Source organism: Nocardia elegans NBRC 108235, assembly GCF_001612845.1.
Classification (GTDB): Bacteria; Actinomycetota; Actinomycetes; order Mycobacteriales; family Mycobacteriaceae; genus Nocardia; species Nocardia nova.
The window spans coordinates 56,791-108,222 of sequence record NZ_BDBF01000031.1 but is presented as its reverse complement, the minus strand read 5'-3'; the positions used below and the strand labels follow the sequence as shown (position 1 = coordinate 108,222).

General features: G+C 68.1%; 46 protein-coding genes and 1 pseudogene (1 of these 47 only partly in view). 21 read left to right on the top strand and 26 right to left on the bottom strand.

Annotation, left to right across the window (positions count from 1 at the left end):
• Both NE2_RS22185 and phoU read left to right on the top strand, forming a co-directional pair.
• Positions 1 to 1,505 (top strand): LCP family protein (locus NE2_RS22185; protein ID WP_084494238.1); only part of this gene is annotated, 1,505 nt, incomplete at its 5' end.
• 98 nt (positions 1,506 to 1,603) lie between these two features.
• Positions 1,604 to 2,275, top strand: coding sequence for a phosphate signaling complex protein PhoU (phoU, locus tag NE2_RS22180; RefSeq protein ID WP_030517454.1), 672 nt, complete (start codon positions 1,604 to 1,606; stop codon positions 2,273 to 2,275).
• A 197-nt stretch (positions 2,276 to 2,472) separates the two neighbouring features.
• On the opposite strand, the gene NE2_RS22175 is transcribed toward phoU, so the two are convergent.
• The 7 genes from NE2_RS22175 to NE2_RS22145 all read right to left on the bottom strand — a co-directional run bounded on the left by NE2_RS22175 (position 2,473) and on the right by NE2_RS22145 (position 10,471).
• A complete protein-coding gene (locus NE2_RS22175; protein ID WP_063909451.1) occupies positions 2,473 to 4,089 on the bottom strand; it encodes an MFS transporter in 1,617 nt (538 codons plus the stop codon).
• 280 nt (positions 4,090 to 4,369) lie between these two features.
• Positions 4,370 to 5,146, bottom strand: coding sequence for a phosphate ABC transporter ATP-binding protein PstB (gene pstB / locus NE2_RS22170; protein ID WP_036497807.1), 777 nt, complete (start codon positions 5,144 to 5,146; stop codon positions 4,370 to 4,372).
• A gap of 19 nt (positions 5,147 to 5,165) precedes the next feature.
• Positions 5,166 to 6,065: a phosphate ABC transporter permease PstA gene (gene pstA, locus NE2_RS22165; protein WP_063029014.1), complete on the bottom strand. Its 900-nt coding sequence runs from the start codon at positions 6,063 to 6,065 to the stop codon at positions 5,166 to 5,168.
• Complete coding sequence (pstC, locus tag NE2_RS22160; protein WP_063029052.1) at positions 6,065 to 7,036, bottom strand: phosphate ABC transporter permease subunit PstC; 972 nt, start codon at positions 7,034 to 7,036, stop codon at positions 6,065 to 6,067. Before pstC ends, pstA begins: the two co-directional genes overlap by 1 nt.
• A 106-nt stretch (positions 7,037 to 7,142) precedes the next feature.
• Entirely contained in the window at positions 7,143 to 8,255 is a 1,113-nt protein-coding gene (gene pstS, locus NE2_RS22155; protein WP_063029012.1) for a phosphate ABC transporter substrate-binding protein PstS, read from the bottom strand.
• A gap of 228 nt (positions 8,256 to 8,483) precedes the next feature.
• Complete coding sequence (gene mshD, locus NE2_RS22150) at positions 8,484 to 9,467, bottom strand: mycothiol synthase (RefSeq protein WP_063029010.1); 984 nt, start codon at positions 9,465 to 9,467, stop codon at positions 8,484 to 8,486.
• A 230-nt stretch (positions 9,468 to 9,697) separates the two neighbouring features.
• A complete protein-coding gene (locus NE2_RS22145; RefSeq protein ID WP_063029008.1) occupies positions 9,698 to 10,471 on the bottom strand; it encodes a winged helix-turn-helix transcriptional regulator in 774 nt (257 codons plus the stop codon).
• 312 nt (positions 10,472 to 10,783) lie between these two features.
• Between NE2_RS22145 and NE2_RS22140 the strand changes: the two genes are divergently transcribed.
• The 6 genes from NE2_RS22140 to NE2_RS22115 all read left to right on the top strand — a co-directional run bounded on the left by NE2_RS22140 (position 10,784) and on the right by NE2_RS22115 (position 15,022).
• Complete coding sequence (locus NE2_RS22140) at positions 10,784 to 11,590, top strand: LmeA family phospholipid-binding protein (RefSeq protein ID WP_030517446.1); 807 nt, start codon at positions 10,784 to 10,786, stop codon at positions 11,588 to 11,590.
• Entirely contained in the window at positions 11,587 to 12,033 is a 447-nt protein-coding gene (locus tag NE2_RS22135; RefSeq protein ID WP_063018091.1) for a thioredoxin family protein, read from the top strand. The genes NE2_RS22140 and NE2_RS22135 overlap by 4 nt, the downstream gene beginning before the upstream one ends.
• Positions 12,034 to 12,392: 359 nt before the next feature.
• A complete protein-coding gene (locus NE2_RS22130; RefSeq protein WP_063029006.1) occupies positions 12,393 to 12,878 on the top strand; it encodes a DUF4395 domain-containing protein in 486 nt (161 codons plus the stop codon).
• Between the two features lie 64 nt (positions 12,879 to 12,942).
• Positions 12,943 to 13,776: a sulfurtransferase gene (locus NE2_RS22125; RefSeq protein WP_063018087.1), complete on the top strand. Its 834-nt coding sequence runs from the start codon at positions 12,943 to 12,945 to the stop codon at positions 13,774 to 13,776.
• 6 nt (positions 13,777 to 13,782) lie between these two features.
• Positions 13,783 to 14,088, top strand: a complete 306-nt coding sequence (locus NE2_RS22120) for a DUF1416 domain-containing protein (protein WP_063018085.1) — start codon at positions 13,783 to 13,785, stop codon at positions 14,086 to 14,088.
• Positions 14,089 to 14,302: 214 nt separating this feature from the next.
• Entirely contained in the window at positions 14,303 to 15,022 is a 720-nt protein-coding gene (locus tag NE2_RS22115; protein ID WP_030517440.1) for a heme-binding beta-barrel domain-containing protein, read from the top strand.
• 356 nt (positions 15,023 to 15,378) lie between these two features.
• On the opposite strand, the gene cydC is transcribed toward NE2_RS22115, so the two are convergent.
• From cydC to NE2_RS22090, 5 genes are all read right to left on the bottom strand, one after another.
• The gene (gene cydC / locus NE2_RS22110; RefSeq protein ID WP_425438032.1) at positions 15,379 to 17,214 is read right to left on the bottom strand and encodes a thiol reductant ABC exporter subunit CydC; all 1,836 of its coding nucleotides are present in this window, start codon (positions 17,212 to 17,214) and stop codon (positions 15,379 to 15,381) included.
• Positions 17,215 to 17,240: 26 nt separating this feature from the next.
• Entirely contained in the window at positions 17,241 to 19,247 is a 2,007-nt protein-coding gene (cydD, locus tag NE2_RS22105) for a thiol reductant ABC exporter subunit CydD (RefSeq protein ID WP_063909450.1), read from the bottom strand.
• A 7-nt stretch (positions 19,248 to 19,254) separates the two neighbouring features.
• A complete protein-coding gene (gene cydB / locus NE2_RS22100) occupies positions 19,255 to 20,316 on the bottom strand; it encodes a cytochrome d ubiquinol oxidase subunit II (protein ID WP_063029004.1) in 1,062 nt (353 codons plus the stop codon).
• A gap of 10 nt (positions 20,317 to 20,326) precedes the next feature.
• The gene (locus tag NE2_RS22095) at positions 20,327 to 21,775 is read right to left on the bottom strand and encodes a cytochrome ubiquinol oxidase subunit I (RefSeq protein WP_063029002.1); all 1,449 of its coding nucleotides are present in this window, start codon (positions 21,773 to 21,775) and stop codon (positions 20,327 to 20,329) included.
• Positions 21,776 to 21,942: 167 nt separating this feature from the next.
• Positions 21,943 to 22,857, bottom strand: coding sequence for an aminodeoxychorismate lyase (locus NE2_RS22090; protein WP_063029000.1), 915 nt, complete (start codon positions 22,855 to 22,857; stop codon positions 21,943 to 21,945).
• A gap of 165 nt (positions 22,858 to 23,022) precedes the next feature.
• On the opposite strand from NE2_RS22090, the gene ygfZ reads away from it, so the two are divergent.
• From ygfZ to NE2_RS22070, 4 genes and pseudogenes are all read left to right on the top strand, one after another.
• Positions 23,023 to 24,138, top strand: a complete 1,116-nt coding sequence (gene ygfZ, locus NE2_RS22085; protein WP_373862277.1) for a CAF17-like 4Fe-4S cluster assembly/insertion protein YgfZ — start codon at positions 23,023 to 23,025, stop codon at positions 24,136 to 24,138.
• 23 nt (positions 24,139 to 24,161) lie between these two features.
• Positions 24,162 to 24,785: pseudogene (locus NE2_RS22080) on the top strand (MOSC domain-containing protein); the annotation flags it as partial.
• 194 nt (positions 24,786 to 24,979) lie between these two features.
• Positions 24,980 to 25,942 (top strand): asparaginase, encoded by a 963-nt coding sequence (locus tag NE2_RS22075; protein WP_063028998.1) that lies wholly within the window; start codon positions 24,980 to 24,982, stop codon positions 25,940 to 25,942.
• A 185-nt stretch (positions 25,943 to 26,127) separates the two neighbouring features.
• Entirely contained in the window at positions 26,128 to 26,334 is a 207-nt protein-coding gene (locus tag NE2_RS22070; protein WP_063018105.1) for a DUF3073 domain-containing protein, read from the top strand.
• Positions 26,335 to 26,668: 334 nt separating this feature from the next.
• Here the strand turns inward: NE2_RS22070 and purM are convergent, their stop codons facing one another.
• Positions 26,669 to 27,787: a phosphoribosylformylglycinamidine cyclo-ligase gene (gene purM, locus NE2_RS22065; RefSeq protein ID WP_063028995.1), complete on the bottom strand. Its 1,119-nt coding sequence runs from the start codon at positions 27,785 to 27,787 to the stop codon at positions 26,669 to 26,671.
• A gap of 187 nt (positions 27,788 to 27,974) precedes the next feature.
• Here purM and NE2_RS22060 point away from each other — a divergent pair, with 187 nt between their 5' ends.
• Positions 27,975 to 28,841: an alpha/beta fold hydrolase gene (locus NE2_RS22060; protein ID WP_063028993.1), complete on the top strand. Its 867-nt coding sequence runs from the start codon at positions 27,975 to 27,977 to the stop codon at positions 28,839 to 28,841.
• Complete coding sequence (locus NE2_RS22055) at positions 28,828 to 29,451, top strand: TetR/AcrR family transcriptional regulator (RefSeq protein ID WP_063028991.1); 624 nt, start codon at positions 28,828 to 28,830, stop codon at positions 29,449 to 29,451. Before NE2_RS22060 ends, NE2_RS22055 begins: the two co-directional genes overlap by 14 nt.
• 114 nt (positions 29,452 to 29,565) lie before the next feature.
• Here NE2_RS22055 and purF read toward each other — a convergent pair whose 3' ends face one another.
• Positions 29,566 to 31,170 (bottom strand): amidophosphoribosyltransferase, encoded by a 1,605-nt coding sequence (purF, locus tag NE2_RS22050; RefSeq protein ID WP_063028989.1) that lies wholly within the window; start codon positions 31,168 to 31,170, stop codon positions 29,566 to 29,568.
• A 175-nt stretch (positions 31,171 to 31,345) separates the two neighbouring features.
• On the opposite strand from purF, the gene NE2_RS22045 reads away from it, so the two are divergent.
• The gene (locus NE2_RS22045) at positions 31,346 to 32,623 is read left to right on the top strand and encodes a YhgE/Pip domain-containing protein (RefSeq protein WP_063028987.1); all 1,278 of its coding nucleotides are present in this window, start codon (positions 31,346 to 31,348) and stop codon (positions 32,621 to 32,623) included.
• Positions 32,624 to 32,648: 25 nt separating this feature from the next.
• On the opposite strand, the gene NE2_RS22040 is transcribed toward NE2_RS22045, so the two are convergent.
• The 3 genes from NE2_RS22040 to NE2_RS22030 are packed head-to-tail and all read right to left on the bottom strand — an operon-like array spanning position 32,649 to position 35,536.
• Positions 32,649 to 33,035 (bottom strand): sterol carrier family protein, encoded by a 387-nt coding sequence (locus tag NE2_RS22040; protein ID WP_030517426.1) that lies wholly within the window; start codon positions 33,033 to 33,035, stop codon positions 32,649 to 32,651.
• A gap of 28 nt (positions 33,036 to 33,063) precedes the next feature.
• On the bottom strand, positions 33,064 to 33,720 hold the full coding sequence (locus NE2_RS22035) for a CPBP family intramembrane glutamic endopeptidase (RefSeq protein WP_233429852.1): 657 nt from the start codon (positions 33,718 to 33,720) through the stop codon (positions 33,064 to 33,066).
• A gap of 58 nt (positions 33,721 to 33,778) precedes the next feature.
• The gene (locus NE2_RS22030) at positions 33,779 to 35,536 is read right to left on the bottom strand and encodes an alpha/beta hydrolase (protein WP_063028985.1); all 1,758 of its coding nucleotides are present in this window, start codon (positions 35,534 to 35,536) and stop codon (positions 33,779 to 33,781) included.
• Between the two features lie 275 nt (positions 35,537 to 35,811).
• Between NE2_RS22030 and NE2_RS37810 the strand changes: the two genes are divergently transcribed.
• The gene (locus tag NE2_RS37810) at positions 35,812 to 35,955 is read left to right on the top strand and encodes a hypothetical protein (RefSeq protein WP_507756209.1); all 144 of its coding nucleotides are present in this window, start codon (positions 35,812 to 35,814) and stop codon (positions 35,953 to 35,955) included.
• 113 nt (positions 35,956 to 36,068) lie between these two features.
• On the opposite strand, the gene purL is transcribed toward NE2_RS37810, so the two are convergent.
• Positions 36,069 to 38,363, bottom strand: a complete 2,295-nt coding sequence (gene purL, locus NE2_RS22020; protein ID WP_063028983.1) for a phosphoribosylformylglycinamidine synthase subunit PurL — start codon at positions 38,361 to 38,363, stop codon at positions 36,069 to 36,071.
• A 233-nt stretch (positions 38,364 to 38,596) separates the two neighbouring features.
• Between purL and NE2_RS22015 the strand changes: the two genes are divergently transcribed.
• A complete protein-coding gene (locus tag NE2_RS22015; protein WP_233429851.1) occupies positions 38,597 to 39,907 on the top strand; it encodes a glycosyltransferase 87 family protein in 1,311 nt (436 codons plus the stop codon).
• Here the strand turns inward: NE2_RS22015 and NE2_RS22010 are convergent.
• On the bottom strand, positions 39,862 to 41,166 hold the full coding sequence (locus tag NE2_RS22010) for a M18 family aminopeptidase (RefSeq protein ID WP_063028981.1): 1,305 nt from the start codon (positions 41,164 to 41,166) through the stop codon (positions 39,862 to 39,864). The two genes, NE2_RS22015 and NE2_RS22010, sit on opposite strands and share 46 nt — an antisense overlap.
• Positions 41,167 to 41,235: 69 nt before the next feature.
• The gene (locus tag NE2_RS22005) at positions 41,236 to 41,670 is read right to left on the bottom strand and encodes a MarR family winged helix-turn-helix transcriptional regulator (RefSeq protein ID WP_030517419.1); all 435 of its coding nucleotides are present in this window, start codon (positions 41,668 to 41,670) and stop codon (positions 41,236 to 41,238) included.
• Positions 41,671 to 41,715: 45 nt separating this feature from the next.
• Here NE2_RS22005 and NE2_RS22000 point away from each other — a divergent pair, with 45 nt between their 5' ends.
• Positions 41,716 to 42,783 carry a substrate-binding domain-containing protein gene (locus tag NE2_RS22000; RefSeq protein ID WP_063028979.1) on the top strand — a complete coding sequence of 356 codons (1,068 nt, stop codon included), beginning with the start codon at positions 41,716 to 41,718 and terminating at the stop codon, positions 42,781 to 42,783.
• Positions 42,784 to 42,810: 27 nt separating this feature from the next.
• Here the strand turns inward: NE2_RS22000 and NE2_RS21995 are convergent, their stop codons facing one another.
• Positions 42,811 to 43,809, bottom strand: a complete 999-nt coding sequence (locus NE2_RS21995; RefSeq protein ID WP_063028977.1) for a LysR family transcriptional regulator — start codon at positions 43,807 to 43,809, stop codon at positions 42,811 to 42,813.
• Between the two features lie 233 nt (positions 43,810 to 44,042).
• On the opposite strand from NE2_RS21995, the gene NE2_RS21990 reads away from it, so the two are divergent.
• A complete protein-coding gene (locus NE2_RS21990) occupies positions 44,043 to 45,287 on the top strand; it encodes a Glu/Leu/Phe/Val dehydrogenase dimerization domain-containing protein (protein WP_373862276.1) in 1,245 nt (414 codons plus the stop codon).
• 33 nt (positions 45,288 to 45,320) lie between these two features.
• On the opposite strand, the gene purQ is transcribed toward NE2_RS21990, so the two are convergent.
• The gene (gene purQ, locus NE2_RS21985) at positions 45,321 to 46,007 is read right to left on the bottom strand and encodes a phosphoribosylformylglycinamidine synthase subunit PurQ (RefSeq protein WP_063028975.1); all 687 of its coding nucleotides are present in this window, start codon (positions 46,005 to 46,007) and stop codon (positions 45,321 to 45,323) included.
• Positions 46,004 to 46,240, bottom strand: coding sequence for a phosphoribosylformylglycinamidine synthase subunit PurS (gene purS, locus NE2_RS21980; protein WP_030517414.1), 237 nt, complete (start codon positions 46,238 to 46,240; stop codon positions 46,004 to 46,006). The genes purQ and purS overlap by 4 nt, the downstream gene beginning before the upstream one ends.
• Before the next feature lie 193 nt (positions 46,241 to 46,433).
• On the opposite strand from purS, the gene NE2_RS21975 reads away from it, so the two are divergent.
• Entirely contained in the window at positions 46,434 to 47,078 is a 645-nt protein-coding gene (locus tag NE2_RS21975) for an MBL fold metallo-hydrolase (RefSeq protein WP_063009931.1), read from the top strand.
• A 45-nt stretch (positions 47,079 to 47,123) separates the two neighbouring features.
• On the opposite strand, the gene NE2_RS21970 is transcribed toward NE2_RS21975, so the two are convergent.
• Positions 47,124 to 48,494 carry a dipeptidase gene (locus NE2_RS21970; RefSeq protein ID WP_063028973.1) on the bottom strand — a complete coding sequence of 457 codons (1,371 nt, stop codon included), beginning with the start codon at positions 48,492 to 48,494 and terminating at the stop codon, positions 47,124 to 47,126.
• Positions 48,495 to 48,656: 162 nt separating this feature from the next.
• Here NE2_RS21970 and gad point away from each other — a divergent pair, with 162 nt between their 5' ends.
• A complete protein-coding gene (gene gad / locus NE2_RS21965; protein WP_084494235.1) occupies positions 48,657 to 50,102 on the top strand; it encodes a glutamate decarboxylase in 1,446 nt (481 codons plus the stop codon).
• 12 nt (positions 50,103 to 50,114) lie between these two features.
• On the opposite strand, the gene NE2_RS21960 is transcribed toward gad, so the two are convergent.
• Together NE2_RS21960 and NE2_RS21955 are read right to left on the bottom strand one after the other, a co-directional pair.
• Positions 50,115 to 50,834, bottom strand: a complete 720-nt coding sequence (locus tag NE2_RS21960; RefSeq protein ID WP_063029036.1) for a DUF2334 domain-containing protein — start codon at positions 50,832 to 50,834, stop codon at positions 50,115 to 50,117.
• Positions 50,835 to 50,933: 99 nt separating this feature from the next.
• Positions 50,934 to 51,432 carry the end of a S9 family peptidase gene (locus NE2_RS21955; protein ID WP_063029034.1) on the bottom strand. 1,679 nt of this gene lie beyond the right edge of the window, so the window shows 499 of its 2,178 coding nt (coding positions 1,680–2,178); the start codon falls outside the window, past its right edge; the stop codon is at positions 50,934 to 50,936.

Sequence of the window (51,432 nt, the reverse complement as noted above, 5' to 3'; positions counted from 1 at the left end):
CGAGCAGGCAGCGCCGGCGGCGGCGCGCTCGGCTCGCGGCCCGGGTGACCACCTCGATGTGTGCGGTGCTGGCCCTCGTCATGACCGGCGTCGGCTGGAACTATCTGCGCGCCACCGACAACGGTTTCACCCAGGTGTCGGCGTTGGACGAGGATTCCACCGACATCGTCGATCCCGGCGGCCAGACCGGTGACGAGAACTTCCTCATCGTGGGCACCGACACCCGCGCCGGCGTGGACAGCCAGCTCGGCGCCGGCACCACCGACGATGCCGAGGGCGCCCGGTCCGACACCGTGATGCTGGTGCACATCCCGGCGAACCGCTCCCGCGTGGTGGCGGTCTCGTTCCCCCGCGACCTCGACGTCAGCCGTCCCGAATGCGAGGGCTGGGACAACGAGAAGGCCAAATACACCGACGCGAAATTCCCCTCCGCGATCGGCGACAAGCTCAACGCCACCTATGCCCTGGGTGGTCCGAAATGCCTGACCAAGGTGATTCAGCGACTGTCCGGCCTGAAGATCAGCCACTTCGTCGGCATCGACTTCAGCGGTTTCCAGTCGATGGTCGACACCATCGGCGGGGTCGAGGTGTGCACCAACCGCCCGCTGGTCGACGAGGAGCTCGGCACGGTGCTGCCGAATCCGGGCCGCCAGATCCTCAACGGCCCGACCGCGCTGGACTACGTCCGCGCTCGCCACGTGCAGGGTGAGGAGCGCAGCGACTACGACCGCATCCACCGCCAGCAGCTGTTCCTGTCCTCGCTGCTGCGCAGTGCCCTGTCGTCGAAGGTGCTCTTCGACATCGGCAAACTCAACGGCTTCATCGGCGCGTTCAGCAGCCATGCCTTCATGGACAACGTCAACACCAAGGATCTGCTGATGCTGGGCCGCTCACTGCAGAAGGTGAGCGCGGGCGCGATCACGTTCCTGACGGTGCCGACCGCGGGCACCACCTCCTACGGCAACGAGATCCCGCGGGAATCGGATATCAAGGCGATCTTCCAGGCGATCATCGACGACCAGCCGCTGCCGGGTGAGAAGAAGGCGCCGGAGCCGTCCAAACCCGCTCAGGCTCCGGCCCCGCCGCAGCTGACCGCCGTGGATCCGAGCACGGTGTCGGTGCAGGTCTCCAACGGTTCCGGACTGACCGGCGTGGCGAGTACGGCGGCGACGAAATTCGCGGCCGACGGCTTCCAGATCTACAACGTCGGCAACTATTCCGGCGGCACGATCGACACCACCACCGTCCGCTATTCGGCCGGTCACGAGGCCGAGGCCGCGACGGTCGCCTCGGCGTTGCCCGGCGCGAAGCTGGCCGTGGCCTCGGGTCTGGGCAGCATCGTGGAGGTGGCGCTCGGCGCGGACTTCGCCGGCACCGTCGGCACGCCGACCGCGTTCGGGTCGCCGGTTCCCGCCCCTGCCGGAGCCACCGATGCCGCCGCGACGCCGGTCACTCTCCCCTCCGACCTGGAACACGTCAACGCGGGCGACGACCTCTGCAAGTGAGCCGCGCTCACCTGCGGCGACATCGCCGATCGCACCGGCACCGACGATTCACCCACCGTTCGTGACTTGGTCAGAGCCGGGAACTAGTCTTTGGTTTCATGCGTGTCATCTACAACGAACAAATGGCCGAACTCGCCGATCTTCTGGGTGAGATGGCCGGACTGGCCGGCTCGGCCATGGAGCGGGCGACCCAGTCGCTGCTGCAGGCCGACATCGTGTTGGCCGAACAGGTGATCACCGAGTACGACCGGATCGCCGAGATGATCGCGCAGGCCGAGGAGAAGGCGTTCGCACTGCTGGCGCTGCAGGCGCCGGTGGCCGGTGACCTGCGGCAGGTGGTGAGCGCCATCCAGATCGTCTCCGATGTGAATCGGATGGGTGTGCTGGCGCTGCACGTGGCCAAGGTGGCCCGGCGCCGGCACCCGAACCACGCGCTCCCGGAATCGGTGAACGGCTACTTCGCCGAGATGGGCCGCATCGCGGTGAATATGGGCGCCGCCGCCAAGGAGGTCCTGGAGACGCGCGATCCGGAGCGGGCCGCGCAGCTCAACGAGGACGACGAGGCGATGGACGATCTGCATCGCCACCTGTTCTCGCTGCTGATGGACCGGGAATGGAAGTACGGCGTGGCCGCCGCCGTCGATGTCACGCTGCTGGGCCGCTACTACGAGCGCTTCGCCGACCACGCGGTCGAGATCGGCCGCCGGGTCGTCTTCCTCGTGACCGGCGTGCTGCCGCCCGACCCGGATGCCGAAACCGAGAAGATCTGAACCGGTTCCGCCTCTCCGGGTCTTTTGCGTGTCGTCGGGTGCGTGTGGGCTTCGGCATCGGGGCGGCGGTCGGGTGAGCGTCGCGTACTGGACGTCCCCGGTGAGTTACCCATGTACTCGCGAAATCAGTTGGCCCGTTGACATACTGTCCGGGCAGAGGCCGCTGCCCGTCCGGCACGCGGACGGGCGGCGAGCTGTTATGTGCCGCTGACGGTTTCGGCCTTCGCCGGGGTGTCCTCCGCGCGGAGGCCCACCGTCACCGGAACTTCCGCCGAGGTTCGGCCCAGCAGTAACGACGCGCCGCGCTCGGGCTTCCACGGCAACAGCACCGCGACGAGCACCGCGCAGACCAGCAGGGCCCCGACCGCCGCCCAGGATGCGGCCGTCGAGCCGGCCAGGGCGGCCACCTTCATGGCATGCACCAGATCGGCTTTCGCACCGGCGAAGAACGGGCTGATCGGCGCCTTGACGATTTCCAGCACGCTGATGGGGGTGTCGCGGGCCAGGCTCTTCTGCGTCGGATTCATGATCGCGTCCGGGATCGCGTCGATGCGGGCCCCGACTCGACCGGTGTAGACCGAGGTCATGATCGAGCCGAGAACGGCGACGCCGAGGGTGCCGCCCACCTCGCGGGTGGTGTCGTTGACCGCCGATCCGGCGCCCGCCTCCTCGATCGGCACGGCGCCCATGATGGATTCGGTGGCCGGTCCCTGCACGACGCCGAAGCCGACACCCATCAGGACCATCGAGACCAGAACCGTTCCCAGATAGGGCGTTTCGACGGTCACCCGGCCCGCGAAGAACATGCCGGCGGCCAGCAGGAGCAGGCCGCACACGACGGTGGCGGTGGTGCCGATGCGCTGCGCGGCCAGCGTCGCCACGGGCGCGCCGAAGCCCACCGCGGCCGCGAAAGGCAGTGAGTGGATGCCGAATTCGAGCGCGCTCAATTCCTTCACACCCTGGAAGTACTGGGTGATCAGGAACAGGAATCCGAAGGCGCAGAAGTAGGAGACGGTGATCGCCAGGGCCGGGATCGAGAAACGCCGGATCCGGAACAGCCGCATGTTCAGCACTGGTGATTCCACCCGCAACTCCCAGATCACATACAGCGCAAGCAGAATCAGCGAGAGCGCGTAGCCGCCGACGCTGCGCCCGGACAGCCAGCCGTGCTTCGGAGCCTCGATGATCGTCCACACCAGCGTCGTGACCGCCACCAGCGAGAGGCCGATACCGAGCACGTCGAGCCGGCCGCTGTGATCGGCCCGCGATTCCGGGACGACGACGAGCACTGCCGCGATCGTGATCGCGGCGATCGGCACATTGATCCAGAACACGGCGTGCCAACTGAAGTATTCGAGCAGCCAGCCGCCGGTCACCGGCCCGATCGCCACCGCGACACCGGCCATGGCGGTCCACAGCGCGATGGCCGCGGCCCGAGCGCGCGTCTCCGGGAACAGGTTGATGATCAGGGCCAGCGTCGCCGGGAACACCGCGGCGGCGAAGACGCCCATGCCGGCCCGCGCGGCGATCACCTGGCCGAGGCCCGAGGACATCGCACCGGCGGCCGACATGACGGCCACACCCGCCAGGCCGATGATCATCAGCCGGCGGCGGCCGTAGCGGTCACCGAGATGGCCGAGCGGCAACAGCAGCCCGGCGAAGGCCAAGGTGAACGCGTCCACGATCCACTGCAGCCCGCTCATCCGGGCCCGCAACTGCACCGCCATCGACGGCAGGGCCACATTGACCAGCGTGTTGTCCAGTACGACCAGCAGTTCGGCCAGACAGATCGCGACCAACGCGAAAATACGCATGCGCGTCGCGATCGGAATCCCCCGCTGGGCTACAGGTCTCGCCGTTGACACCGACATCCCGCCTCCTGACTATAACGATCGGTTTAGTTCAGGAGGAAGATAACTGTTACCACAAGTGTCAGACAACCGACTACGGTATGAGATGAGCGAGCACACATCCCGGCCGACTATGTGATACGCGCCATGCCCACCGCTGCATGCCATGAGAAAACCCCGTCCACCAGGGACGGGGTTTCGAAACGCGGAGGGACTCAGCCCGCGATCAGAAAGTTCGGAGAACCTATCCGAAGCGGCCGGAGATGTAGTCCTCGGTCGCCTTCTGGGTGGGGTTGGAGAAGATCCGCTCGGTCTCGTCGATTTCGATGAGCTTGCCGGGCTTGCCCTGGGCTTCCAGGTTGAAGAACGCCGTCTGGTCACTCACACGCGCGGCCTGCTGCATGTTGTGGGTGACGATGACGATCGTGTACTCCTTCTTCAGCTCGGAGATCAGGTCCTCGATCGCGAGCGTGGAGATGGGGTCCAGCGCCGAACACGGCTCGTCCATCAGCAGCACATCGGGCGAGACCGCGATCGCCCGGGCGATGCACAGACGCTGCTGCTGACCGCCGGACAGGCCACCACCGGGCTTGTCGAGGCGATCCTTCACCTCGTTCCACAGGTTGGCGCCACGCAGCGAGCGCTCGGCGACCTCGTCGAGCTCCTTGCGGTTGCGCACCCCTTGCAGCTTCAGCCCGGCCACCACATTGTCGCGAATCGACATGGTGGGGAACGGGTTCGGCCGCTGGAACACCATGCCGATGGTCCGCCGCACGCCGACCGGGTCGACCGCGGAGCCGTAGATGTCCTCACCGTCGAGCAGCACCGCGCCCTCGACGCGGGCGTTCGGAGTCACCTCGTGCATGCGGTTGAGCGAACGCAGCACCGTCGACTTACCGCAACCGGACGGGCCGATGAAAGCGGTGACGCTGCGCGGCAACACGGTCAGCGACACATCGGATACGGCGTGGAATTTGCCGTAATAGATGTTGAGATCTTTGACGTCGATCCGCTTGGCCATTGTCGTATTCCGTTCGCTTCTATCGATTCCGCGTGAGCAGTTTGTTGACCACGGCCGCGCCGATGTACAGCAGGGCGATGATCAGGATCAGCGTCAGCGACGCGCCCCACACTCGCATCCGGCCGGCCGCTTCCGGGTTGGCCAGTTCCTGGTAGATCATCAGCGGCAGCGACGCCATATTTCCGTTGAAGATGTTGGAGTTGATCGACTTCGAGTAGCCGACGAGGACCAGCACCGGCGCGGTCTCACCCATGACGCGGGCGACCGCCAGCAACATACCGCTGATCATGCCGGGCAGAGCGGTCGGCACGACGATCCGCAGGATCGTCTTCCATTTCGGGATGCCCAGTGCGTAGGAGGCCTCGCGTAATTCGTCGGGCACGAGTTTGAGCATTTCCTCGGTACTGCGCACCACCACCGGCAACATCAGGAGCACCAGTGCCAGCGACACCGCGAAGGCCGACTGCGGGAAACCGAAGGTGGCGATCCACAGCGCGAAGACGAACAGCGCGGCCACGATCGAGGGCACACCGGCGAGGATGTCGACCATGAAGGTGGTCGTCTTCGCCAGCCAGCCACGGCCGTATTCGACCAGATACACGGCGGCCATGATGCCCAGCGGCACCGCGATCACCGCGGCCACCGCGGATTGCACGATCGTCCCGTAGATCGCGTGGTACACACCGCCCGCGAACTGGTCGGGCAGCACGCCCTTCTGCGACTTGGACCACCAGCCACTGCTGACGATCGCGTGGAAACCCTTGCTCAGCACCAGGATCAGCACCCAGCACAGCGGGACCAGCGCGATGCCGAAGCACAGCCACATGACCGAGGTGGCGAGGTTGTTGCGGACCTTTCGGCCCATGCTCACGTGGCGGAACGTGGGCGCCTTGATCGGCTTGTCCAGTGTGGTGGTCATCACCCGTTCACCTTCCCGCCGGCGGCGATCCGAGCCAGGGCATTGACGACAAAGGTCAACGCGAACAGTACGAAGCCCGCCGCGATATAGGCGCCGGTCGGCAGCGCCTGGCTGAATTCCGAAGCCGCCGAGGCGATCTTGGAGGCGAAGGTGTAGCCACCGTCGAACAGCGACCAGTGGCCGGCCGAGGCGGCGGTGCGCAGCACGATCAGCACCGCGATGGTTTCACCCAGCGCGCGGCCGAGCCCCAGCATGGAACCGGCGATCACACCGCTGCGGCCGTACGGCAGCACGGTCATCCGCACCACCTCCCACTTGGTGGCACCCAGAGCCTGCGCGGCCTCGATGTGCGCGCGGGGAGTCAGGTGGAAGACCTCGCGGCTGACCGAGGTGATGATCGGCAGGATCATCACCGCGAGCACGACACCGGCGGTGAAGATCGTGCCACCGCCGCTGATGGAGACGTTGCCTTCCTTGAACAGGAAGAACCAGCCCAATTTGTCGTTGAGGAATTGTTCGAAGGGCGCCAGCTTCTGGGCCAGCACCAGGAAACCCCACAGACCGAACACGATCGAAGGCACCGCCGCGAGCAGATCGACCAGCATCGCGAACGGACGCGAGAGGACCTTCGGCGCGTACTGCGTCAGGAACAACGCGATACCGACGCCGAGCGGCACGGCGATCAGCAATGCCAGCAGCGAACTCAGCACCGTGACCATGAACAGGTCGCGAATGCCGAAGTGCATGTTGTCGGCATTGGTGACGTTGAACTCGGCACTGGTGAAGAAGTTCGCCTTGTTCGCCGCTACCGACGGCACCGCGCGAATCAGCAGAAACAGCGCGATGAGCGCGATCGCCGCGACGATCGTCGCCCCGGCGGCCGTGGCCAGGGAACGGAAAACGGTCTCCCCCCGGCGGCTGTGGCCGCCGGTGATGCGACCGGCCGGCTTGTTGCTCGACTCACTCGGCATGGAGGAAGTATCTCCCGGCGGGACTTCGGTGCCCGTCCGCGGGCCGGTCGAATCCGACTGGCCCGCGGCGGTGACTTCGTCGTGGACGGTCATCAGGGTTTCGCAATCAGGAGATGGCGTTGATCGCGGTGGTCAGCTTGGTCTTGAACGCATCCGGGATCGGCACGTAGCCGGAGTCCTCGAGTCCGTTCTGACCGTTGGTGATCGCCGAGGTCAGGAACGCCTTGACGGCTTTGCCGGTGTCGGCGTCGGCGTACTTCGAGCACACGATCTCGTAGGTGGCCAGCATGATCGGGTAGGCGCCCGGATCGGTCGGCTTGTAGAACGAGTTGGTGTCGATGATCAGGTCGTTGCCCTGACCGACGATCTTCGCGGCGGCGATGGCCTTACCGGCCGACTCGGTGTTGAGCGCCACCGGCTTCACGGCGGCATCGGTGATGATCTGCGCGGTGGACAGGTTCTGCGACCGCGCGAAGGACCACTCGTTGTACGTGATGGAGCCCTTGGTGCTCTTGATGGCGGCCGAGGTGCCCTCGTTGCCCTTCGCACCCTCGCCGACACCGCCGGCGAACGCCTTGCCCGCGCCCTTGCCCCACGCGCCGTTGGAGGCGGCGTCCAGGTAGCGCTGGAAGTTGTCGGTGGTGCCCGACTCGTCACTGCGGAAGATCACGTGGATCTCGTCCGACGGCAGGTTCACGCCCTGGTTCAGGCCCTTGATCGCCGGGTCGTCCCACTTGGTGATGGTGCCGTTGAAGATCTTCGCCGCCGTCGGGCCGTCGAGGGTCAGGTTGGTGACACCGTCGAGGTTGTAGGTGATGGCGATCGGACCGAAGACCGTCGGCAGGTTCCAAGCCGGTGCGCCACAACGATCGGCGGCCCTCTTCGGCTCGTCTTTCTTCGGGTCCAGAGCGGAGTCCGAACCACCGAAATCGGTCTGGCCGCCGACGAACTCGTTCACGCCGGCGCCGGAGCCGCTGGAGGTGTAGTCCAGCTTGGCGCCGTCGCAGTTCTGCTCGTAGGCGGCGATGAAGCGGTCCATCGCGTTCTTCTGAGCGGAGGATCCGCTGGCCTTGAGAGCCTTCTTTCCACCGCAGGCCACATCGACCTTGGTGGTGTTACCGGTCGCGGCCGAGTTGTCGTCGCTACCACAGGCAGTCAGTGTCAGAGTGCCGGCAGCCGCCAGCACACCGAGGAGAGCGCCGCTGCGCTTGAAATTCACCTGTTCCTCCGGGAAACGCTTCGTACACGCCCGATCCCTCAACGACCGGACGGGTCCTGTGGGTGGCCGTTCGCAGAGAACTTGCGCACCGAGCAGCGAATGCCGCCCACGATCAAAGTAGATTCGTCCGGTTGACAGTGGGACCTGGGCAAGTGAACGCAGAGTGAACAACCCGGCGCGATTGCGGTTCGAACCTGTGAGATTTGCCGCAGTGTTACTGCGAGGGTATCAACGCGCGGTGTAGGCGGCGTCGATATGGGCCGTTTCGAACCCGAGACGAGTGTAGGTGTGCACAGCCGCGGTGTTGTCGGCCTCGGTATAGAGGATCACCGCGCCGAGTCCCCGATCGCGCAGGTAGTGCAGGCCGGCGAGGGTCAGCACGCGTCCTAGTCCGCGGCCCTGCGCAGCCGGGTCGATGGCCACCACGTAGACCTCGCCGACCGCGTCCGAGGTCTCGTCCGGCTCGTGCACCTTGGTCCAGTGAAAACCCAGGATATGGCTGGGATCCGCGGGATCGGCGGCGATGAACAGGCCCTTCGGGTCGAACCAGGGCGCCGCCCGCCGGACCGCGATCTCGGCCTCGGTCCAGCCGCCCTGTTCGGGATGCCAGTGGAAGGCGGCGTTGTTGACCCGCAGGATCTCCGCGTCGTCGGCGGGCCCGGCATAGGTCCGCAGCACGATGTCGGCAGGTACCTCCAGCTCGGGTAGCTCTACGGTTGCCTGATCGCCCTCCGGGGCCTGTGTCAGGGGCCGCCGCATCTGCCACAACTCGCGTGCGATCGTCAGCCCGAGCCGGCCGGCGACCGCCCGCGCCGGCGCCAGATTGCCGTGCGCCCAGATCCGCGCACCCGGACCACCCGCTTGCAGGGCCGCCGCGACGAGCGTCGCGCCGATACCGCGCCCGCGCGCCCGCGGATCCACCACGGCCTCGGCCATCGCCGGGTGATCACCGTGTGCCGGAACGAGATTCGCGTACGCGACGAGTTCGCCGTCACGCTCGACGACCAGATGCCGCGTCCGGCCGGTCGCCGCATCGGCATCGGCATCGCCTTGCGCGGCCGACGCGGATGCGGTCACCGAGAGCACCGCCTGTTCGGAAATCGGCGCGACCGCGTCGGCGGCACCCGCGCGTTCCACCAGCTCCACGATCTGCGCCGCGGTCGCTGGGGCCAATTCGGTGGTCCAGTCCGGCACCTGCACGCTCACACCCATCCCTCGCTCATTCGTTCACGTCCGCCGACAACCGGCACTTGCGGCAATCGGCCCCTCCCAGAACCTGCTCGGCTACCGCCCTGATTCCCGCCCGCGGCGGCCGGCTGTCTCAGCGGCCGGTTTCGTTTCGGCGCAACCGTTTTCGCGGGCCGATCGTTCGTGCCGCGGCCAACCACACCGGCATCCCGCTCGTCCATCGCATCCCGGCCCGCTCAGGCCCGTCACCGACCTCAGGACGGGCTGCCGTTGACCTGCGTCAGCTGCGAGTCGTCGGCGCCGTCGTCGCCCTCGTCCGGGAGGCCGGCCGCCGGCTCGCCGCCCTTGTTGTTGGCCGAGCGCGCCGGGCGAACCGCCTTGTAACCGACGTTTCGGACGGTGCCGATCAGGGATTCGTACTCGCTGCCGAGTTTGGCTCGCAACCGCCGAACATGGACGTCGACCGTGCGAGTGCCGCCGAAGAAGTCGTAACCCCAGACCTCCTGCAGCAACTGAGCGCGGGTGAAGACCCGGCCGGCGTGCTGGGCGAGATATTTCAGCAGCTCGAATTCCTTGTAGGTCAGATCGAGCGGGCGGCCGCGCAACCGCGCGGTGTAGGTGCCCTCGTCGATGACCAGTTCGCCGAGCGTGATCTTGCCGGTGTTCTCCGGGCTGGCCGCGCCGCCGTTGCGGGCGACCAGCAGGCGCAGCCGGGCATCGAGTTCGGCCGGGCCGGTTCCCGGCAGCAGGATGTCGTCCAGTCCCCAATCGGCATTGACCGCGACCAGACCGCCCTCGGTCAGCACCGCCACCACCGGCACCGAGGAGCCGGTGCTGCCGAGCAGTCTGCACAGTCCGCGCGCGGCGGCCAGATCGGTGCGGGCATCGACCAGAGCCACATCCGCGGTACCCGCCTCGAGCAGCGATGCCACCTCGGTGGGCGCGGGCCGCACATTGTGCGGGAGCAGCGCCAGGGACGGCAGCACAGCTTCCGGGTTCGGATCGGAGGTCAGCAGGAGCAGCTCCACCGGCTCTCCTCCCAATCTGGCATGTCCGCGGGCAACCTCGACGTCAATCGCGAATCCATGCGCGTCGGCACAGGTAATTCGTGCCTACATTAGCGCGTGCGGGGCGCCGATCATGTATTGCGCACTCCGCCGCACCCGCGCGGAGACCAGCGGTGATGGCCGCCGCCGCGCCCACGCCCGCGCGCCCGCGTAGTCCGGGCAGATATCTTCGTACCGGGTAGCCTCTCCTCGAGACGCCCACGCCTCGTACCCCTCCGCGCGCGACCGCAGTGTTCCGCGCGCGCACGGACGGCCTGAACTCGGAGCTTGTGGATGAGAAAACTGATCGTCGGGCTGCTGCTGGTGGTCGCGATCGCCGTAGTGGTCGATTTCACTGCGGCGGCCTACTCGGAGTACCGGGTATCGCGGTCGCTGCGCGCCGGCGGTGAACTCAGCGCCGACCCCGAAGTGACCATTCACGGCTTCCCGTTCCTGGCCCAGACCGCACGCGGCGACTACCGCAACCTCGAGATCCGGGCGCGCGCCAACCGCCCCGACATTCCCGGCGAGATCCTGGTCGAAGCCACCCTGAACGGTGTCCATCTGTCGATGCACGATCTGGTGGACAACGACATGCGCTCGGTGATGGTCGACCAGGTGGCAGGCCGGATGCGGATCGAACCGGTCGAGCTGGGGCGGCTGTTCAACATTCCGGACCTCGAGGTGGTCACCCGCCCGGCCGACAAATCCGACGGCACCGGTGGTTCCGGCGGCTCGGGCATGACCACCCAGGGCGCCCTGGTCCTCACCGGCACCATCCAGCTCGGCCCGGAGACCCGCAGTACCGACCGGGTGAGCGTGAAGGCCGATCTGTTCCTCGACGGAGATCAGATCAAACTGGTCGCCACCGACCTCTATCACGGCGGCGTCGACACCACCGCGCCCACCACCACCGCCGCGGAACTGGGTCCCGACCTGGACAAGGCCGCGGTACTGGCCCGCTTCACCCGCACCATCGACACCAAGGATCTGCCGTTCGGGGTGCCCCCGAAGAAGGTGCAGGCCATCGGCGGCAATATCGTGGTGGAGGGGGAAGGGGAGAATATTCGCATTGATATGGACAGGTTTGCCCGACCATGATTGAACTCACGATTCTGGCCGTCGTCCTGCTGGCCGGGGTGGCCGCGGGTATCGCCCTGCGCTACCGCGAGGGCCGCGTCCGGACGGCCAAGACCACCGAGATCGCGGGTTCGCGCACCGAACTGCTCAGCGCCGTCGGTGTCACCGAGGCGGTGCCGACCGTCCTGCACTTCTCCGCCGAATGGTGCGGTCCGTGCGCAGCGGTCCGGCGGGTGGTGGCCGGGGTCGTCGCCGATCTGGCCGATACCGTGCAGCCGCCCCGCGACGTCGAGGTCGATATCGACGCCGAGGCCGACCTGGCGCGCGAGCTCAATGTCCTGTCGCTGCCGACCACGTTCGTCTTCGACGCCCACGGGCGCGAGCGGTTCCGGATCTCCGGTGTGCCCAAGGCCACCGACCTGCGTAGCGCACTGGCTCCGCTGACGGTTCCCGAAGCGGCCTGAACTTCCTGCTCACACGGGCTTTTCGGCCGTTGCTCGAACCGCCTCCCGCGCCGTCTGTGCGCCCGGCGCCCGCCCGAGTTTCGTACCCCGGGTCCAATTCCCTCCCGAAACCGGGTAAGCTGCTTGGCGTGCAAACCCGCCGAGAGCTGATGCTCACCCGACGCCGCACAGTCGATCTGTGCCGCCTCGGCGGTTGTTGCTGCCTGTGCATGTAGCCGGTCGGCCTTTCGTATCCCCTGCCGCCGACCGGTTTCTCCACCGCGTGTGAGATCTCGTCGATCCCCCGGTGATCCGACCTATCTGACGGATAACCCGCAACCGGATAAGCCAGATAAGCCTTCTTCAGCGCAGGAGTTCCCGTGCCTCAGAACACCAACTCACCCACCGGTCAGGTGGACGTCCGCGGACCGCGGTTCGCGGCGTGGATCACCACCGGTGTCCTCGTGCTGGTCCTGATCGTCTCCGCCTTCTCGACCGCCGCCGCCGCGGTGCTGATCGCCCTGCAAGCGATCGTGTTCGCCCTCGGCGCGCTGTACGGTCCGCGGCGCAGCCCCTACGGCTGGGTCTTCGCCACCTTCGTCGCGCCCCGCATCGGCCCGGCGACCGAAACCGAGCCGGTGCCGCCGCTGCGGTTCGCACAGCTGGTCGGTTTCGTCTTCGCGATCGTCGGTTTCATCGGCTTCGCGGCCGGGGCCGGCGTGGTGGGCGCGATCTTCACCGCCTTCGCACTGTTCGCGGCGTTCCTCAACGCGGCGTTCGGAATCTGCTTGGGCTGCAAGATCTATCCGCTGACCCAGCGGCTCGGCGCGCGCACCCCGGTCACGACGAGCAACTCGGCGAACTGACCGCCCCCACGAACCACAACTCATCTCTCCACATACCCCGGCAAGTCACATCGAAAGGAACAACATGGCTCGCTCCGATGTCCTGGTCTCCGCAGACTGGGTCGAAGAGAACCTCAACACCCCCGGCGTCGTGATCGTCGAGGTCGACGAGGACACCTCCGCCTACGACACGGGCCACATCGAGGGTGCCGTCAAGATCGACTGGAAGAAGGATCTGCAGGATCCGGTTCGGCGTGACTTCGTCAACCGGGAGCAGTTCTCGGATCTGCTGTCGGCCCGCGGTATCGGCAACGACGACACCGTCGTTCTCTACGGTGGCAACAACAACTGGTTCGCGGCCTACGCGTACTGGTACTTCAAGCTCTACGGCCACCAGAACGTGAAGCTGCTCGACGGCGGCCGCAAGAAGTGGGAGCTCGACGCCCGCCCGCTGTCGACCGATGCGGTGACCCGTCCGGCGACCACCTACAAGGCCTCCGAGCAGGACCTGTCGATCCGCGCCTTCCGCGACGACGCCATCCAGGCCATCGGCGTCAAGAACCTCGTCGACGTGCGTTCGCCCGACGAGTTCTCCGGCAAGATTCTCGCTCCCGCGCACCTGCCGCAGGAGCAGAGCCAGCGTCCCGGCCACATCCCCGGCGCCATCAACGTGCCGTGGAGCAAGGCCGCGAACGAGGACGGCACTTTCAAGTCCGACGAGGAACTGGCTTCCATCTACAAGGAAGCGGGCCTCGACGGCGAGAAGGAGACCATCGCCTACTGCCGCATCGGTGAGCGCTCGTCGCACACCTGGTTCGTGCTGCAGGAGCTGCTGGGCCACAAGAACGTCAAGAACTACGACGGGAGCTGGACCGAATACGGCTCCCTCGTCGGTGCACCGATCGAGTTGGGAGCGTAAATAGATATGTGTGCAGCACCTACCCAGGGTCAGGCCCTTCCGGCCAACGTCGACACCGAGAAGGAGACCGTCCTCACCGGACGCGTCCTCGATGCGGACGGTAACCCGGTAGGCGGCGCCTTCGTCCGCCTGCTGGACTCGAGCGACGAGTTCACCGCCGAGGTCGTGGCCTCCGGCACCGGTGATTTCCGCTTCTTCGCCGCGCCCGGCACCTGGACCATCCGGGCCCTGTCGTCGGCCGGCAACGGATCGGCCAAGGTCAGCCCCGAAGGGGCGGGCGTCCACAACATCGACGTGAGCGTCGCCAAGTAATACCGACGCCGAGCGTCGACGGCACGCGCCGAAAACTGCGCTCATCGCACGCGAACGGCCCCGGGATTCGTTTTCCCGGGGCCGTTTTCGTCTTCGCCGAGCGGGTCGTTAAACTCCGATATGTGGTCTTAACCTTCGAGATTCTGCTGGTCATCTGCTCCGTGCTGATCGCCTGGTTCGGGCTGTACGTCCTCTACCGGCTCTTCACCGAGTCGTGACCGATTCGGCGAGCGAGAACGTCGAAAACGCAGCGACCAACGGTCACGCCTCACAGGCGCATGCCGAGGGGCGCGAGAGCGATGACGCGGCTCGCCGCAGTGGCGACGAGGCGGTAGCCGAGGCTGCCGAGCGCGCCAAATCCACCGGCGGCCGCAACATTCCGCAGCTGCCGGGTCTGCCGCTGCCCGAGGACACCGCGAATCTGCGGCTGGGTCCCGATCTGAGTGCCTCCATGCTCGCGCTGCTGCCGCTGGTGGGCGTCTGGCGCGGTGAGGGCGAGGGCAACGATCCCGAGCGCGGCGGCGACTACCACTTCGGCCAGCAGATCATCGTCTCCCACGACGGTGGCGACTATCTGTCCTGGGATTCTCGTTCCTGGGTCATCGACGCCGAAGGCAACTATTCCGGCCCCGATCTGCGCGAGAGCGGCTTCTGGCGGGTCGGCATCGACGGCGACGACGAGGTCATCGAACTCCTGCTGACCCACAGTTCCGGCATCGTCGAACTCTTCTACGGCCAGGCCCTCACCCAGTCGTCCTGGGAACTGGCCACCGACGTCGTGATCCGCAGCCAGTCCGGCGCGGTGGTCGGCGGCGCCAAACGCCTCTACGGCATCGTCGAAGGCGGCGACCTCGGCTACGTCGAGGAACGTGTGGAAGCCGACGGCGCCCTGAAACCCCGCCTCTCCGCCCGCCTCCAGCGCTACATCGGCTGAGCCGAGCCCGGGCAACGTCGGCCCTGATCTCAGGCGGAAAGAGCACGGCCCCCGAGCCTTACCGCGGAGATCTGATCTCTCGCGGTCCCGGTCGGACAAACCGGGGGCTCGGGGGCCGGGTGACTGCCTTGGATTAGTTCAGCGCTCGCGCGGGGACCGAATCCACTGCAGCGGGCCGCGGTACGGGGACCGCGGCTGTGGCGCTCAACCGGCAGCCACCTCACGCGTCCTCTGAATATCCATTCTTCGAACCACCTCCTTTCCCGTGTACAGACGAAACTACCGGCCGCGGCCGAGGAGCTGCAACGGATTTTTCGCAGAGCCGAATTCCGGTGCCGACCTGGGTTTTCGCCGGATCAGACGGCGACGCGGCGAGTGATCGATATCTCGCCGCCGGGTGCGACCGTGACCACGGTGTCGGCGCGGTGATCGGCGGGCAGCTGGTGGGTCACGGTGACCACCGTGCGGTCCGGGTCGACGAGACCGCTGGTTTCGTCGAGCAGCGCGCGCAGCAGTTCGGCGCCCGCCGCCGCCTCCATATGTTCGGTGGGTTCGTCCAGGAGCAGGGTGTCGGCGGGGGCGACGAGAGCGCGCGCCAGCAGCAGACGCCGGCGTTGCCCGCCCGAGAGTGCGGCCGCGCCGCCGACCAGATCCGTTTCCAGCCCCTCCGGCAGAGTATCGAGCCACGGCCCGGAACCGACCGCGCGCAGGGCGCTTTCGGCCTCCGCATCGGTCACGTCGCCGCGGGCCACCCGGAGGTTCTCCACGACCGAGGTGCCGAATACGTGGGCGTCCTCGGCGAAGAAGGTGCGGCCGGGGCGCGGGGTGCCGAACAGTCCGGCCCAGCTCATCAGCAGCGTGGTCTTACCCGCCCCGCTCGGGCCCACCACCGCGATCCGGCGGCCCGGCGGAAGGTCGGGCAACGCGTGAATCAGGCGGGCACGCAGGTCGCCGCTGTCGGCCGGCACGACACGGTTGTCCGGATCGCCGGCCAGCGACGGCGGCTCGACCGGGTCGAGGGCACGGATGCGGCGCAGGGCGGCGCGACCCTTGGTGAGGGCCTGCGCCGCCGCGGGCAGCACCCCCACGGCCTCGAACGCCGACAACGGCAGCAGCACCAGGATCGCGAAGGCCATCGGGCTGATCCCACCGGCCGGTGCGGGCTGCAACGGCTCGGCCGGCGCGCCGAAGCCGTTGCCGTACAACATGATTCCGATCAGCAGGGCGCCCAGAACGCTGGCACCGATCGACAGCGGAGTCGCCGCGGCCGCCCACGCGCTGCGCGAGGCCGCCCGGTCCTCGGCACGCACCGCGCGCTCGGCGGCCGTCGCGGCGGCCGTCATCGCCGTGTCGAGCCGACCGGCGACCCGCAGTTCGGGAGCGTGATCGAGCACCGTCACGGCCGCGGCCCGGAATTCGGCACGATCGGATTGCACCGCCAGTTCGGCATCGCGCGCCGCGCGCGCGGACAGCCAGGGCGCGAACCCCCCGGAGACCAGCAGAGCCACGACCAGAATCACCCCGGCAGGCACGGAAATGGTGGCGAGCAGGGCTACGGCGGCGAGGGAGAGCAGGATCGCGACCGCGATGGGGACGACCGCGCGCACGATCACGGCGCCCAGGTCATCGATATCCGCGCCGATCCGGGTGAGCAGATCGCCCCGGCGCAGCAGCGCGGTCTCCCGCTCGGCGCCGCTGCCCGAGTCCGACCGACCGACTTCCGGCCGACGCAGGCCGGTAGACCGACGCTGTTCGGCTCGACCGGCGTCGCGCGGGCCGGCGAATCCCGACCGTGACGACTCGGGTGACGAACCGGCACCGCCGAGAGCGTTGCCGGCGCCGCGTTCCACCGAACCGGTGACGTCGCCCTCGGTCCGGCCGACGCGTCGCAGGGACCGGATATCGGTGCGCGCCAATGCCGTATACACCGCCGTGCGGGCGGTCGTCATGGCGCGCAGCGCGACGTCGTGGGTCGCCAACCGCTCGATATAGCGGAACAGTCCGCGCGAGATGCCCAGCGCCCGGACGGCGACCACCGCGACGCTCAGGTCCAGCACCGGCGGCATCTGCCATGCCCGTGCGATCAACCACGCCGCCAGCGCAGCCAACCCCAGCCCACTGCCGAGCGCGACGGTCCCCCAGCAGATCGATACGACCACGCGCCACGGCGAGATCTCCGAAACTCGCCGCAGCTCACGCAGTTCGGCCCACAGGGATTTCACGGCGTCCACCCCCTGGTCATCGCCCGGCCGACTGCGATCGGCACTACAGGCGTGCCCGATGCGCGCGCATCGCCACGCCGCACCTCGTCCGCCCCCTCCACCTCCGCAGGGGCGGCGGGCTCCAACCCATCCGATTCGAGGCCGGCCGACTCTCGTTGCGCGGCATGATCTTCCGCCGGTTCCGAGTCCGGCCGCGCGTGTACTTCGATGATGTGATCGGCGATGGCGAGCACGGTGGGGCGATGCGCCACCACGACGACCGTCGCGCCCGCGCGGGCCCGTTCGGTCAGGGCGGCGAGAACCGTCGCCTCACTGTGTTCGTCGAGATGGGCGGTGGGTTCGTCGAAGAGCAGAATCGGGCGGTCGGCGGCCAGGACGCGAACCAATGCCAGGCGTTGGCGCTGGCCGAGGGACAGACCGAGGCCGCCGGGACCCACCACGGTGTCCCACCCGTCCGGAAGTTCGTTGAGTACTGTGTCGAAACCCGTTGCCGAACAAGCATTGTCGACGACCACGGCACGGCGGGCCCTATCACCGCGCCCGCCGTCACCAGCTTGCGCACCGAAGAGTTCGAGGTTCTCTCGCAAGGTGCCGGGCAGCAACACCGGACGCTGCGGCAACCAGGCGATATGCGACCACCACCCGTCCGGGTCGAGTTCGCCGACCGGACGCCCACCCGCCAGAACCGCACCCCGCTCCGGCGCCATCAGACCCAATATCACTTGCAGGGCAGTCGATTTCCCGCTTCCGTTGGGTCCGATGAGGGCGGTCACCGCTCCCGGTCGCAGCACACCCGACAATCCGGCGGGTGCGTACCCGTCCCGCGCGCGCACCCACACGTCACGCAGCTCGATGTCCGCGGTCCCTGGTTCGACCGTGGCCGGGACTCGCGCCGCGGGCGGCTCGCCGGATCGCCGGGCACTGCGGACATCTGCTCGCCGAGGTTCGGTGGGCGCGTTGGCCTCCACCGAGACATCCCGCGCACCGGTGACGCCCGCGGACAGGTCCCGCTCCGTCCGGTCCGGCTCCAATATCGCGAAAGCCCGTTCGGCAGCGGCCATTCCGTCCTGCGCCGCATGGAATCTCTCCCCCACCGCACGCAGCGGCAGATAGACCTCCGGGGCGAGGATCAGGCCCAGCAGACCGGCGTACAGGCCCATATGCCCGAAGACCAGCCGCATGCCGATCGACACGGCGACCAGTGCCACGCACAGGGTTGCCAGCATCTCCAGCACCATCGACGACAGGAACGCCATCCGCAGGGTCGCCATGGTCCGCTTGTGCAGCGCCTCGCCGAGCTCGCGCACCCGATGCCGCATGGTCGGCGCATCGTCCTCGGCCGCACCGGTTTCCCGGCCGAGCGCCCGCAGCGTCGGCATGCCGGCGAACAGGTCGAGCATCTGATCCGACAGCCGGGTGGTGGCGGCCAGGGCGTCGGCGGCACGGCCCTGGGTCATCAGCCCGATCAGGATCATGAAGATCGGGATCAGCGGCAGCGTCACCAGGATGATGATCGCCGCGGTGAGATCGTGCACCGCGATCACGGCCAGCACGACGGGCGGTACCAGAACCGCGAGCAGCAACGCGGGCAGATATCCGGTGAGATAGGCGCGCAATCCGCCCAGTCCGTCGCCGACCACCACCGCCAGTTCGGTTCGCCGCCGATCCAGCTCCCGCGGCGGCAGGGCGGCTCCCGCGGCCAGGACGGAATTCTCCAACTCCGCGACCACCTGTGCGCCGGCTCGATGCGCCAGCCGCGACTGCCACCAGCTCGCCACCGTCCGCACCGCGATCGCCGCCGCCAGAATCGCCAGCTCGGCGGTCCACGCGCCGATTGTGCGCTGCCCGGGATCGGTGATCACGCCCGCCGCGATCCGGGCCAGCATCAGCGCCGCGACCACGATGCCCGCCGTGATCACCAGCGACAGTCCCACGCTGATGATCAGATATCGGCGGGCCGAACGGGCGTGGCGCCACAGCCGGGGATCGACGGGACGGGCCATCGTGGGCCTACCGCGCGCCGCTGCGCATCGACAAGCCGATGGGCGCCGGGATCTGCTCGACGGTGATGCGCTTGCGGAAGACCCAGTACGTCCAGCCCTGGTAGATCAGCACGACCGGAGTCAGCACCACCGCGACCCAGCTCATCACCACCAGCGTGTAATGCGTGGAGGAGGCGCTGACGGTGGGATGCCCGTCGACCATCCGGCCGTCGACGGTCAGCCCGTAGGCGGCGTCGATGGTGGACGGCAGCACGTACGGGAACAGCGCACCGAACAGCAGCACGATCGCGGCGACGACGGTGACGGCGGTGCCGGTGAACGCCCAGCCGTCGCGATGCCGCAGCACCGCACCACCGGCGAGCAGCAGGCCGAAGACCGCAAGGCCCAACGGAATCCAGGTCCAGCCATGGCCGTGGGCGAGTTGGGTCCACAGCGCGAACGCGGCTGCGACCACGGTGGCCGGCAACCAGATCACGCGGGCGATCCGCTCGGCGCTGTCACGAATGTCGCCGCCGGTCTTCAAGGCGATGAACACCGCACCGTGCAGGATGAACAACAGCAGCAGCGTCAGGGCGCCGAGCAGCCCGTAGGGGTTGATCAGACCGAGCAGACCGCCCTCGATCCGCCGCTGCGCGTTGAGCTGCGTTCCGTGCACGATATTCGCGAAGGCCAGTCCCCAGGCCAGCGCGGGCACCCAGGAACCGAAGACGATCGCGGCGTCGCACCATTTGTACCAGCGCGGATCGTGGATCTTGCCGCGCCATTCGATCGCCACCGCGCGCACGATCAACGCCACCAGGATCAGCAGCAGTGCCAGGTAGAACCCGGAGAACAGGCTGGCATACCACTCCGGGAAGGCCGCGAACATCGCACCGCCCGCGGTGATCAGCCACACCTCGTTGCCGTCCCAGACCGGCCCGATCGTGTTGAGTACGGCGCGCTTTCGCGTTTCGTCGCCGCGGCCGATGATCGGCATCAGTATCCCGACGCCGAAATCGAAGCCCTCGAGCACGAAGTAGCCGGTGAACAGGACACCGATCAGCAAGAACCAGAATTCGGGCAGACTCATCCTCGGCTCCTCAGTACGCGAACGAAAGCTTCTCGACCGCAGACGTTTCCGTCTCCGCGGGTGGCTGTTCGGGCCCCTCGATCACATAGCGCCGCATCAGGAAGAACCACACGACCGCCAGTGCGCCGTACACGAGCGTGAAGACGATCAGTGAGGCCAGCACGGTGCCTGCGGTATGCCCGGAGACGGCCTGCTGCACGGTCATCCGGATGGCCGGGTTCCCGGTCGGATTCGGTGCGACCACCCAGGGCTGGCGGCCCATCTCGGTGAAGACCCAGCCCGCGCTGTTGGCCAGGAACGGCGTCGGAATGCAGATCAGGCTCAGCCACTTGAACCAGGGCTGATCCGGGATCCGTCCGCGCCGGGTCATCCAGAAGCCCAGCAGCGCGATGGCCGCCGAACCCACTGCCCAGCCGATCATGGCGCGGAAGGTCCAGTAGGTGACGAACAGATTCGGCCGATAGTCACCCGGGCCGAATTTTTCGTTGTAGCTCGCCTGAAGGTCCTTGACACCCTGCAGCGTCACGCCGCTGAACCTGCCTTCGGCGAGGTACGGCAGCACGCCGGGCACCTCGAGCACGCGGGTGATGCTGTCACAGTTGTTGTGGGTGCCGACGGTGAGTATCGAGAAGTCGGGGTCGGTTTCGGTGTGGCACAACGATTCCGCCGACGCCATCTTCATCGGCTGCTGTTTGAACATCAGCTTGCCCTGGATGTCGCCGGTGAATACCAGTGCGATGCCGGCGATCACGATCACCCACATCCCGGCGCGGGCGGCGGGCCGCCACATAGCGCGCGCCTCTTCCAGCAGCTCCGGATGGCCCGAGCGGGCGTTGCGGACCATCCACCAGCCGCCGATACCGGCCACGAAGGTGCCGGCGGTGAGGAACGCACCCGCCACGACGTGTGGGAAGGCCGCCAGCGCGGTGTTGTTGGTCAGCAGTGCGCCGATGCTCTCCAGTTCGGCGCGGCCGGATTCGGGGTTGTAGCGGGCGCCGACCGGATGCTGCATGAACGAGTTGGCGGCGATGATGAAGAAGGCCGAGGCGTTCACGCCGATCGCGACCAGCCAGATGGTGGCCAGGTGCACCAGTTTGGGCAGCCGCGACCAGCCGAAGATCCACAGGCCCAGGAAGGTCGATTCCAGGAAGAACGCGGCCAGGCCCTCCATGGCCAGCGGGGCGCCGAATACGTCCCCGACGAAGCGGGAGTATTCGCTCCAGTTCATGCCGAACTGGAACTCCTGCACGATGCCGGTGGCGACACCGAGCGCGAAGTTGATCATGAACAATTTGCCGAAAAACTTCGTCAGCCGGTACCAGTGATCCTTACCCGTGATCACCCATGCGGTCTGCATCCCGGCGACCATGGGCGCGAGGCCGATGGTGAGCGGTACGAAGATGAAGTGATAGACGGTCGTGATCCCGAACTGCCAACGTGAGACGTCGACGACATCCATCCGGCGGCCTCCTGTGTCATGCGGGACATCCACACGTACTACGACATGTCGTAGTAGAGCCTACGCCGCTACAGCCGTGGAGCAACGAGTCCTACGTCACGACATTCCAACAATTATTGCTGCGCGGTAACGGGTTCCGCTTTCGACGCTCCGACGACGCGGTCGAATCAGGTCCAGTCGGCGATATTCCAGGCTCGTTCGATCCCGCGATTCACCAGATCCGTGATTTCTTCGGCACAGTCCGGTGCCGACATCCGCAGCCCGTCCAGTGTCGCCACCCGCGCGGCCAGCGTGATGCTCGACAGTAGCCAAACACTGTCGGCGGTAACGAGATCCGCCGTGAACAGCGACTTGTAGCTGCAGTCCCAGCCGGCCTTGCCCGCCTCGGCGAACAAGGCGCGCTGGGTGATGCCGGGCAGGACCCCGTCGCGCGCGGGCGGGGTGAGCAACTGCTTGTCGCGCTGGATCACGACCGTCGAGCGCGGCCCCTCCAGCACGCGGTGCTCGGTGCTGGTGAAGATCACGTCGTCGGCGTTCTGGCGGGCCGCGAACCGCAGCGCCGCCATATTCGTCGCGTAGGAGAGCGTCTTGGCACCCAGCAGGAGCCACGGGGCGGTGGTCGCGAGTTCGGTCGAGATGCCCCGAGTGAGAGTGATCACCGAGATGCCTTCGGCGCGAGCCTTACTCACCCGCTCGGCGACCGGGCTCACGAACACGTAGCCAGTGAGATCCGGTGCCGGGCCGGACAGTTCGCCCGAACCGACGCGCTTGGACTCGGCGCCGTCGCGGCCCCGCGTCACGATCATGCGCAGCACGCCCTCGCGGTCGGAGCCCCATTCCTTGACCGCGGACTCCACGGCGGTGCGCCACTGGGCGACATCCGGGTCGGGCAGGTCCAGCGCCTGGGCCGAGCGGCGTAGCCGAGCCAGATGTAATTCCAGTGCACTCGCTTTACCGTCCCGCACCAGCACCGTCTCGAAGACGCCGTCGCCGCGCAACGTGCCGATATCGTCCGCGTAGAGCAACGGCTCGTCCGGATTCCGGACGGTACCGTCGAGTGTCACCAGAACTCGATCCACCATGCGTGGCAGCCTAGGCGAATCGAGCGCTCCAGGCGTGGGTACGCAATCGTCGGGCAACGCCCGGGCGAGCCCCGCGCCCACAGGCATATCCACGGCATACTCACCGCATACCTGCGGCAACCCGTGGCGCGGCGCGGGTCGGCGCGACCGCCTATTGTGGAAAACGTGTCCGTGGTTGCCGCCCCCAGTCCACTGCTCGGTCTCCCAGGGGCCGTGCCCGGCCCGCCCGAAAGTCCCGATGCCGCGGTCGCCTGGCATTACGGCGATCCCTTCGGGGAACAGCGTGCCGCGGCCCAGCGCGTGGCCCTCGTGGACCGTTCGCACCGTTTCGTGGCGAGGATCACCGGCGCCGAACGGCTGAGCTGGCTGCACACGATTTCCAGCCAGCACGTAGCCGAGCTGAGCGACGGACGGTCCGCCGAGAACCTGGATCTGGACCTCAACGGCCGCGTCCAGCACCACTTCGTGCTCACCGAACTCGACGGCACGGTGTGGATCGACACCGAAGGCGATCGTGGCCCCGCACTGCTCGACTTCCTGCAGAAGATGGTCTTCTGGGCCGACGCGAAACCCGAGGCCGCACCGGACCACGCGGTCCTGAGCCTGCTCGGGCCACGGGTGCGCGAGCTGACCGAGACGCTGGGCGTCGCCGCGCTGCCGGAGGTGTACGGCGCGGTCGCCCTGCCCGGCGGCGGATTCCTGCGCCGCATGCCCTGGCCCACCGAGGATTCCTACGACCTGGTCGTGCCGCGCGACCGGCTGAGCGAACTGTGGTCGGCGCTGACCGCGGCCGGCGCCGAACCGGCCGGGCTGTGGGCATTCGAGGCGCTGCGGGTGGCGGCGTTGCGCCCGCGCATCGGCCTCGACACCGACGATCGGACCATTCCGCACGAGGCCCACTGGATCGGCGGCCCGGACGAATTCGGCGCGGTCCACCTGAACAAGGGCTGCTATCGCGGACAGGAAACCGTCGCCCGCGTCCACAATCTCGGTAAACCGCCGCGGCATCTGGTGCTGCTGCATCTGGACGGCTCCGCCGATGCCCGGCCCGCGGCCGGCGACGCGGTGACCGCCGGTGGCCGCGCGGTCGGCCGCCTCGGCACGGTGATCGACCATTACGAACTCGGGCCGATCGCACTCGCGCTGGTCAAACGCGCCATCCCCGCCGACACCCGGCTGGAGGCCGGTCCGATGGCCGCCGCCATCGATCCGGATTCGATCCCGTCCGATGACGAGCCGCAGGCCGGCCGGCTCGCCGTGGACAAGTTGCGCGGCCGGTGAGCGCGCCCGCAGCGCCCCGGGAAATCGGCGCGATCGGCCACGTACTCGCGGTCTGTGTACTCCATGCCGAACTCGAGGTGCCCGCGAAGGTCAGCCGGGTCGGCCGGACCGCGATCGACAAACGCCCGGTCGCCGACCGGGTGGCGGTCCGGGCGCTGGGACTGGCCGGTGACCGCGTCTGCGATACGAAACATCACGGCGGCGTCCATCAGGCCGTCTACGCCTACGCCGACGAGGACGCGCGGCAGTGGGGCGAGCACCTGGGCCGCACGCTTGCGCCCGGCTGGTTCGGCGAGAATCTGCGGGTTTCCGGGCTGCCCGTCAGCGATGCCGTGATCGGTGAACGCTGGCGCGTCGGCGACACGCTGCTCGAGGTCAGCGCACCGCGCGTGCCCTGCGCGACCTTCGGGCACTGGTCCGGTGAGAAGCAGTGGGTCAAGCGCTTCACGCTGCAGGCCGATACCGGCGCCTATCTGCGAGTGCTGACCGAGGGCACGATCGGCGCGGGCGACCGCGTGTACGTGGACCACATCCCCGAGCACGGCATCACCGTGCGCGACCTGTTCACCGGCCACGATCCGGCACGGCTGGAACATCTGCTGGCCGCCGAACCGACGATCTCCGAAGACGTGCGCATGCAGATCGCCCGGCATGCGCGGCGGGCCGCTAACCGGACGCGCAACACCGAACTCCACGAGGAGATTCGCGCCGCGGTAGTGCCGGACAGGGCAGCGGGCACGGATGCATCGAACGCGACGCTGCCGGACCTCGCGGCAACCGGCGCGGCGCAGCCGGTACCGGCCGCGACGGCGTGCGGAACCGCCGAACGAGGAGATCGGCCGTGAGCGTAGAGCTGGTGGAAGTGGTCCGCTCCGGATTCCGCGAATGCGTGCACCGCGGGTCGGTGGTGATCATCGAACCCGACGGGGAACCATCGCTGGCCCGGGGCGAGGTGCATCTGCCGATCTTCCCGCGGTCGACCAATAAGCCCATGCAGGCGATCACCTTGCTGCGCAACGGTTTCGAGCCGGTCGACGAGGCCGAACTCGCCATCGCCACCGCCTCGCATTTCGGCGAACCCGACCATCTGGCGCTGGTGCGGCGGTTGCTGGACCGCTTCGGCTTCGACGAGAACAGTCTGGGATGCCCGCCGGATCTGCCGATGGGCGAACAAGCCCGCGCCGAGGCCCTGGCCGGGCGCGACCGGCACTCGGCCCCTCGCAAGATCTACATGAACTGCTCGGGCAAACATGCCGCGATGCTGGCGACCTGTGTGATCAACGGCTGGCCGACCACCGGATATCTCGACCCCTCCCATCCGCTGCAGCAGGCGGTCACGGCGACGATCGCCGAGATCACCGGCGAACCCGAGACCGACCTCGGCATCGACGGCTGCGGCCTGCCGATCGTCCCGGTCTCGCTGATCAATCTCGCCCGCGCCTACGCCGGCCTCGCCACCGCGGCTCCCGGATCGCCGGAACGCCGGGTCGCGGATGCGATTCGCCACCACCCGCGAGTGATTTCGGGCACGGACGCCCCCGATCTCGAAACCATGCGGGCGACCCCAGGACTGGTCTGCAAGATCGGGGCGGACGGTGTGCACGCGGGCGCGCTGCCGGACGGCCGTGCCTTCGCCTACAAGATCGATGACGGTCACGACCGGGCCCGGATGCCGCTGACGCAGGCGATTCTCCAGCGTATGGGGGTCGAGTGGACCGAGGCCCACGCCGCGCTCGCCGGGCCGCCGGTCCTGGGCGGCGGGGCCCGGGTCGGCATCATCCGGGCAATCCCGGGGGCGGTGTAGAAGCTCACCATTTCGGCGAACCCCCGCTCGACGGCCCCGCGAACGGTGGATGTTCCGGAGTCTTCACCGACTCCTGGAAGCGCGACCGCCTGACACACGCTAAAGTGTCTGTCAGGAAGATTATTAATTCGAACGGGGCCGCCAACCACCCCAGGCCGCCCCGCAGTGACGCGAGGGGGTCAGCCATGGGCCGTGGCCGGGCTAAGGCAAAGCAGACCAAGGTTGCACGCGAGCTGAAGTACAGCTCGCCGTCGACCGACTTCGCGAGCCTTCAGCGCGAGCTGTCGGGGCACTCCCCCCGGCGGAGCGGTGTGCTGTCCGAAGAGCACGATTCGGACGAATCGCTCAAGCGCTGGGAGGAAGATGAGGACTACGACGACTGGCGCCGCTGACTCGGATCGACGTATGCAGGGGGAGGCCTGAGGGGCCTCCCCCTTCGCACGTCGGCAGCGTTTCGGCCGATAGATCGACCGATCCCCACCTCGATGAGGGCTCGTAGTACGGGTTGCCGCCGCAGGTATCACCGATACCCAGGGCGGCATTACCCGAGTTCGGATTGCTCCGATTTCCACCGTCGCGCACGGTAGACGCTTCGCCGTCCGAGCGCCCCGGAGTGGTGCCGTGGGCAACCCGTGAGCGCGTCGCGAGCGACCCCCGACACGACGCCTCCCGAGACGACAACGCCTCCTCGCCCGAACTGGTGCGAGGAGGCGTCGATGTGTCCGCTCAGAACCTCGGATGTTCCCCGACCAGCGCCACGCGCGCGGCATCGACATCCTTGGCCTTCTTGACCGATCCCAAGGTCCAGCATTCGATATGCCGCGCGGTCAGCACCGCGAGCGCACGATCGGCATCCTCGGGGGCGACGACGGCGACCATGCCGACGCCCATGTTGAAGGTCTTCTCCATCTCGGCCCGCTCGACCCGGCCGCGCTGCGCGATCAGTTTGAAGATCGGCGCGGGATTCCAGGTGCCACGGTCGATTTCGGCGACCAGCCCGGCCGGCAGCACGCGAGCCAGATTGTTCGCCAGACCGCCGCCGGTGACGTGGGCGAAGGTGCGCACATCGGTCTCCGCGATCAGCGCCAGACAATCCTTGGCATAGATCTTGGTAGGTTCCAGCAACTCTTCGCCCAGGGTGCGGCCGAATTCCTCGACGTGCCCGGTGAGCGCCATCCGATCGATGTCGAGCAGCACCCGGCGCGCCAGGCTGTAGCCGTTGGAATGCAGGCCCGAGGAGCCCATCGCGATGACGACGTCGCCGGGCCGGACCCGATCCGGGCCCAGCACCTCGTCCGCTTCCACGACGCCGACGCCGGTCGCGGAGATATCGTAGTCGTCGGCGCCCATCATGCCCGGATGCTCGGCTGTCTCGCCGCCCAGCAGCGCACATCCGGCCTGGATGCAGCCCTCGGCGATACCGGAGACGATCTGCGCGACCCGTTCCGGAACCACCTTGCCGACAGCGATGTAGTCCTGCAGGAACAGCGGTTCCGCGCCGCAGACGACCAGATCGTCGACGACCATGGCGACCAGGTCCAGGCCGACCGTGTCGTGCTTGTCCAGCGCCTGCGCGACCGCGATCTTGGTGCCCACACCGTCGGTGGAGGCGGCCAGCAGCGGTTCCCGGTAGCCACCCTTGAGCGCGAACAATCCGGCGAAACCGCCCAGACCGCCCTGCACCTCGGGCCGGCTGGCCTTCTTGGCCAGCGGCGCGAACAACTCGACTGCGCGGTCGCCGGCCTCGATGTCGACACCGGCGGCGGCGTAGGACGCGCCTCCGGATTGGGCCTCGTCGGCGCCGGTGTCGTTCACACCGGCACCACTCGGGGTCTGCTCAGTCATTGTTCGGGAAAGCTCCAAACCGAATCGGCGGACAGATGCCTGATCACGCTACCGGAGCCGGATAACGAGACTGCACCGGTATTGGGCTGCACGTACGGATTCGAGGCTACCGTCACATCCGCCATTGACATACATACGGTATGTAGGTAACTCTGGAACACATCACACCCACTCCGGAAGGCATGTCATGGGAATCAGCACCAGCCTCGGCCCGATTCGACACGTCACCGTGCCGGGCGGCCGCATCCGCTATCACGACACCGGTTCCGGGTCACCGGTCGTCTTCGTCCACGGCCTGCTCGTCAACGCCGACCTGTGGCGCAAGGTGGTACCGGACGTCGCCGCCGCCGGGCATCGCTGCCTCACCCCGGACTGGCCGTTCGGCTCGCATTCGGAGCCGATGCCGGCCGCCGACCTCACCCCGACAGGCGCGGCCGATCTGATCGCCGCGTTCCTGCGGGAACTCGACCTCACCGACGTCACCCTGGTGGCCAACGACACCGGCGGTGCGATCACGCAGATCATGCTGTCGCGCGATCGCAGTCGGGTCGGGCGCGTGGTGTTCACCAACTGCGACGCCTACGAGAAGTTCTTCCCGCAACCGTTCACTCCGCTGCCGCGGCTCTCGCGCGTACCCGGCCTGCTCACCGCGATTCTGCAGAGCCTGCGCTTCCGGCCGGCGCAGCGGCTGCCCCTCGCCTACGGGTTGGTCACCAAACAGCCGCTGCCGCATGAGATCGCGGATTCCTATCTGCTGCCGAGCCGCAATTCCGCGGCCATTCGCGCCGATCTGCGCCGGTTCCTGCGCGATATCCACAAGCGCCACACCCTCGCGGCCGCGCGCACTTTCCGCGAGTGGGATCTGCCGGTGCTGCTGGCCTGGGCACCCGAGGACAAGGTGTTCCGCCTCGATTTCGCGCAGCGGCTGGCACACGATCTGCCCCATGCCACGCTGCGCACGATCGAGGATTCACTCACCTTCATCTCGGAGGACCAGCCCGAGTTGCTCAGCCGGTTGATCGTGGAGTTCACTCGGCTGCATGCCACGCCGTAGCCAGGAGGACAGATCACGCGCGACGCGGGCGAGTCTCGAGTCGGTCGGGCGGCGGCTGTTCGCCGAACGCGGATATTCCGCGGTGTCGGCGGAGGAGATCGTCGCCGCGGCCGGTGTCACCCGCGGCGCGCTGCATCATCACTACGGCGACAAGCGCGGCCTGTTCATCGCGGTCCTGGAACAGCTCGAGGCGGACAACACCGAGGAGATCCGGCATGCGATCGACACCCTGCCCGACCCGACCGATCTGCTGGCCGCGATGGCGACCGGCCTGCACACCTTCCTCATGATCAGCCGCCGCCCGGAAACGGTCCGGATCGCCATGTCGGACGGCCCTGCGGTACTCGGCTGGCAGGGCTGGCGTGAGATGGAAGCGCGCCACGGGCTCGGGCTGATCACCAATCAGCTGGAACTGGCCGTCGAGTCCGGCCTCGCGCCCGCGGTTCCGGTTCGGACCCTGGCCCAATTGATTCTGGCCGCGATCACCGAGGCGGGCATGATCGTCGCGCACGCCGACGATCCGGATGCGGCCGGCGCCGAGGCCGAGCAGTGCATTCTGATGATGCTCGGCGGATTGCTCACACCGCCCAGCACGTCACCGAGCCTTTAGGCTCTCGAACCTGCTCGGCACCGAATGTGCGTGCACTCCAAGTCGACTCGACCTTCGATCAAACATGCCGGGCCGCCACGACGAACGGCCCGGCCACGACGTCACGAGTGACGCTCAGGGGCGGCTCAGCGCGCTCGCGTTGGCATTCTCGCCCAGGAGTTCCGATTCCGGCTTACCCGAGAGAATTCCTTCGAGGACGTTCTTGCCGACGGCAGCCTCATCGGGCAGCGGGATCGGGTACTTGCCGTCGAAGCAGGCACAGCACAGGCGGGTGCGCGGCTGCTCGGTGGCCGCGATCATGCCCTCGAGCGAGATATAGCCCAGGCTGTCGGCGCCGATGGAACGCCGCACGCTTTCGACCATCGCCGCTTCCGAATCCTGTGACCCCTCGGCCATTTCCGGCCCGGCGCCGTTGGCGATCAACTCGGCCGGCGAGGCGAAGTCGATGCCGTAGAAGCACGGCCACTTCACCGGCGGGGAGGCGATGCGCACGTGGATCTCCAGCGCCCCGGCCTCGCGCAGCATCCGGATCAGCGCGCGCTGGGTGTTGCCGCGCACGATCGAGTCGTCGACCACGATCAACCGCTTCCCGCGAATCACCTCGCGCAGCGGGTTGAGCTTGAGCCGGATACCGAGCTGGCGGATGGTCTGGCTGGGCTGGATGAAGGTGCGGCCCACGTAGGCGTTCTTCATCAGGCCCTGGCCGTACGGCACGCCGGAGCCCTGCGCGTAGCCGACGGCGGCAGGCGTTCCGGACTCTGGGACCGGAATCACCAGATCGGCCTCGACGGGATGTTCGGCGGCCAGCCGGCGACCGATGTCGACCCGGGTGGCGTGCACCGAGCGACCGGCGATCGTCGAATCCGGCCGAGCCAAATAGACGTATTCGAAGACACAGCCCTTGGGTTCGGGGTTGGCGAACCGCAGCGAACGAACTCCGTCGGCGTCGATCGCCAGCAGTTCGCCGGGTTCGATCTCCCGGACGAACGAGGCGCCCACGATGTCGAGCGCGGCGGTCTCGCTGGCAACCACCCAGCCGCGGTCGAGGCGGCCCAGGCACAGCGGCCGCACACCCTGCGGATCCCGCGCCGCGTAGAGGGTGTGCTCGTCCATGAAGGTCAGGCAGAAGGCGCCGCGCAGCGTGGGCAGCAACTCCATGGCCGCCTGCTCGATGCTCTTGTCGGCCGCGGCATGGGCCAGCAGCGCGGTCATCACATCCGAATCCGAGGTGGCGGTGATCGCACTGCCGGGTAGGCGGCCGTTGATCAGGCCCAATTCCCGGGCCCGCGTCGCCAACTCGGCGGTATTGACCAGATTTCCGTTGTGTCCCAACGCAAGTCCGGTGCCGACGGCCGTGGTGCGGAAGATCGGCTGAGCGTTCTCCCAGATGGTGGAACCGGTGGTGGAGTACCGGCAGTGCCCGATGGCGATATGCCCCGGCATCGCCGCCAGCGTCTGTTCGTCGAAGACCTGCGAGACGAGGCCCAGATCCTTGAACACCAGTACCTGCGAGCCGTCCGCGACCGCGATACCGGCGGCCTCCTGGCCGCGGTGCTGCAGTGCGTACAAACCGTAGTACGTGAGCTTGGCCACATCCTCGCCCGGAGCCCAGACGCCGAAGACGCCACACTCCTCGCGGGGTTCGTTCTCAGGCTCGTCGACAGCGGAGGAGTTTCGGCCTGCGGCGGTCTTCGGGATCGACAGATCGGCGTGGGTCACCGTTTGCTCCCTGTTAGTCGGGCGGGGGGCACTCATCATTCTACGGGTCATCCGCGCGAAACCCACGTCCGGATCCTCCGGGTGGCGAGCTGTTTGCTGCTACGGTTCGTCCGTGGCGAGTACCGACACCGCACTACAAAGTCGAAATCTACGGCGGCTTATTCCGTTTCGATGGATGTTCCCTGTGGCGGTCGTCTCAGTGGTGGCCGCGTTGTTGGGCCTGCTGTATCTCGATTATGTCGTCGACCCCCAGCGGAATCTGCACGACTTCCCGATCGCCCTGGTCAACCAGGATGTGGGTGAGACGCTCGGCGCGCCCGGCCAGCAGAAACACGTGAACTTCGGCGATCAGGTCGCCGACGGGCTGCGTGCCGCCGTGCCCGCCGACCAGATCGATCTGCGCGTACTGGGGCTGCCGGAAGCCCAGCAGCAGATGCAGAACGGCCAGGTCTACGGCACGGTCGTCATCCCGAGCGATTTCAGTAAGCGACTCGGGATCCTGGGTGTGGGCAGTGTCATACCGGGCGATATCGAGCGGCCGATCATCACCTTGCTGACCAATCCGCGGTCGGGCACCTACGCCACGCAGATCGTGGTGCGTTTCGGGGATCAGGCGCTGCCACAGATCAACGAGAAGGTGGGACAGCAGCTCACCGAGCAGGTGCGGACTCAGCTCACCCCGGCGCCGGGTGGCCCGCCGGCCCCCGAACTGTCCGGTGCGACCCGCCTCACCCTCGCGCAACCGCTGCAGATCCTGGTGCAGGAGTTCCATCCCCTGCCCGGCGGTTCCGGCCAGGGGCTGACGGCGTTCTTCTACGCGCTGTTGTTGCTGATGGCGGGCATGCTCGGCGCGATGATCGTGCACACCATGATCGACTCGGCCCTCGGCTTCGTGCCGACCGAATACGGGCCGTGGTACGTGCACTATCCCGCCACACCCGTTTCCAGACTTCGCACGCTCCTGATCAAATGGGCGGTCATGGCGGTGGCCGCCGTGGTGGTCTCCGCGATCCTGCTCGGCATCGGCGCGGCATTGGGAATGCCGCTGGACAATCCGCTGGGGCTGTACCTCTACGGGGTGCTCGCGATCATCGCGGTCGGCTTCACCGGTATCTCCATCCTCGCCGCGATCGGCTCAGCCGGACTGCTGGTGAACATGATCCTGTTCATCGTGCTGGGCCTGCCGTCCTCGGGAGGCACGGTCCCGATCGAGGCGACACCGAAGTACCTCGGCTGGCTGGCCACCTTCGAACCGATGCACCAGGTGTTCCTGGCGGTGCGTTCACTGCTGTATTTCGACGGCAACGGCGCGGCCGGTTTCACCCGCGGTTTCTGGATGACCGTGCTCGGCCTCACGATCGGTGTGGTGCTCGGAGTGGTCGTGACGCGCTTCTACGACCGAAAAGGGTTGGAGCGCAAGCCGATCAACCGTACCCAACCCGCTCCGGCCTAGGTCACAGCGCTCGCCCCGGACTGGGTCACAGCGCGACCAGCGGCAGCCAGCGGGCCAACTCCCCCGCCCGGATTCCGGAGGCGCTCAACGCCCCCGAATCCACCGCGGCGTCGAAATCCAGCAGTCCGGTCGCGAGCAGCAACCACGTCCGCGGGTCGGTCTCCACCACATTCGGCGGCGTCCCCCGGGTGTGCCGCGGCCCCTCGATACATTGCACCGCCACGAAGGGCGGCACCCGCACCTCCACCGAGGCGCCCGGCGCCGCGGCGGCCAGACTCCGTGCGGTCCCCCGCACGGCCGCCGCGAGCTCGGACCGTGCCGGCTGGGCCGCCGACTCGTCGCGCAGCCACGCGCCGAGCGCCGCCACCGAATCACGCACCTGAGCAGGGTCCACAGCCGAACGTCGCGCCATTCCACCGAGCGTAGCGAGCCGAACGGACTCAGCGGTGCGATACACCCCGGCCGATGCGCCGATCGCGCAGCGCCACCGCTACTCGCGGTGCCAGCGCGCCACCGGCATTCAGGGCGAGGTGAACGAGCGCCGGTGCCGTCGCACTGCCCGTGCGGCGACGCAGCCAGGAGAAGAGCAGCCCGCCCGCGGCGGTGACGGCGACAGTGGCTGGGATGCTGTCACCCGCGGACCGCGCCGGATGAATGTGCCACAGACCGAAAACCACTGCGCCGCACGGTGTCCGCCCGTGACCCGCGTCGTCGAAGAGCCGGTCCAGCGTCCCCCGGAAAATCAGCTCCTCGCTGTAGACGGTGCCCACCGGAATGTGGATGCCGACCCATTCGGCCGAACTCACCTCCGGCTCACGCTCGGCGAACTCCGCCATTCGATTCCGGATCCCCGGTACGGCGAGCCCGACACCGTAAGCAGTGCCGACCGCGCCGAATGCCGCTGCGCCCCAAACCCACCCACGCCGAGAGAGCCACTCCGGCCGGCCGCCGAATACCGCGGCATACCCGGTCGCGAACGCGGCGTTGGCGACCGTGCGACCCCGTATGCCCGACCCCAGCCTCGGCAGCACGAGATTGCTCCACATCAGGGCGATGCACGACGCCGATAAGGTGCGCACCACGCTTCGGTTGTTCACCGATCCGCACCTCGCGAGTGCGCGTTCCGGCCATAGCGCGAGGTTGTCGTTGCTGTGCTCATTTCACCGCGCGTTCGAACGCTTCCGACAGTTCCAGCTGCGTCCGAATGTTCTCCTGCAGTTGCGGATTCCAGTCCGGAGGCGGCAGTACCGCGGCCCAGCCGTCGAGTACCAGGGTGCCGTAGTTGTGGCCGTGCCCGTCGCTGACCCCTTGGGCATTGGTCAGGTCGGCGGCGACCTGCCAGAAGGTGACCAGCGGCCACCAGCGCATCTGCGTGGACACGTCGGAGCCACGCGGCTCGGAGAGCCAATCCGGTTGGGAGAAGATCAGATCCGGTGACCACCAGACGATGGGATCGGAGGGATGCTGCAGGTAAGCGATGCGCGGACGCCGCCATTCCGGCGACGGTTTCGTCAGATCCGCTGCGGTGGAGGCGAATCGGACCACGAGGCCGTCGGCGTAGATCGGTTCCACCTCGCGAGTGCCGGGGTCGCGGCGCTCGACGAACTGTTTCCACAGCCGATTGGAATTCGGCGGGCCCACCCAGAGCGCGCCGTCGACCTTGGCGCGCAGATCGGCCAGACCGTCGAAGGCCGCCTCCGAGCCCTGCGAACCCAGGCTTTCCCCGTACACCAGCAGCTTCGGCCGCGACTGCGCCGGCCGCGCCGACCAGGCGGCGTAGACCGCGTCGAACATCTTCTTCCCCGCCACCGCGACCTTCTGCCGGTCCGCGAGGAACGACAACACACTCGGCAGATACGAGTACTGCGAGGCGAGGATCGCGGTGTCGCCGCCGTACATGTATTCGAGCGCGCCCGCGGTCGTCGAATTCACCCATCCGGTTCCGGTGGTGGTGACGATCACCAGCACCTTGCGGTCGAAGGCGTGCGTGCGTTCGAGTTCGGCGACAGCCAACTGTTCCTGGGTCTGTCCCTCGGCCGCCGATCCGAGACCGACGTAGACCCGAACCGGTTCGCGCGCGGGCTTTCCCGTCACCGCGCCGATGCGGAAGGCATCGGGTCCGTGCGAGACGAACCACCGCCCCTCCGAACCGAGCGTGCCCCATTTGGCGAGTGATGCGGGGCTGCCGGAGCGCTCGGGTTCGGTCGGCTGCACCGCGTACGGCGTCATCTTGTCGTTGCGCACGCTGAACGCCGAGTTGGCGACGGTGAAGAAGGCCTCCGACAGCACACCGTTGAACAGCAGCACCGCCACCACGGCCAGCACGATCGCGCCGACGCTCGGGGCCAGTTGCGGCGGCACCCGCACCCAGCGGCTGAGCAGACGGGCGAAGAACCGCACGATCCACCGGACCGTCCGGTAGATCGCCACCACCAGCGCGGCCACCGCGACGCTGAGCCCACCGGTGCGCAGATAGGCGGCGCGCGTGGTGCCTTCCATATCCATCAGGCCGTAGATCTGCCGTTGCCAGTCGGCGGAGAGGACGAGCATGTAGATCGCGGTGAGCAGACAGATCGTCAGGATCGTCACCTTCACCGCATAGCGAATCCGCAGCGACGGTGCGCGAAAACGCAAGCGCGGCCGGATCAGTCTGCGAAAGCCCCACTCCAGCAGACAGCCCACGCCGTAACCGATGGCGGCGTTCAGACCACTGATCAGACCTTGAAACAACCAGTCGCGCGGCAGCAGTGAGGGCGTCACCGACCAGGCGAAAAACACTGTCGCGGTGACCAGGCCGACGTAGTTGAGGGCGATGATGTCGTCCTCGAGCCGGCGCAGCAGCCGCAGGCCTCGCCGATAGACCACAACGCCGCGCGTACGCAGCGTTGTGAGAGTCTCGGCGGTATCGAGCACCCGTCAAGTATGGCGGTCGGCGTGCCGAAATCGGGGACCTCGCCACGTGAGGCAAACAACGCCTACAACGGGAATTACCCGGGGTACTCGAGTAGTTCTACGCACGTTCCGCGCGGCCAGGGACCGCAGACTCGACGGTATGAGCACTCCCACCCAGCAGACGAGCAGCCCCGCCTTCCTGGCCCAGGCCGCGATCGCCTTCGGCGTCCGTTTCGTCGCCGCTACCGCGGGCATCGTCTCTGCCGCTGGATATCTGGCAGCGCGGATTCCTGTTGATGACAACGCTGTTCATGGTCTCGAGCGCCTTCACCCTTGCCAAGGTGATCCGCGACCGGTTCGAGTCCACGCGCGTCCATCAGCGCATCGACGAGGCCCGCGTGGAAAAGCTGATGGCCGAACACGATCCGTTCCGGGTGTGAGCGGACCGCAGCGCTGGCAGCGTCTGATGGCACCCTGCGCGGCTCCCTCCGTGGTTACGCGCACTGCCGCCTCCGGTCGCGTCGCTGCGGGTGCGGCCGCGGTCCGCCTCGGCTCACTCCGCGGTGGCGCCGAACAGCGCGGGCAGCGTGCCCTCGTGGGCGGTGCGCAGTTCGTCCATCGTGATCGAGAACTGGCCCTGCACCTCGACCGAGTCCGAGCCCTGATCCACCACGCCGATGCGCACCCACGGCAGTTCGCGCGCGGTGCACATCTTGGTGAAACGCGTCTCCTCCGACCGCGGGACCGCGACCAGGACGCGTCCGGCCGATTCCGAGAACAGCGTGACGAACGGGTCGTCCCCCTCGGGCAGCAGGATGCGCACACCGGTTTCACCGGCCAGCGCTCCTTCGACCACCGCCTGGGCCAGGCCGCCCTCGCTGAGATCGTGTGCGGCGCTGATCATTCCGTCGCGCGACCCGGCGGTCAGCACTTCGGCGAGCAACTGCTCGCGGGCGAAGTCCACCCGCGGCGGCACACCGCCCAGGTGATCGTGCTCGACCTGCGACCAGATGGATCCGTCGAATTCGTCACGGGTCTCGCCGAGCAGGATCAGCGTCTCTCCGGGCTCGGTGCCGAATCCGGTCGGGATGCGCCGGTGCACATCGTCGATGACGCCGAGCACGCCGACCACCGGGGTCGGCAGGATCGCCGTCTGCCCGGTCTGGTTGTAGAAGCTGACGTTGCCGCCGGTGACCGGAATGCCCAGGGCCACACAGCCGTCCGCGAGGCCGCGCACGGCCTGCTGGAACTGCCACATCACGCCCGGGTCCTCGGGGGAACCGAAGTTGAGGCAGTTGGTGACGGCCTTGGGCGTCGCGCCGGTGCTGGCGACGTTGCGGTAGGCCTCGGCCAGCGCCAGCTGCGCGCCGGTGTAGGGGTCGAGTTTGGTGTAGCGGCCCGAGGCGTCGGTGGCCAGGGCGATGCCGCGGCCGGACTCCTCGTCGATGCGAATCACGCCCGCGTCGGCATGTTCGGCCAGCACCGTGTTGCCGCGCACGTACCGGTCGTACTGCTCGACGATCCACTTGCGGCTGCACAGCTGCGGGCTGGAGATCATCTTCAGCAGCGTGGCCCGCAGCTCGTCGCCGGACGTCGGCCGGGCCAGCCCGGCGGTGGTGTCGGCGACCAGCGCGTCCTGCTCCTCGGGACGCTGCACGGGCCGCTCGTAGACGGGGCCTTCGTGCGCGACGGTGCGCGGCGGCACGTCCACCACGGTTTCGCCGTGCCACTTCACCACCAGGCGGTCGCCGTCGGTGACCTCACCGATCACGGTGGCCAGCACATCCCACTTGTGGCAGACGGCCATGAACGCCTCGACGTTGTCGGGCGTCACCACCGCGCACATGCGTTCCTGCGATTCGCTCGAAAGCACTTCCGCCGGTGTCATATTCGCCGCGCGCAGCGGCACCTTGTCCAGGTCGATGCGCATCCCGCCGTCGCCGGCCGCCGCCAATTCCGATGTCGCACAGGACAGTCCGGCGCCGCCGAGGTCCTGGATGCCGACCACCAGTCCGGCGTGGTACAGCTCGAGACAGCACTCGATGAGCACCTTCTCGGCGAACGGGTCGCCCACCTGCACGCTGGGCAGTTTCTTACGGCCGGAACCGGATTCGTCACCCGAGAAGGTGTCCGAGGCCAGCACCGACACACCGCCGATACCGTCCAGACCGGTCCGCGCGCCGAACAGCACGATCTTGTTGCCGGTTCCGGAGGCGAAGGCCAGGTGCAGATCCTCCACCCGCATCACGCCCGCGCACAGCGCGTTCACCAGCGGATTGCCCTGATAGGAGGCGTCGAAGACGGTTTCGCCGCCGACGTTGGGCAGGCCGAGGGAGTTGCCGTAGCCGCCGACACCGCGCACCACGCCGTCGACCACTCGACGGGTGTCGGGATGGTCGGCCGCACCGAAGCGCAACTGGTCCATCACCGCGATCGGCCGTGCGCCCATCGCCATGATGTCGCGCACGATGCCGCCGACACCGGTGGCCGCGCCCTGGTACGGCTCGACGTAGGAGGGGTGGTTGTGGCTTTCCACCTTGAAGGTGACCGCCCAGCCGTCACCGATGTCCACCACGCCCGCGTTCTCGCCGATACCGGCCAGCATGGATGCGCGCATCTCCTCGGTGGTGGTCTGGCCGAAGTAGCGCAGGTGCACCTTCGAGGATTTGTAGGAGCAGTGTTCGCTCCACATCACCGAGTACATCGCCAGCTCGGCATCGGTGGGGCGGCGGCCCAGAATGTCGCGGATGCGCGCGTATTCGTCGTCCTTGAGACCCAGCTCCTTGTACGGCTGCGGGGTATCCGGGGTGGCTGCGGCGGCGCTGACGGTGTCGACGTGGACAGTCACGGTGGGCTACCTAGGTCCTTTCGGCCGGGCAAACGTGCAGCTACGAGCTCCGACGCTGGAGTGAGAGACGGAATGCACGCGGATGGGGAATCCAGGCCAGTCTAATGGGCCGTCCGGAGGAGGCAGCGGAGTGTTACCGCGGAGGGCGGCCCATTGGACTGCAAACGACATTGCCTAATGGGTGGCAAACCCAGGCCGACCAGGCAGCACCTGTTCACCGGTACGCTGAGCCGGTGAACGATCGATCCAGGGTCGCAGATCCGGACGAACTGCCCGCGACCACGTCGTCCGCGCGGTCCACCGGGGGGCTGACGACTCGGCAGCGACGGCTACTCCTGATCGCGATCGCCCTGTTCGTCGTCTCGGCGATCGTCTCCTGGGCCGCCCACATCTGGACCGGCTACATCGATCTCCAGGTCTACCGCAACGGCGCCCGCACATGGCTCGACGGCGGCGACCTGTACGGGCCGATGCCCAAGGTCTACGGCATCGGGCTGCCGTTCACCTATCCGCCGCTGGCCGCACTGTTCTTCGCGCCGCTCGCGCTGATGCCGCTCGCCGTCGCCCAATGGCTGGTGCTGCTCACCTCGATGGCGAGTCTCGCGGTCACGTTGTGGCTGGTGCTGGTCCGGATCCGGCCGGAGATGGACCGGTCCACCCGGGTGATCCTGCTGATCGGGGCGCTCGCCGTGCTCGGCCTGTCCGAGCCGGTGCGCCAGACCTACAACTTCGGCCAGATCAATCTGATCCTGATGGCGGCCGTCGCGCTGGACGCACTGGTTCGCAAACCGTTCTGGCCGCGCGGCATGCTGATCGGAATCACGGTGGCGGTGAAGCTGATTCCGGCCGGCTACCTGCTCTACTTCCTGCTGCGCCGGGACTGGCGCGCGTGCCTCACCCTCATCGGCTCGGCGATCGGCGCGATCGCGCTGGCATACCTGCTGTTCCCGCACGATTCCACCGAATACTGGTTCCACACGCTGATCGATACCGGTCGCATCGGGCCGCCGCAGTACGCGGGCAATCAGTCGCTCAAGGGGTTCGCCTTCCGCCTGGGCGTATCCGACGGCGCCGCGACGGCTATCTGGATCGGACTGTCACTCATCGCGATCGGACTCGCCGCCCTGTGGATGAAACGGCTGCTCGACGCCGGCCACCAGGTGTCCGCGCTGCTGGTGAACTCGGCGGCGGTCCTGCTGGTCTCGCCGGTCTCGTGGTCGCACCACTGGGTGTGGGTCGCCCCCGCCCTGCTGGTCGCGGGCGACCTCATCGCCAGGATGCCGGCCGCGGACGCCCCGGATACGCCGGGACGCGCGGCTCGGCGGCGGCGGATGTGGATCGCGATCACCGCCGTGATCACCGTGCTGTTCATGGTCGGACCACAGTGGGTGCTGCCACACAACGCCGACCGCGAACTCCGCTGGGCGTGGTGGCAGCAGATCATCGGCAGCAGCTATGTGCTGGTGACCTTCGCCGCTCTGGTGATCGCGGCGATCGCCTACCGCCCGAGTGGTGTGAGGAACGCCGCGAGCGCCGCCGAATAGGAGGCCACGTCCGCGGCGCCCATCAGTTCGCGCGCCGAATGCATCGCCAGCTGTGGTGCGCCCACGTCGACGGTCGGCATGCCGGTGCGCGCCGCGGTCATCGGGCCGATGGTGGAACCGCAGGGCAGATCCGCGCGATGCACGTACCGCTGCAGTGGCACCCCGGCCTGCGCACAGGCCAGGGCGAAGGCTCCGGCACCGACCGCATCGGTGGCGTAACGCAGATTCTGATTGACCTTCAGCACCGGGCCGCCGCCGACCTCGATGCGATGCGAGGGCTCGTGCCGGTCCGGATAGTTGGGGTGGGTGGCATGGGCCATATCACCGGAGGCGCAGATCGAACCGGCCAGCGCCGCAAGGTAATCCGCGCGGCCACCACCGCGGGCGAGCACGATTCGCTCCAGGATCGCGGGCAGCAGATCCGATTGGGCGCCGCGGTCGGATTGGCTGCCGACCTCCTCGTGATCGAACATCGCCAGCACCGGGGTGATGCCGCCGTCCCGGTCCGCGGCGGCCAGGAACGCCTGCAATCCGGCATAGCAGGTGGCCTGGTTGTCCAGCCGCGGCGCACTCACCAGATCCTGGTCGCGGCCGACCACCCGGCTCGGTTCCAGGTCGTGGGTCATCAGTTCCCACCCGAGCACGTCGTCGGCGCGGACGCCGGCCTGTTCGGCGACGTAGGCGATGAACGAGCGCGGCCGCTCCCCCAATCCCCAGATGCCGTTGACGTGGCGTTGCGGATCCAGCGTCACCCCGCGCCGATCCTCGGACAGGTGGATGGCCAGTTGCGGCACCCGGACCAGCGGATCGTCGATGCGGACCAGCCGCTGGCCCAGTGCGTCGCCCTCGCGCACGGTGAGCCGGCCCGAGATGCCGAGATCACGGTCCAGCCAGGAATTGAGCCAAGCGCCGCCGTAGGGTTCCAGGCCGATCAACTGCCAGCCCGCGACGGCCAGATCGGGATGCTGTTTGACACGCAGATTCGGGCTGTCGGTGTGCGCGCCGACCACCCGGAACGCACCCGCCGGATCGGTGGTCGTCGCGGCCCAGGCGACCAGCGATCCGCCGCGGATCACGAAGTAGCGGCCCACTCCCCGGTTCGTCTCCGCCGCCTCGGTCCACGGCCGGGCCTCGGGCAGTTCGGTGAATCCGTGGGCCGTCAATTCGGCTTCCACCGTGCGGCATACGTGAAACGGGGACGGCGAGGCATCGACGAAGGCGCACAGCCCGGAGGCCGTCGCGGTGGTGGAGACCGGCATACCGGCGATCCTATCGGCTGCCGGAATTGCCGGATTATCGCCGAGTCGGAGGCCGCGTTCCGAACCGGATCAATCCGACTGGGTTTCGACCATCAACTCGAGCAGTCGCAGCAATTCCGCGTGATTTCGCGCGCCGATTCGTTTACGCAATTCCTCTTCCGCGAGCGACTCCTGCTCGCGCACCGAATCCACCAGATCCTTGCCGCGATGGGTCAAACCGATGAGAATGCGGCGGCGGTCGTCCTCGGCCGCAATTCGAAAGATCAGGCCGCGCTCGGCCAGGGCGTCGGCGTGGCGGGTGGCCGACGAGGGCGGTAGCTGGGCACGAACCGCAAGCTCGCTCATGGTGATGCCGGAGCGGTCGGACAGATTCGACAGCATGGCCCACTGGTCGGCGGTCAGCTGCCTGGCACACAGTGCCGCGTCGAGGTGGCGGAGCCAACCGCGTTCCGCAGCTCGCAGCGCCCCGTGCAGCGTGGCGACGCCACTTACAATGGTCGACATATTTTCCGCCCCATCATTTCGCTCGGATACGAAGAAGGGTACCGAATGTTCTCCTTCGGCGAGAGCCCGGACGAAGTGGTCGAGGTCCTGAATATCGTCCCCCTGCAGGGCCCCGTCGGAATTGTCGCGCCGTCCTGTGAAGCGGCGATTTCCTTGGCTGCGAAAGAAATCAACAGCGGCACAGGAATTCTGGGCCGGCAGGTCCGGGTGACGACCATCGACGGCGGCCGCAGTCCGGCCGAGGTGGCCGACGAGGTCTCGGCGCTGCTGGCCACCGGAATGGTCGATGCCATCACCGGCTGGCACATCTCGGCGGTCCGCCAGGCGGTTGCCCGGGTCACGGGCGGGCGGGTTCCGTATCTGTTCGCCAACGTCTACGAGGAGCTGCCGAACGAACCGGCCGAGGTGGTGATGATCGGCGAGGCGCCCAGCGGCCACATCCTGCCGGCCATGCGGTGGTTGTCCCGGGAATTCGGCACCCGCCGCTGGGCGATCATCGGCAACGACTACATCTGGCCGGTCGCCACCGGCCGCGACGTCCGTGCCGCGTACCGCGACGCCGTCCGCTACGAGCGCTATGTGCCGCTGGGGACCCGGGACTTCGGCTCGATCCTCACCGATCCGTGCCTGGACCTGGTCGACGGCATCGTGATGTTGCTGGTCGGGATGGACGCGGTCCGGTTCAACCAGCAGTTCACCGCGATGGGCCGGGCCGAGAGGCAACTGCGGGTCAGCCCGGTCGTCGACGAACAACTCCTGCTCGCCGCCGGCCCCGGCGCCAACACCGACCTCTATGTCGCCTCCAGTCTGTTCCCCGATGTGAACGCCGATCCCGACCGGCAGGCCCGCTATCACCGCATGCACGGCCGCTTCGCGCCGAAGCTCACCTATTTCGGCAACACCGCCTACGAGGCGCTGCATACGCTGCGGGCGATGGCCCACGCGGTCGGCTCCCTCGAGGTGCCGCGGATGCGGGCCGCGCTCGAGGACGGCGTGGTGCTGGAGACGCCGTCGGGAGCGCGGATGTACCGCGACAACCACGTGGTCCGCCCGCCCAGCCTGATCGCCCGCGCAGAGGGCGTGGACCTGCGGATACTGGACACCTTGTACTGACGCCGCTGTACCGGCACCTCGCGCGGCTCAGTCGAGCCCTAGACTCTTGTGTGTGACCTCGGCCGAATCATTGGCTGGCGCAACGGTTTCCGGGCCCGGTGCGGCGAGCAACGGCCGCTCCGGGCCGAGACCTTTGTCGACGGCGGCGGCCCGGACCGCGTTCACGACGAACAGCAGGGCCGCCCGGCGTGCCGTATTGGTGCGGTAAGCCAGTGAGACGGTTCGGGTAAGCCCCTCGCCGAGCCCGACGATATCCACGCCCGGCGGCCGCAGCGCCAGCCCCAGATCCGAGACCAGCGTGACGCCCAGGCCGGCCGCGACCAGCGCCATCGCGGTCGACTGCTCCTCCACTTCGTGGTCGATGCGTGGTTCGACCCCGCCGGACTGGAAGGCCAGGCGGACCGCGTGACCGAAATGGGAGCGAGCGGGCGCGAGGATCCACGGATGTTCCGCCAGATCGGCCAGCGTCACCGCCGGCGCCGGCACCGCTCCGGCCGGCACCGCCGCGTAGAGCCGCTCGACCGCGATCACGGCACGTTCCAGACCGCGGTCCCAGGTCATCGGGTAATTCGAGTAGTCGAGGACGAACGACAGGTCGAGGGTCCCGTCGCGAACAGCGGCAGCCGTCGCCTCCGGTGCGAGTTCCCTGGTCCGCACCAGAATGCCCGGATGGGCGCGGGCGAGCGCGGTGAGCGCATCGGGCAGCAGCCCCGAGGCGACCGAGGCCCACACTCCGGCGGTGAGTGTCGCCGACACCGACTCCCCGGACTCCTCGAGCGCCTGGGTGGCCCGCTCCACCGAGGCGAGGATCTCCTCGGCGTGCTCGGCGAGCAGAACTCCGCGATCGGTGAGTTGCAGCCGGCGCCCGCGCCGCTCGAACAGCCGCAGCCCCACGTCGCGCTCCAATTGAGCCAGCTGTTGCGACACCGCCGAGGCGGTGTAGTGCAGCGCACCCGCGGCCGCGGTGATCGTGCCGCGCCGATGCAGCTCGCGCAGCATGCGCAGGCGAGGCAGCGACAGGTCCATGGCATCGAGCGTAAGCGCTGCGCGGAAACCGTACGCGCGGCCGGCAACGCTGTGCAGAAACACTGAACACGGCCGTGAACGAACCGTAAATAGACGTGTGACCGGGCAGGACGCAGGCTGGTGACAGCGAATCACCAGCCGGGACGACGAGGTCCGGACGCCGATCGTCATGCGACTCGTCGTTCCCCCGCGGATGGTGGTCGGCCATCCGAACGCGAAGGAGGTAGTTCGCCGTGACGACGATCCACAACCCGGCCGAGGACACCGCACCGACCGTCCCGCCGGTGCCCGCGACCGTCCCGGTCACCCCCGCGATCCGCCGCCCCGAGCCGTATATGCGGCTGCAGTGGACCGATTCGGATACCGGCGCCGTCGGCTATCTCGTCGTCCACACGCTGCGCGGCGGCCTGGCCACCGGCGGCACCCGCATGCGGGCCGGCTGCACGCTGAGCGAGGTGGAGGATCTGGCGCGCGGAATGGCCGCCAAGACCGCGACCTTCGACCTGCCGATCGGCGGCGCGAAGGGCGGCATCGACTTCGATCCGAAGGATCCGCGTGCCATCGAGGTGCTGGAGCGATTCTGCGAGGCCATGCGCCCGTGGATCGACGCGCACTGGGTGACCGCGGAGGACCTGGGCGTCCCGCAACATCTGATCGACGAGGTCTTCGAGAAGCTGGGTCTGGGGCAGAGTTATCACGCCGCGATCCGCCGCGCCGCGGATCCGGCCGCCACCCTGGAACGGGTCCGCAACGGACTGAACGCGGCGGTCGAGGGCGGTTTCCTGCTGGGCGATGTGATCGGCGGCTACGGCGTCGCGCACGCGTGCCTCGCCACGGCCGTCTCGTGGGGCCGGATGCCGGCCGAGACGACGGTCGCGATTCAGGGAGTCGGCACCATGGGCGGCGCGGCGGCCTACTACCTACACGAGGCGGGCATGCGCGTGACCACGGTGGCCGATGCCGCCGGTGCCCTGTACCGGGCGGGCGGACTCGATATCCCGGCTTTGCTGGAATTGCGCGACGACTACGGCGAGATCGACCGCTCCCGGTTGCCGGCGGATGTCGAGCAACTGCCGCGCACCGCGGTGCTGTCCGCCGATGTCGACATCCTGGTGCCGGCGGCCATTTCGTACGCGATCACGCCGGACAATTCCTTCGACGTGCGCGCCCGCGTCGTCGTCGAGGCGGCCAACGCCGCCACCACACCGGAGGCGGAGGCCATGCTCGCCGCCCGCGGTGTTCCGGTGCTGCCGGACTTCGTCGCCAACGCCGGTGCGGTCGCCTGGGCGTGGTGGCTGCTGCTCGGGGAGGTCGACGACGTGCCGGACAACTCCTTCGATCGCCTGCGCACCACCATGCACGCCAAGGTCGCGCGGTTGCTGTCCGCCTGGACCGACCACGGCATCACACCGCGTGACACCGGCCGACGCTGGGCCGACGACCCGGCGCCGATCACCGCCGCGGTCGTGATCCCCTGAGCGACAGGCCGATCAGGCGGTGGTGAGGGGCGATCAGGCGGTGGTGACGAGGCTGTCGAGGACCGACAGGAAGATCCCCAGCCCGTCGTCACTCGGCCCGGTCAGCGGTTCGGTGGCGTGTTCGGGGTGCGGCATGAGACCGACGACGCGGCCGTTCGGGGAGGCGATGCCGGCGATATCGCGCTGCGAACCGTTGGGGTTGCCGCCCACGTAGCGGAAGACCACCCGGCCCTCACCCTCGAGTTCATCGAGCACGGCCTGTGAGGCCTGGTAGCGGCCCTCGGCGTTCTTCACCGGGACCAGGATCTGCGCACCCGCTTCGTAGCGCGAGGACCACGCGGTCGCGGTGGACTCCACCCGCAGCCACTGATCGCGGCAGACGAAGTGCAGGCCCTCGTTGCGGGTCAGCGCACCCGGCAGCAGTCCGGCCTCGCACAGCACCTGGAAGCCGTTGCAGATGCCCAGCACCGGCAGACCCTTACCGGCGGCCTCGACGACCTTGCCCATCACGGGCGCGAACCGGGCGATGGCACCGGCGCGCAGATAGTCGCCGTAGGAGAATCCACCCGGCACCACAACCGCGTCGACACCCTTGAGGTCCGCGTCGGCGTGCCACAGGCTCACCGCTTCGGCGCCGGCCAGCCGGACCGCGCGCGCCGCGTCGACGTCGTCGAGCGTGCCGGGGAAGGTGATGACACCGATTCGCGCAGAGCTGGTCACGGCAGCCGCACCACTTTCCAGTCCTCGATGACCGTGTTGGCGAGCAGGGCCTCGGCGATCTTCTCGAGCTCCGCATCGCTGACGCTGTCGTCGATGTCGAGTTCGAACCGCTTGCCCTGCCGCACATCCGACACACCCGGGAAACCCAGGCGTCCGAGCGCGCCGGCGATGGCCTGACCCTGCGGATCCAGGATCTCGGCCTTCGGCATCACCTCGACCACAACTCGTGCCACGCGTTGCTCCTCAAGCTGGTGGGGGGATTACCACAACAGCTTAATCGGGGCTGCTCGCGGGCGCCCCGCCGGGCCGCGGCACCTGCGAGAGACGTCACAGCGCCTGTCGGCCGGCCTCCGCGTGGCCCCTCCGTGGTTACGCAGGCTGTCGCCTCCGGGTCCCCGCTGCGGCCGGAGGCGATAGCGTGAACTCATGCGCATCGCCCACTTCGGTCATTCCTGCGTCCTCGTCGAATTGAACGGCGCGAAGATCCTGTTCGATCCGGGCACTTTCTCGCACGGATTCGAAGGCATCACGGGGCTCGACGCGATCGCGATCACCCATCAGCACCCCGACCACATCGATCCGAACCGGATCGAGGCCCTGGTCGACGCGAATCCGAGCGCCCGCCTGCTCAGCGATCCGCAGACCGCACAGCAGCGCGGTGAACCGTGGCAGGCCGTGCACGCGGGCAATATCGTCACCATCGGCGATCTGCAGATCACCGGTGGCGGCGGCAAGCACGCGGTGATCCATCCGGAGCTGCCGGTCGTCGACAACACCGTCTTCCAGCTCGGCAGCGCCGACGATCCGGCGCAGTTCGTCCACCCGGGCGATTCGCTGTGGGTGCCGCCGGTATCGGTCGGGGTGCTGGCGGTGCCCGCGGTCGCGCCGTGGATGAAGATCAGCGAAGCGGTGGACTATCTGCGCGCCGTGGCGCCGCGCACCGCCGTCCCGATCCACTACGGCATCATCGCGCCGGAGGCGCAGGGCATCTACTTCGGCCGCCTGTCCGAAATGCGCCCGGCCGATACCGAATTCGCGCTCATCGAGCCGGAGGACAACAAGACCTTCTAGCGGGCGCGCACCGCGAAGCCACGCCCCTTACGAGGAGCGCGCTCCTCACCGCGAATACGAGGACAGGAACAACGCCTCCGCCAGCGCCACGTGCTCGATCTCGCTGGGGTCGACACTTTCGTTCGGGGCGTGGATCAGGCATTTCGGCTCCTCGACGCCGAGCAGCATGATCTCGGCGTCGGGATAGGTTTCGGCGAAGACGTTGCACAGCGGAATCGAGCCGCCCTGCCCCTGCATGGTGGCGGTGCGTCCGTACGCGGCGGCGAAGGCGTCCTCCATCGCCAGCCGCGCCGGGCCGCCGGTACCGGATCGGAACGGCGTCCCGGTGCCCTCCGTCTCGACCCGGACGCGCGCACCCCATGGCGTATGCGATTCGATATGTGCGGTAAGGGCTTTCAGGGCCGGAGCCGGATCGACCCCGGGCGGGATCCGCAGATTCAACCGGGCCCGCGCGCTGGGCTGGACGGCCGCCGCCGACCCCACCACCGGCGGGACATCGATGCCCAGCACGGTCAACGCCGGCCGAGCCCAGAGCATGTCCGAGATGGTGCCGCTGCCCAGCACCTGCACGCCGTCGAGGATGCCGGCATCGACCCGGAACTGCTCGACCGGATATTGCGCGCCGTCCCAGACCTGATCGGCCGGCAACCCGGCGACCGTCGTGTTCCCGTGTTCGTCCCGCAGCGTCGCGAGCAGCCGGATCAGCGCGGCGACGGCATCCGGGGCCGCCCCGCCGAACATACCGGAATGCAGTGGGCCGGAAAGGGTTTCGACCGTGACGAGCACATTCACGTTTCCGCGCAGGGTCTGGGTGAAGGTCGGCAGGCCCGCCGCGAAGTTGCCGCAGTCACCGATCAGCAGCGCGTCGGCGCGCAGCAGGTCCGCGTGCTGCGGAACGAACTCCTCCAGACCGCCGGTGCCCTGTTCCTCCGAGCCCTCGCAGACCAGCGTGATGCCGACCGGATAACCCTTGTCTCCCAGACTTTTCCGCAGTGCCCGCAGAGCGGTCAGATGGACGACGATATTGCCCTTGCAGTCGGCCGCGCCGCGCCCGTACCACCGGCCGTCGCGTTCGGTGAGCTCCCACACCGGAGTCTCCCAGGCCGCCTCGTCCACCGGCGGCTGCACGTCGTAATGGCTGTACAGCAGCACCGTGGGGGCTCCCGCCGGAGCCGGGTACCGGGCCACGACCGCCTCGCTGCCGTCGGGCGTCTCGTGCAGGCCGACGTCGGTGAGACCGAGGTCGGCGAAGGCGTCGGCGACCCATCGCGCCGCCCGATGACATTCTTCGGGCGGAAACTGCCGCGCGTCGGCCACGGACCGATACGAAACCAACTGGGCCAGATCGGCTTTCGCCCGCGGCATCAGCGCCCGCACCTGTTCGCGCAGGGCCGCGGTCCGAGAATCGTCGGTCATTCACCCAACCTAACCCTCTTTCCGGGACCGGCCGCGTCGGCGTCGGGCGCGGCGCGGGACGGAATTCGCCCGATTTCTCCCTGCGGTTCATAGCCGGTGCGCACCCGCAGCGGGCATGATGAAGGAGAGCTCGACCGCGATCCGACCACCGGAGAGGACGAGATGTCTGCATCATCGGAATCCGACGACCTGTTCGCGATGCCCGATCTGGATCGCGGCGCACCCAAGAACCACTTCCCACATCGCGAGATGCCGGCCCCGGAGGCCTATCAGATCGTGCACGACGAGCTGATGCTCGACGGCGTGTCGCGGATGAATCTGGCCACCTTCTGCACCACCTGGATCGACGATCACGCTCGCCGGCTGATGGCGCAGAGCCTGGCGAAGAACATCGTCGACAAGGACGAGTATCCGCAGACCGCCGAGCTCGAGCGCCGGTGCGTGCGCATGGTCGCGGACCTGTGGCACTGTCCCGATCCCGGCTCGACGCGCGGCACCTCCACCATCGGGTCCAGTGAGGCGGCGATGCTCGGCGGGCTGGCCGCGAAGACGCGCTGGCGCAAGAACGGCGGCCAGGGCGTCCCCAATTTCGTCTGCGGCCCGGTGCAGGTGTGCTGGGAGAAGTTCGCGCGCTATTTCGACGTCGAGATCCGGCAGGTGCCGCTGCGCGGGGACCGCTATACGCTCGAGCCGGACGACATTGCCGCACATTGCGATTCGAATACGATCATGGTCGTCGCGACGATGGGGCAGACCTTCACCGGACTGTTCGAGGACGTCGCCGCGATGAGCGCGGCCCTCGACGACCTGCAGGCCGGCACCGGCCTGGACATCCCCCTGCACGTCGACGCCGCCAGCGGCGGATTCCTCGCCCCGTTCACGGCGCCGGACCTGGTCTGGGACTTCCGGCTCGAGCGGGTGAAGTCGATCAACGCCTCCGGGCACAAAACCGGCCTGGCTCCGCTGGGCGCCGGCTGGGCGCTCTGGCGCACGGCCGCCGACCTCCCGGACGAGCTGGTGTTCAACGTCGACTACCTCGGCGGCAGTATGGCCACCTTCAACCTGAATTTCTCCCGCCCCGGCGGTCAGGCCATCACCCAGTACTACGACTTCATCCGGCTCGGCCGCACGGGCTATACCCGGCTGCAATCGGCCATCTACCGGGTCGCCGAACATCTGGCCCATGGCCTCACCGAGACCGGATTGTTCGAGATGATCCACGACGGCACGCCCACGCGGGGAATCAGCGCGGTGTCGTGGCGGCTGCGCGAAGATCCCGGCTTCAATCTGTACGACCTGTCCGAACGCCTGCGCTCGCGCGGCTGGCTGATCGCCGCCTATCCGCTACCGGCCGACCGGCAGGACGAGACGATCATGCGGGCGGTCGTCCGGCACGGCTTCACCCACGATATGGCCGATCTGCTGCTGGCCGATATCGACCGCTGCGTCGATCAGCTGAAGAAGCATCCGCTGTCCACCTCGCTGACCCGCAAGGAGGCGGGCGGCTTCACCCACGACGCCACGGCCGCGGTATCGGACCGGACTATCGTCACCGAGGTGCGGGACATGCTGCGCGCGGCCGGGGAGGACCCGGCGCAGATTCGCTGACGTCGAGCGAGCTCATGCCGCATGCGGCATGGCGTACGGTTCCCACCGGTAGACGTCCGGAACCGCCTCGTGGAACAGCGCCAGATCGACCGCGTCGAGCATGGCCTGATGGGGACCGGGCCGGGAGAGCTGCGCCGCCGAGACGGCGAGTCGCAGCGTTCCCCCGCGTCGCGCGATGCGGGCCGCGCTCATGATCAGTGCGTGGCACCACCACGGTTCGGCCCGGAAACCCTCACCGACGCCGTGCACCCAGCAGCGCTGTGCCGTGTCCCGTTCCAGGTCGTGGATGGCGGTCAATCCCAGCGCCAGGCGGAAGCCGACCTCGGGCAGGGCGGCGACGGCGCCCTCGGAGGCCGTCCAGCGCGGGGCGGCGAACAGCCGGGTGCGCAGGCCGATCTGTTCCATCACGCGGTCCGCGGCGGTGAGGCGCAGGCGCGCCTCGTGCTTGGGCAGCGCGGCGAATTCGGCGCGGCGGCGTTTGGTCGCGGCCTGGTCGTAGCCGTGCAGGACGATCGCGTCACCCGCGGCGCGGCGGTCCCGCAGCCACTGCTGGGTGCGCGGATCCTCGGTGAGCCGGTATTTCCCCTTCAACCGCGGCGCCACCAGCAGCGACAGCCGTACCCCGCGGCCGTCCATCTCCGCGGCGAAGGCGCGCGCCTGTTCCAGTGTGGTGTCGCGAATACCCGACACCGAGACGATCAGCTGCCCGAACCCCCGGTCGTTGCCGCTCATGCCTCCACTGTGCGCGCGGCAGGTGTCGGCCCCGTGCAGCCGAAGTGACGCCCCGACGAATTCCCGGAGCGACCACCCGGCCGCACGGTCCGGCAACCGTCAGCCGACCTCGCCGAGCCCGACCCGATCGAGCACCCAGGCGTATTCGAAGGCGACTTCCTTCCACTTCTCGTAGCGGCCGCTGACGCCACCGTGCCCGGCGCTCATCTCGGTCTTCAGCAGGAGCTGGGAGTCACCGGTCTTCGTGGCCCGCAGCGCGGCCACCCACTTCGCGGGCTCGACGTAGAGCACGCGGGTGTCGTTGAGGCTGGTGATCGCCAAGATCGCCGGATAGTCCACGGCCGCCACGTTCTCGTACGGCGAATAGGACTTCATATAGGCGTAGACCTCCGGATCCTCCAGCGGATTACCCCACTCGTCCCATTCGATGACCGTCAGCGGCAGCGACGGGTCCAGTATCGAGGTCAGCGGATCCACGAACGGCACATTGGCGAGGATGCCCGCGAAAAGGTCGGGCGCCAGATTGGCCACCGCACCCATCAGCAGCCCGCCCGCACTGCCACCGTCGGCCACCAGCACCTGCGGTGTGGTGACGCCG

What these genes read in the sequence shown, in the direction of transcription:
- NE2_RS22040 (WP_030517426.1), bottom strand. Translation starts at nt 33,035, where the DNA reads ATGGCGCGACGTTCGGCTGTGGACCCTGCTCAGGTGCGTGATTCGGTG.
- NE2_RS22070 (WP_063018105.1), top strand. Translation starts at nt 26,128, where the DNA reads ATGGGCCGTGGCCGGGCTAAGGCAAAGCAGACCAAGGTTGCACGCGAG.
- phoU (WP_030517454.1), top strand. Translation starts at nt 1,604, where the DNA reads ATGCGTGTCATCTACAACGAACAAATGGCCGAACTCGCCGATCTTCTG.
- NE2_RS22140 (WP_030517446.1), top strand. Translation starts at nt 10,784, where the DNA reads ATGAGAAAACTGATCGTCGGGCTGCTGCTGGTGGTCGCGATCGCCGTA.
- purM (WP_063028995.1), bottom strand. Translation starts at nt 27,787, where the DNA reads ATGACTGAGCAGACCCCGAGTGGTGCCGGTGTGAACGACACCGGCGCC.
- NE2_RS22135 (WP_063018091.1), top strand. Translation starts at nt 11,587, where the DNA reads ATGATTGAACTCACGATTCTGGCCGTCGTCCTGCTGGCCGGGGTGGCC.
- NE2_RS22060 (WP_063028993.1), top strand. Translation starts at nt 27,975, where the DNA reads ATGGGAATCAGCACCAGCCTCGGCCCGATTCGACACGTCACCGTGCCG.
- NE2_RS22120 (WP_063018085.1), top strand. Translation starts at nt 13,783, where the DNA reads ATGTGTGCAGCACCTACCCAGGGTCAGGCCCTTCCGGCCAACGTCGAC.
- NE2_RS22000 (WP_063028979.1), top strand. Translation starts at nt 41,716, where the DNA reads ATGTTCTCCTTCGGCGAGAGCCCGGACGAAGTGGTCGAGGTCCTGAAT.
- cydD (WP_063909450.1), bottom strand. Translation starts at nt 19,247, where the DNA reads ATGGCCCGTCCCGTCGATCCCCGGCTGTGGCGCCACGCCCGTTCGGCC.
- NE2_RS22045 (WP_063028987.1), top strand. Translation starts at nt 31,346, where the DNA reads ATGTTCCCTGTGGCGGTCGTCTCAGTGGTGGCCGCGTTGTTGGGCCTG.
- NE2_RS21995 (WP_063028977.1), bottom strand. Translation starts at nt 43,809, where the DNA reads ATGGACCTGTCGCTGCCTCGCCTGCGCATGCTGCGCGAGCTGCATCGG.
- mshD (WP_063029010.1), bottom strand. Translation starts at nt 9,467, where the DNA reads ATGGGTGTGAGCGTGCAGGTGCCGGACTGGACCACCGAATTGGCCCCA.
- NE2_RS22175 (WP_063909451.1), bottom strand. Translation starts at nt 4,089, where the DNA reads ATGCGTATTTTCGCGTTGGTCGCGATCTGTCTGGCCGAACTGCTGGTC.
- NE2_RS21975 (WP_063009931.1), top strand. Translation starts at nt 46,434, where the DNA reads ATGCGCATCGCCCACTTCGGTCATTCCTGCGTCCTCGTCGAATTGAAC.
- NE2_RS21970 (WP_063028973.1), bottom strand. Translation starts at nt 48,494, where the DNA reads ATGACCGACGATTCTCGGACCGCGGCCCTGCGCGAACAGGTGCGGGCG.
- cydB (WP_063029004.1), bottom strand. Translation starts at nt 20,316, where the DNA reads ATGAGTCTGCCCGAATTCTGGTTCTTGCTGATCGGTGTCCTGTTCACC.
- NE2_RS22010 (WP_063028981.1), bottom strand. Translation starts at nt 41,166, where the DNA reads ATGCCGGTCTCCACCACCGCGACGGCCTCCGGGCTGTGCGCCTTCGTC.
- gad (WP_084494235.1), top strand. Translation starts at nt 48,657, where the DNA reads ATGTCTGCATCATCGGAATCCGACGACCTGTTCGCGATGCCCGATCTG.
- NE2_RS22095 (WP_063029002.1), bottom strand. Translation starts at nt 21,775, where the DNA reads ATGGATGTCGTCGACGTCTCACGTTGGCAGTTCGGGATCACGACCGTC.
- NE2_RS22005 (WP_030517419.1), bottom strand. Translation starts at nt 41,670, where the DNA reads ATGTCGACCATTGTAAGTGGCGTCGCCACGCTGCACGGGGCGCTGCGA.
- NE2_RS22125 (WP_063018087.1), top strand. Translation starts at nt 12,943, where the DNA reads ATGGCTCGCTCCGATGTCCTGGTCTCCGCAGACTGGGTCGAAGAGAAC.
- NE2_RS22090 (WP_063029000.1), bottom strand. Translation starts at nt 22,857, where the DNA reads ATGGTGGATCGAGTTCTGGTGACACTCGACGGTACCGTCCGGAATCCG.
- pstC (WP_063029052.1), bottom strand. Translation starts at nt 7,036, where the DNA reads ATGCCGAGTGAGTCGAGCAACAAGCCGGCCGGTCGCATCACCGGCGGC.
- NE2_RS22055 (WP_063028991.1), top strand. Translation starts at nt 28,828, where the DNA reads ATGCCACGCCGTAGCCAGGAGGACAGATCACGCGCGACGCGGGCGAGT.
- pstA (WP_063029014.1), bottom strand. Translation starts at nt 6,065, where the DNA reads ATGACCACCACACTGGACAAGCCGATCAAGGCGCCCACGTTCCGCCAC.
- pstB (WP_036497807.1), bottom strand. Translation starts at nt 5,146, where the DNA reads ATGGCCAAGCGGATCGACGTCAAAGATCTCAACATCTATTACGGCAAA.
- NE2_RS21960 (WP_063029036.1), bottom strand. Translation starts at nt 50,834, where the DNA reads ATGAGCGGCAACGACCGGGGGTTCGGGCAGCTGATCGTCTCGGTGTCG.
- NE2_RS37810 (WP_507756209.1), top strand. Translation starts at nt 35,812, where the DNA reads ATGACAACGCTGTTCATGGTCTCGAGCGCCTTCACCCTTGCCAAGGTG.